The sequence below is a fragment of the Paenibacillus sp. 7523-1 genome (genome assembly GCF_002276415.1).
GTDB lineage: Bacteria > Bacillota > Bacilli > Paenibacillales > Paenibacillaceae > Paenibacillus > Paenibacillus illinoisensis_A.
Genome location: NZ_NPBR01000025.1, coordinates 1 through 57671, shown reverse-complemented (window position 1 = coordinate 57671; position 57671 = coordinate 1). Strand labels below are relative to the sequence as shown.

The 57671-nt window shown below is 47.1% G+C and carries 52 protein-coding genes and 3 tRNA genes (1 of these 55 running past the window's edge); 21 read left to right on the top strand and 34 right to left on the bottom strand.

Going from position 1 to position 57671, the window contains the following annotated elements; genetic code table 11:
- The 5 genes from CHH60_RS25190 to CHH60_RS25170 form a co-directional block, all read right to left on the bottom strand.
- A protein-coding gene (locus CHH60_RS25190; RefSeq protein WP_095361713.1) for a hypothetical protein crosses the window boundary here: on the bottom strand, nt 1-1027 show its 5' portion. 17 nt of this gene lie to the left of the window's left edge; only the first 1027 of its 1044 coding nucleotides appear in the window; it begins with the start codon at nt 1025-1027; its stop codon lies beyond the left edge, outside the window.
- A 48-nt stretch (nt 1028-1075) separates the two neighbouring features.
- Nucleotides 1076-2773 (bottom strand): DUF6138 family protein, encoded by a 1698-nt coding sequence (locus CHH60_RS25185; RefSeq protein ID WP_095361712.1) that lies wholly within the window; start codon nt 2771-2773, stop codon nt 1076-1078.
- Nucleotides 2774-3200: 427 nt separating this feature from the next.
- Entirely contained in the window at nt 3201-4853 is a 1653-nt protein-coding gene (locus CHH60_RS25180) for an extracellular solute-binding protein (protein WP_095361711.1), read from the bottom strand.
- Between the two features lie 142 nt (nt 4854-4995).
- The gene (locus CHH60_RS25175; RefSeq protein ID WP_176476202.1) at nt 4996-6585 is read right to left on the bottom strand and encodes a response regulator transcription factor; all 1590 of its coding nucleotides are present in this window, start codon (nt 6583-6585) and stop codon (nt 4996-4998) included.
- The gene (locus tag CHH60_RS25170) at nt 6560-8320 is read right to left on the bottom strand and encodes a sensor histidine kinase (RefSeq protein WP_095361709.1); all 1761 of its coding nucleotides are present in this window, start codon (nt 8318-8320) and stop codon (nt 6560-6562) included. The genes CHH60_RS25175 and CHH60_RS25170 overlap by 26 nt, the downstream gene beginning before the upstream one ends.
- Before the next feature lie 248 nt (nt 8321-8568).
- Here CHH60_RS25170 and CHH60_RS25165 point away from each other — a divergent pair, with 248 nt between their 5' ends.
- Nucleotides 8569-9534: an ABC transporter permease gene (locus CHH60_RS25165; RefSeq protein WP_095361708.1), complete on the top strand. Its 966-nt coding sequence runs from the start codon at nt 8569-8571 to the stop codon at nt 9532-9534.
- A 34-nt stretch (nt 9535-9568) separates the two neighbouring features.
- Nucleotides 9569-10447 carry a carbohydrate ABC transporter permease gene (locus tag CHH60_RS25160; protein WP_095292286.1) on the top strand — a complete coding sequence of 293 codons (879 nt, stop codon included), beginning with the start codon at nt 9569-9571 and terminating at the stop codon, nt 10445-10447.
- A 23-nt stretch (nt 10448-10470) separates the two neighbouring features.
- Here CHH60_RS25160 and CHH60_RS25155 read toward each other — a convergent pair whose 3' ends face one another.
- The gene (locus CHH60_RS25155; RefSeq protein ID WP_095361707.1) at nt 10471-10674 is read right to left on the bottom strand and encodes an aspartyl-phosphate phosphatase Spo0E family protein; all 204 of its coding nucleotides are present in this window, start codon (nt 10672-10674) and stop codon (nt 10471-10473) included.
- 209 nt (nt 10675-10883) lie between these two features.
- Nucleotides 10884-11207: an ArsR/SmtB family transcription factor gene (locus CHH60_RS25150; RefSeq protein ID WP_095361706.1), complete on the bottom strand. Its 324-nt coding sequence runs from the start codon at nt 11205-11207 to the stop codon at nt 10884-10886.
- A gap of 211 nt (nt 11208-11418) precedes the next feature.
- On the opposite strand from CHH60_RS25150, the gene CHH60_RS25145 reads away from it, so the two are divergent.
- Nucleotides 11419-12798 (top strand): MFS transporter, encoded by a 1380-nt coding sequence (locus tag CHH60_RS25145; RefSeq protein ID WP_095361705.1) that lies wholly within the window; start codon nt 11419-11421, stop codon nt 12796-12798.
- Nucleotides 12799-12929: 131 nt separating this feature from the next.
- On the opposite strand, the gene CHH60_RS25140 is transcribed toward CHH60_RS25145, so the two are convergent.
- The 3 genes from CHH60_RS25140 to CHH60_RS25130 all read right to left on the bottom strand — a co-directional run bounded on the left by CHH60_RS25140 (nt 12930) and on the right by CHH60_RS25130 (nt 14987).
- Nucleotides 12930-13379 carry a nuclear transport factor 2 family protein gene (locus CHH60_RS25140; RefSeq protein ID WP_095361704.1) on the bottom strand — a complete coding sequence of 150 codons (450 nt, stop codon included), beginning with the start codon at nt 13377-13379 and terminating at the stop codon, nt 12930-12932.
- A gap of 247 nt (nt 13380-13626) precedes the next feature.
- Nucleotides 13627-14031 carry an Rrf2 family transcriptional regulator gene (locus tag CHH60_RS25135; RefSeq protein WP_095292279.1) on the bottom strand — a complete coding sequence of 135 codons (405 nt, stop codon included), beginning with the start codon at nt 14029-14031 and terminating at the stop codon, nt 13627-13629.
- Between the two features lie 119 nt (nt 14032-14150).
- Complete coding sequence (locus CHH60_RS25130) at nt 14151-14987, bottom strand: AraC family transcriptional regulator (protein WP_095361703.1); 837 nt, start codon at nt 14985-14987, stop codon at nt 14151-14153.
- A gap of 118 nt (nt 14988-15105) precedes the next feature.
- Between CHH60_RS25130 and CHH60_RS25125 the strand changes: the two genes are divergently transcribed.
- Both CHH60_RS25125 and CHH60_RS25120 read left to right on the top strand, forming a co-directional pair.
- Nucleotides 15106-16110 (top strand): Gfo/Idh/MocA family protein, encoded by a 1005-nt coding sequence (locus CHH60_RS25125; protein ID WP_095361702.1) that lies wholly within the window; start codon nt 15106-15108, stop codon nt 16108-16110.
- Between the two features lie 18 nt (nt 16111-16128).
- On the top strand, nt 16129-17076 hold the full coding sequence (locus CHH60_RS25120; protein WP_095361701.1) for an aldo/keto reductase: 948 nt from the start codon (nt 16129-16131) through the stop codon (nt 17074-17076).
- A 186-nt stretch (nt 17077-17262) separates the two neighbouring features.
- Here CHH60_RS25120 and CHH60_RS25115 read toward each other — a convergent pair whose 3' ends face one another.
- Nucleotides 17263-18282, bottom strand: a complete 1020-nt coding sequence (locus CHH60_RS25115) for a Gfo/Idh/MocA family protein (protein WP_095361700.1) — start codon at nt 18280-18282, stop codon at nt 17263-17265.
- 65 nt (nt 18283-18347) lie between these two features.
- Complete coding sequence (locus CHH60_RS25110; RefSeq protein ID WP_095292272.1) at nt 18348-19124, bottom strand: sugar phosphate isomerase/epimerase family protein; 777 nt, start codon at nt 19122-19124, stop codon at nt 18348-18350.
- Nucleotides 19125-19331: 207 nt separating this feature from the next.
- On the opposite strand from CHH60_RS25110, the gene CHH60_RS25105 reads away from it, so the two are divergent.
- From CHH60_RS25105 to CHH60_RS25085, 5 genes are all read left to right on the top strand, one after another.
- Nucleotides 19332-20150 carry an AraC family transcriptional regulator gene (locus CHH60_RS25105; protein ID WP_095361747.1) on the top strand — a complete coding sequence of 273 codons (819 nt, stop codon included), beginning with the start codon at nt 19332-19334 and terminating at the stop codon, nt 20148-20150.
- A gap of 188 nt (nt 20151-20338) precedes the next feature.
- Complete coding sequence (locus CHH60_RS25100) at nt 20339-21034, top strand: response regulator transcription factor (RefSeq protein WP_095361699.1); 696 nt, start codon at nt 20339-20341, stop codon at nt 21032-21034.
- Between the two features lie 24 nt (nt 21035-21058).
- Nucleotides 21059-22498 carry a sensor histidine kinase gene (locus CHH60_RS25095; protein WP_095361698.1) on the top strand — a complete coding sequence of 480 codons (1440 nt, stop codon included), beginning with the start codon at nt 21059-21061 and terminating at the stop codon, nt 22496-22498.
- A 118-nt stretch (nt 22499-22616) separates the two neighbouring features.
- Nucleotides 22617-23375: an ABC transporter ATP-binding protein gene (locus CHH60_RS25090; protein WP_176476201.1), complete on the top strand. Its 759-nt coding sequence runs from the start codon at nt 22617-22619 to the stop codon at nt 23373-23375.
- Nucleotides 23376-23386: 11 nt separating this feature from the next.
- The gene (locus tag CHH60_RS25085) at nt 23387-25780 is read left to right on the top strand and encodes an ABC transporter permease (protein ID WP_255248080.1); all 2394 of its coding nucleotides are present in this window, start codon (nt 23387-23389) and stop codon (nt 25778-25780) included.
- 74 nt (nt 25781-25854) lie between these two features.
- Here the strand turns inward: CHH60_RS25085 and CHH60_RS25080 are convergent, their stop codons facing one another.
- The 6 genes from CHH60_RS25080 to CHH60_RS25055 form a co-directional block, all read right to left on the bottom strand.
- Entirely contained in the window at nt 25855-27057 is a 1203-nt protein-coding gene (locus tag CHH60_RS25080) for a Ger(x)C family spore germination protein (RefSeq protein ID WP_369680205.1), read from the bottom strand.
- Nucleotides 27054-28154, bottom strand: a complete 1101-nt coding sequence (locus CHH60_RS25075) for a GerAB/ArcD/ProY family transporter (protein ID WP_095361744.1) — start codon at nt 28152-28154, stop codon at nt 27054-27056. Before CHH60_RS25075 ends, CHH60_RS25080 begins: the two co-directional genes overlap by 4 nt.
- Nucleotides 28155-28200: 46 nt before the next feature.
- Nucleotides 28201-29916: a spore germination protein gene (locus CHH60_RS25070; RefSeq protein WP_095361696.1), complete on the bottom strand. Its 1716-nt coding sequence runs from the start codon at nt 29914-29916 to the stop codon at nt 28201-28203.
- Nucleotides 29917-30093: 177 nt separating this feature from the next.
- Nucleotides 30094-31017: a methyl-accepting chemotaxis protein gene (locus CHH60_RS30495; RefSeq protein WP_303621387.1), complete on the bottom strand. Its 924-nt coding sequence runs from the start codon at nt 31015-31017 to the stop codon at nt 30094-30096.
- A gap of 350 nt (nt 31018-31367) precedes the next feature.
- Nucleotides 31368-31901 (bottom strand): VOC family protein, encoded by a 534-nt coding sequence (locus CHH60_RS25060; RefSeq protein WP_095361695.1) that lies wholly within the window; start codon nt 31899-31901, stop codon nt 31368-31370.
- 121 nt (nt 31902-32022) lie between these two features.
- Complete coding sequence (locus tag CHH60_RS25055) at nt 32023-32856, bottom strand: MurR/RpiR family transcriptional regulator (protein ID WP_095361694.1); 834 nt, start codon at nt 32854-32856, stop codon at nt 32023-32025.
- 201 nt (nt 32857-33057) lie between these two features.
- Between CHH60_RS25055 and CHH60_RS25050 the strand changes: the two genes are divergently transcribed.
- From CHH60_RS25050 to CHH60_RS25025, 6 genes are read left to right on the top strand one after another with little or no spacing between them, the layout of a single operon-like run.
- Nucleotides 33058-33945 carry a cell division protein FtsQ gene (locus tag CHH60_RS25050; RefSeq protein ID WP_095361693.1) on the top strand — a complete coding sequence of 296 codons (888 nt, stop codon included), beginning with the start codon at nt 33058-33060 and terminating at the stop codon, nt 33943-33945.
- Nucleotides 33938-35809, top strand: coding sequence for an ABC transporter ATP-binding protein (locus tag CHH60_RS25045; RefSeq protein ID WP_095361692.1), 1872 nt, complete (start codon nt 33938-33940; stop codon nt 35807-35809). Before CHH60_RS25050 ends, CHH60_RS25045 begins: the two co-directional genes overlap by 8 nt.
- Entirely contained in the window at nt 35784-36611 is an 828-nt protein-coding gene (locus CHH60_RS25040) for an energy-coupling factor transporter transmembrane component T family protein (RefSeq protein WP_095361691.1), read from the top strand. Before CHH60_RS25045 ends, CHH60_RS25040 begins: the two co-directional genes overlap by 26 nt.
- A 43-nt stretch (nt 36612-36654) precedes the next feature.
- The gene (locus tag CHH60_RS25035) at nt 36655-37434 is read left to right on the top strand and encodes a PHP domain-containing protein (protein ID WP_095361690.1); all 780 of its coding nucleotides are present in this window, start codon (nt 36655-36657) and stop codon (nt 37432-37434) included.
- Between the two features lie 15 nt (nt 37435-37449).
- Nucleotides 37450-37728, top strand: a complete 279-nt coding sequence (locus tag CHH60_RS30565; protein ID WP_095361689.1) for an FAD-dependent oxidoreductase — start codon at nt 37450-37452, stop codon at nt 37726-37728.
- On the top strand, nt 37725-38357 hold the full coding sequence (locus CHH60_RS25025) for an FAD-dependent oxidoreductase (protein ID WP_141236986.1): 633 nt from the start codon (nt 37725-37727) through the stop codon (nt 38355-38357). Before CHH60_RS30565 ends, CHH60_RS25025 begins: the two co-directional genes overlap by 4 nt.
- Before the next feature lie 135 nt (nt 38358-38492).
- Here the strand turns inward: CHH60_RS25025 and CHH60_RS25020 are convergent, their stop codons facing one another.
- Both CHH60_RS25020 and CHH60_RS25015 read right to left on the bottom strand, forming a co-directional pair.
- The gene (locus CHH60_RS25020) at nt 38493-39086 is read right to left on the bottom strand and encodes a TetR/AcrR family transcriptional regulator (RefSeq protein WP_095361687.1); all 594 of its coding nucleotides are present in this window, start codon (nt 39084-39086) and stop codon (nt 38493-38495) included.
- A 138-nt stretch (nt 39087-39224) separates the two neighbouring features.
- Nucleotides 39225-40064, bottom strand: a complete 840-nt coding sequence (locus CHH60_RS25015) for an AraC family transcriptional regulator (RefSeq protein ID WP_095361686.1) — start codon at nt 40062-40064, stop codon at nt 39225-39227.
- 185 nt (nt 40065-40249) lie between these two features.
- Here CHH60_RS25015 and CHH60_RS25010 point away from each other — a divergent pair, with 185 nt between their 5' ends.
- Nucleotides 40250-40684 carry a DMT family transporter gene (locus CHH60_RS25010; protein WP_239304776.1) on the top strand — a complete coding sequence of 145 codons (435 nt, stop codon included), beginning with the start codon at nt 40250-40252 and terminating at the stop codon, nt 40682-40684.
- Nucleotides 40685-40695: 11 nt separating this feature from the next.
- Nucleotides 40696-41172, top strand: coding sequence for a DMT family transporter (locus tag CHH60_RS25005; RefSeq protein WP_309147238.1), 477 nt, complete (start codon nt 40696-40698; stop codon nt 41170-41172).
- Nucleotides 41173-41361: 189 nt separating this feature from the next.
- Here CHH60_RS25005 and CHH60_RS25000 read toward each other — a convergent pair whose 3' ends face one another.
- Nucleotides 41362-41805, bottom strand: a complete 444-nt coding sequence (locus tag CHH60_RS25000) for a VOC family protein (RefSeq protein ID WP_095361684.1) — start codon at nt 41803-41805, stop codon at nt 41362-41364.
- Between the two features lie 92 nt (nt 41806-41897).
- Between CHH60_RS25000 and CHH60_RS24995 the strand changes: the two genes are divergently transcribed.
- A complete protein-coding gene (locus tag CHH60_RS24995) occupies nt 41898-42875 on the top strand; it encodes a helix-turn-helix transcriptional regulator (protein WP_095361741.1) in 978 nt (325 codons plus the stop codon).
- 11 nt (nt 42876-42886) lie between these two features.
- On the opposite strand, the gene CHH60_RS24990 is transcribed toward CHH60_RS24995, so the two are convergent.
- Nucleotides 42887-43252, bottom strand: coding sequence for a MerR family transcriptional regulator (locus CHH60_RS24990; RefSeq protein WP_095361683.1), 366 nt, complete (start codon nt 43250-43252; stop codon nt 42887-42889).
- A gap of 120 nt (nt 43253-43372) precedes the next feature.
- On the opposite strand from CHH60_RS24990, the gene CHH60_RS24985 reads away from it, so the two are divergent.
- Nucleotides 43373-44023, top strand: coding sequence for a nitroreductase family protein (locus CHH60_RS24985; protein WP_095361682.1), 651 nt, complete (start codon nt 43373-43375; stop codon nt 44021-44023).
- Between the two features lie 302 nt (nt 44024-44325).
- Here CHH60_RS24985 and CHH60_RS24980 read toward each other — a convergent pair whose 3' ends face one another.
- The 9 genes from CHH60_RS24980 to ppc all read right to left on the bottom strand — a co-directional run bounded on the left by CHH60_RS24980 (nt 44326) and on the right by ppc (nt 56148).
- Complete coding sequence (locus CHH60_RS24980) at nt 44326-44841, bottom strand: cysteine hydrolase family protein (protein ID WP_095361681.1); 516 nt, start codon at nt 44839-44841, stop codon at nt 44326-44328.
- A 199-nt stretch (nt 44842-45040) separates the two neighbouring features.
- A complete protein-coding gene (glmS, locus tag CHH60_RS24975; protein WP_095361680.1) occupies nt 45041-46873 on the bottom strand; it encodes a glutamine--fructose-6-phosphate transaminase (isomerizing) in 1833 nt (610 codons plus the stop codon).
- A 245-nt stretch (nt 46874-47118) separates the two neighbouring features.
- Nucleotides 47119-47298, bottom strand: a complete 180-nt coding sequence (locus CHH60_RS24970) for a hypothetical protein (protein ID WP_095361679.1) — start codon at nt 47296-47298, stop codon at nt 47119-47121.
- 314 nt (nt 47299-47612) lie between these two features.
- A complete protein-coding gene (glmM, locus tag CHH60_RS24965; RefSeq protein WP_095361678.1) occupies nt 47613-48953 on the bottom strand; it encodes a phosphoglucosamine mutase in 1341 nt (446 codons plus the stop codon).
- 70 nt (nt 48954-49023) lie between these two features.
- Nucleotides 49024-50520 (bottom strand): CdaR family protein, encoded by a 1497-nt coding sequence (locus CHH60_RS24960; protein WP_095361677.1) that lies wholly within the window; start codon nt 50518-50520, stop codon nt 49024-49026.
- On the bottom strand, nt 50520-51353 hold the full coding sequence (cdaA, locus tag CHH60_RS24955; protein WP_095292238.1) for a diadenylate cyclase CdaA: 834 nt from the start codon (nt 51351-51353) through the stop codon (nt 50520-50522). Before cdaA ends, CHH60_RS24960 begins: the two co-directional genes overlap by 1 nt.
- A 428-nt stretch (nt 51354-51781) precedes the next feature.
- The gene (locus tag CHH60_RS24950) at nt 51782-52396 is read right to left on the bottom strand and encodes a zf-HC2 domain-containing protein (RefSeq protein ID WP_095361676.1); all 615 of its coding nucleotides are present in this window, start codon (nt 52394-52396) and stop codon (nt 51782-51784) included.
- A 133-nt stretch (nt 52397-52529) separates the two neighbouring features.
- The gene (gene sigW / locus CHH60_RS24945; protein WP_017692117.1) at nt 52530-53096 is read right to left on the bottom strand and encodes an RNA polymerase sigma factor SigW; all 567 of its coding nucleotides are present in this window, start codon (nt 53094-53096) and stop codon (nt 52530-52532) included.
- A 259-nt stretch (nt 53097-53355) separates the two neighbouring features.
- Nucleotides 53356-56148, bottom strand: a complete 2793-nt coding sequence (gene ppc / locus CHH60_RS24940; RefSeq protein ID WP_095361675.1) for a phosphoenolpyruvate carboxylase — start codon at nt 56146-56148, stop codon at nt 53356-53358.
- 763 nt (nt 56149-56911) lie between these two features.
- On the opposite strand from ppc, the gene CHH60_RS24935 reads away from it, so the two are divergent.
- Nucleotides 56912-57193: a WGxxGxxG family protein gene (locus CHH60_RS24935; protein WP_095361674.1), complete on the top strand. Its 282-nt coding sequence runs from the start codon at nt 56912-56914 to the stop codon at nt 57191-57193.
- Nucleotides 57194-57413: 220 nt separating this feature from the next.
- Here CHH60_RS24935 and CHH60_RS24930 read toward each other — a convergent pair.
- The 3 genes from CHH60_RS24930 to CHH60_RS24920 form a co-directional block, all read right to left on the bottom strand.
- Nucleotides 57414-57484 (bottom strand) — tRNA-Gly (locus CHH60_RS24930).
- A gap of 12 nt (nt 57485-57496) precedes the next feature.
- A tRNA-Pro gene (locus CHH60_RS24925) sits at nt 57497-57570 on the bottom strand.
- Nucleotides 57571-57585: 15 nt separating this feature from the next.
- Nucleotides 57586-57662: transfer RNA gene (locus CHH60_RS24920), tRNA-Arg, on the bottom strand.
- Nucleotides 57663-57671: the final 9 nt, after the last annotated feature.

Below are 57671 nucleotides of genomic sequence, written 5' to 3'. Positions count from 1 at the left end.
AACGAATAACTCTTCTATAATACATGGAATCCATCCAATCTTCCCAGTCCAGTTCATTGGCATTGCTGTTACGATAATACGCAGCAGACGCAGGAAGATAACCAACCAAAGGACCCATGCCGCCACAGATCATCTCGCCGCCATCGCCGCCTTTGAGCAGTACTCCTCCAGTACAATCCATCGTCAATTCAACTTTGTACGGATCTCCGGCAAACTGGAGGCCAAAAAAATTGGGCCGCTCCAAATCATACGGCATTTCATCCTCTGCAACGAGCGCCAGGTCCGTCTCGACCGATTCGTCCACGATCTCAGTCAGCCCTTCCAAGCGTCCAAAATGCTTCAACTTCATCGTATAATCGAAACTGTCGCCCCAGGGAAATAACGTACGACAGCCACCCCCGTACAAATACTCCCATTCATCCTCAGTGAGCAAACCAAAACCCGCTTCAGCTTGTCCCTCCAGCAAGGCTTCAAGCGTAAGCTCCTCGTTATATCGTTGTATCCGGACTTCCTCACCCTGACGCTCCAGGCGAAACGCCTGATACTGTTCCAATCCCTTCAGATCAGAATGCTTGAATTGCTCAAGCTCTGCTGCAAACTCAGATCCATGCACTGCGAGTGCTTCTTCCTCGGTAACTTCAATCCAGCCAAGTGATTGTGTATGGCATTCCACCAGCATGGGAGCGATAGCCGCTTCTCTCACCGGTGACATCTGGCTCGCCAGAAAAGAATCTACGTCCTCTACGCCATACTCACTTACCGTCTCAGATAGATCTGCCGAAGTCTGCTCATTCATGCCATCCTGCCACTGACTCCACCCTAAGGTCACATGGTCTCCAGGTACAAACACAAACTCTCGCCCAGCATGCATAAATATCCCCGATTCAGTTCGCTGACCGAACCGTTCAAACGTTCTTACACCGATGTATTCCATACCCGCCGGACATAAGGCAATCATCCCGTGCAGCAGCTCTTCTTTTTCCTGAACAGATAACCCTGCCCATATGTCACGAGTCAATGCTTCCATGGCTCTCCACCTTTCCAACTGCTCTTCCACGCCTTGATGGCTAAGCCCCTATTTACCTGCGGCCTGCAGGAGCTCTAGCAGCAGCTCTTTCCGTTTCCCTTCAGCTTTGCGGGCCAGACCTGCAAGCTTCTCCACTTTGCCCCAGATTGGATATATCACACGCTCCACTTCATAGGTTTCCAGACTGCTGATCTGCTGCACCATAAGAGCAAGCTTCTCATCATTCTCCAGTTCGGGCTGGATCTTCAACTTCAAGCTATCCGTTGAACGTCGTAGGCAGGCAATCAATGCAGGTACAGAGCTAGCTGTTATACCGTGCTTTTCGGCAAAGGCAGCAGTGAATTTGTCCTGCACCAATTGGTGTTCGTCATCCACTTCTCCCATATAAAATTCAACCAAAGGAAAATACGCCTCGTCTGCGAGCCCTAATCCAAACGTGGCATAGCTGCCTGGCATACAGTTCTTCTCCCCCTCCGTGTCTCCATACCATTCGAATTCTTCAATGGCTTCACGAGCGTACTCTTCAAGAAGTGGATACAAATTCGGATAATCCAATACACTTGCGAAGAATCGATGAGTATCCGACTTGGCGAGTCCCTTGATCGGCAAATATTGTTTTGCCTTGGATTTGAGCTTGATCTTATAGCTCTTAGGGAAGCCTTTCTTCAGTAACCGAATAATGAATGCCAGTGCCTGCTCATAGGCAGATGATTCTTCCTGACGGATAACGATTGTAATGAGAGAGAACACATCATTGGCTGTGCATTCCACCTGTTCATTTTTTACATGAATGTCTTCCTTGGCATAAGCCCCGCTGCCTTCCGCCATCATTCGAACTGCACGGTCGCTCCCCAGCTGTTTCGCCAGTTCCAGGAAGGTAAGGCCTGTCGGTTTACTGTAGCTGGGCTCAAAACGCAAAATCATAACCGCTGCGTACAGAAGTAGATCGATAGGCTGGGCCTCTTGCTGCCCATGGTTCTCACCTTCTCCATGAGACTCAATCTGTTCCAGAACGGCGCCTGGCTTGAGTGCATATTCGTTCGACCTATACTCCGATAACTGAATATCATAATACTGTGGCAAAAATAGATTCTCTGCCCAATCCTTCAATGCACGAATGATATTGCCGCGATGCTCCGCCAGGGCATCCTGACGCCCTTTATTCAATTCCTGAATGCGGTCATATTGAGCTATAATCCAGGCGATATTTGGACTCGGAAACAGCTCTGGATCAAGCAAATGACGCGTCAGAAAAAAGGATTCCAACGGCTTCGTTGGATATGTACCGTTCTCCAGCTTTTGTTCCACATAGGTATGAATGCGTTCCAGCAGCTGCTCTTTCTTCTCTTCGTTGATGAATTCAAATAGCGTCAATTGCAGCTTCCCTTCGGTCGTTGGAAATTTCCCGCGAAAGGTGAAATGATAGTCGATCAGAGGTGTATCTCCCAACTCATCCAATCTTCTCTGGATCACTTCAGCAAGCTGAGGCTGAATTTCGCTTCGTACCTGCTCTTCCGTAAATGAACCTGCGTTCCTGGATTTCAAGCCATCATCCAAACCAAGATCCAGGCTGTCAACCGTCGTGCGTCCAGGTCTGTAATCCAGTAAAACATCATCCATGATCCCCATCTGCAGCGTGGTTCGCTTCACTACCTTGTCCAAGTCGGTTCGCTTCTCCTGTTCATCAAACCATTCATGAATGGCGCCAATCATCTCTTCCATGGCCTGATCATATAGTGTACTCATCTAATTTCCTGCCTTTCGTAATTAAACTCTATTGAATAACAGCTCATGTTCTATTTCTTCAGGATTGCTCCATAAATCTCGCAAGTGAAAATACGTATTGACGTTCGCATAACACCTATTATTTTACTCTCTCATGCACACCTGGAACAATAAGACTTATGCACGGTTGTTGGCTAAGAAAATAGATGATCTCTTCCACTATACCTGTCTGCGCATCCTGTACTCATACCAAAAAACACCGGAGTCAGGCGACTTTCCGCCCAAATCCGGTGTATTCACGAAACCCTCATTCTTCTTTTAATACTTTAGTATGATCCCAAGCTATCCGGTGATAAAGGCAACCGCTTCGCTTCTCCAGGTCTTTTCTGTCCTCTCCGTTCTCATGTCAATTTGACATTTCAATTCATACCATAAACCGTTTACCGTATTAATTCACGGTCTTAAACCATTCGTTTACTTCGGCAGTAATGTCGTCCCCACCCATCGACTTCCACTTCGTTACAAACGCATCGAATTCCTCAATGCCAACCTGACCATAGATGATTTTGCTGAACGTATCCTTCTCCAGTTTGTCGAGCGCATCCTTCTTCATCTTCATTGTATCGGTTGGCGCGCCCGTGAACTTGTTCTTGATCGCATCATCCTTATGTGCAACGACAACTTGAGCTGCAGCAAATACTTCCGGTTTGTTGGCAATACTCGTATTTTTCTCAAAAGGCGTCTCAGGTTCCTTGCCTGTCGCGAGTTCTGCGAGCGTATCCATCATCAGATTCGGAATCCGTGCACCATCATAGGTAATCGTGTATTTCAGCGGCGATACGCCATCTTTCACTTCAGCTTCGCCCACAACTTTGCCGTCCACGATGTCAAAATCATATCCTTGGGCAAACCCATGTTCGAACTCGCTGCCCACCTCCGGATTGGCAAAGTTATCGAACAGATAATTCTGATAGGTGAAGAACACTTCCGGGTTAGCCATATCTTTGTTGATCAACACAACCCCGTTGCTGGCCCCGGAACCATGATGATGACTTTCACCCGTCGGGCCGGTTGGCAGAGCGATGGCTTTATAGGTGGCACCGTCCACATTTTTCTTCACGTCATCAATGGGCCAGTTGGGCATCCAGTGCGGACCCACGATGATCCCGGCCTTACCTGCTGTAAACAGTTCAGCTGCCTTGATCTCATCATATACGCCAGCTTCCTTGGGCAGATAACCTTTGGAGAGCCACTCTTTCATTGTAGCCAGACCTTCCTTCACTCCTGGCTGCACCGAGCCGTATTGCAGCGTTCCGTCTTCAGCCTCGTTCCATTGACCTGGCATCGTGTTGTACATGCCGAAGATCCAGCCGGATTCCGTCATCCATGTATTCAGCGCATTCTTCATGCCGACGGTCAAACCATACGTATCCTTCTTGCCATTACCATCCGGGTCCTGATTCGTAAATGCATCCATGACCGCAACCAGCTCATCGATCGTTTTTGGTTCTTCCAGTCGCAGCTTCTTCAACCAGTCTTCCCGGATAAACATCACCGGATCGCCGTTGTAGGCATAGTCGAAGATCGGAATGCCGTAACGCTGACCCTCATACATGTAGGGATACCATTCCTCCGGTGCCGATTCGGACGCCTGTTTCCACGTGTCAGATGCATATTTATCAAACAGTGCACCTGCATCAGCGAACTTGCCGGACTCAATCAACTCACGCACCAGGTTGTAGTCCCCACGGATGGAGACGATATCCGGCAGCTCCTCGTTGGCAGACAGAGACAGGCGGAGCTTCGTATAAAAGGCGTCATTAGTCACTGACACAGCCCATGGTGTGGTCAGCTCTATGCCAAGACGTTCCTTGGCCCATTTGGTATGCACATTGCTCTGTGCCGTTTCCCCGTTCTTAAACTTCGTGTCATCGTTCCAAGCCCGCAAGTAGCTCATCTGCACCGCTGGTTCGTACTTCCCGTTCTGCATCGCAAGCGGCGCAGCCGCTTCCTTCGCAGGTTCCTCTTTGGCCCCCGAACTGCATGCTGTTACAGCAACCATGGTTAATGCAAGCACTGCCGTCATCATCTTTTTATACATGAACTAACCCCTCCTCAGGTAACTTTGGATACCCTTTGTGCATCTCGCATCACCCATCCATGCTTCATGCACCTTACATGAAAAGGATAGTGCAGCCGGGGAGGTAAACATATATCACAATTTCAATGTTCATATTGATTTGTTAACCGTTCCGAAAATCCTGTGGTGTCAGGCCATAATGCTTGCGAAACACTTGAATGAAGTAAGGGGTATTGTTATAGCCCACTTCCTGGCCGACTTCATAGATCTTCATCCCGGTATGCTTCAGCAGGTGCACGGCGCGTTCCATTCTGGAGCGAATAATGTAATCACTGATGCCTTCGCCAGTGGACTGTTTGTACATTTTGGAGAGATATACCGGATGCAGATGCACCTCTCCCGCAATGACCTGCAGGGACAGATCTTCTCCCAGATGATGGTCAATCCAGTGCTGTACCTGCCGAATCAGGGTGGACCCACTCTCTTGACCCGAGTCTTGGGTACGCTCTGTCCATTGCTGCATGACGTTCCGGGTCCATGCCTCCAGGCTCCGCAGCGATACACCATAACCATCCTTCAGCAGCTGCTGATATTGTTCTCCAAGCACATCGGATAACTGTTTGCCTTCCCGGTGAGCCATATAAGAGAAAGCGGCCGCCAGATAATGAAAGGCAACGTAGACATGCTCCGGAAATACGCTGCCTGATAGCTCGGCAAAGATCTGATCGATCTTGCGATGTGCATCCTCCATTCTCCCGGCTTCCAGCAGCGTTGTCAGACCAGGTGGTTCATAGAGCGCAGTAAGTGACTTCAAAGAGGCTCCATGCGAGCTGGCTGCAGCATTCAGATGCAATCCTTTCCCTGCACCCTGCTTCCGCAAGGCACTTACAGCCTGATGATACAGCTGCGGTACCTGATGGGGGAAACGGCCTGTTTTGCTGACCGATAGCGAGATTGTTGCATTCAAATACTGCTTCACACTGTGTATCAATCGATCGCCCAGCCGTCCCATCAGCAGTTCCGGTTCAGACTGTGCCTGTTTCGGACTGGCCATGAACACCAGATCATCATAGGCATCATCGGTATGGCAGAGATGGTAGCTGCTGCTGAAGATTTCTTCCACCACATTGGATATGGCGTATTTCATTAATCGAAATGCCTTGTGCGTTGGCTGTGGGTCATCATAGCGGATCAGCAGCAGCTGCATTTTATCCTGGGGACGGAAGCCGATCTCCAATTGTTCCAGCTTACCCTCAAGCTCATCTTCGGCAAACTTGCGCCCGAGCAGCACATCCTTCATTAACTCCGCCCTTTTCTCCGGCAAATGCTCCCTTACCGAATACATCGCACGCTGATGCAGCTGCTGTTTCTCTCCTTCCAGCCGGATCTGCACGGAGGCCTGCTGCACGGCTTCGATCAGTTCTTCATCGCGCACCGGTTTAAGCAGATAACTTACCGTTCCGTGTTTAAGGGCCTGTTTTGCGTAATCAAAAGACGCATGTCCTGATAGAATAATGCATTTGGTCTGCTCCCACTTTTGCCGAATATGACTAACGAGATCCAGTCCCGACAGGCCCGGCATACGGATATCCGTAATGATGATATGAACTTGATGGGCAGCCATCTGCTGCAACGCTTCCTTGACCGAATATGCCTTATATACCTGACCGATGCCATATTCCCTCCATGCGATAGAGGAAGCGATGGATTCCACCGCTGAGTGTTCGTCATCCACGACCATTAGATTCATCATGTGATTGTTCCTCCTCAAACCATCGTATTTCCACACTAAGTCCCCCGTAAGGAATCGCTGCAAAATGAAGCCCGGATGAATGCCCATATCGCGTAACCAGACGCTGGTGCACATTCCAGGTCCCGGTTCCAATCTCCTCGCCCATCGGCTCGTTTACTTCCCGTTCCAATGCTTCAATCTTTTCAGGTGTCAATGTAACCCCATCGTTATCCACGAACAAACTGTAGCGGTTGAAGGATTTCCCTTTGATTTGCTCTTTGACCGACATTCCGGTCACCACGATATGGCCACTGCCTTCGCTTGGTTCAATGCCATGAATGACCGCATTCTCCACAATAGGCTGAATGAGCAGCCTTGGAATCTGCTGCTGCATCAGCTCCGGCGGTACAGCAATTTCGTAGGATAAACGATTGGTCCGCATCTGCTGTATGGACAAATAATTGTCGAGCAGCCGAATTTCTTCTTCCACCGTCGTCATGTCATTCTCATCCCGGGTGATGTATCGGTAGTAATCTCCCAAACTCAGCGACATCGCAATAACGGCTTCCGAATGACCGAGCTGGGTCATATTTTTAATATAGAACAGGCAGTTGTACAGGAAGTGCGGATTGATCTGTGACTGCAAATGCTTGAGCGTGGCTTCTCTTGAACGAATGCGTTCCTCGTACACCTTTTCGATCAATTCCTGAATTTGTTCCGCCATATGATTGAAGCTCTGGGTCAGGTACGCAAATTCATCGCGTGAATGATCCACCGGAATTCGGGTCGACAGCTGGCCTTTGCGAATCTGCTGCAGCCCCTGCATCAGGCGATAGATGGGAATCTGTACCTTGCGGTAGAGCAATAATGCCGCCCCGATGCTCAAGGCCAGCAGCAGGAGTATGGATGTAACAAACATGTTCCGGCTCTTATCCATCGGGGTGAGCAGATCATCCAGTACAACAGGATTTACATAGACGCCATGAAGCTGTTTGGAAGGTACATAACTCACCAGATACTGCTTGCCACCGGCCTCCAGTTGATGATTCCCCTCGCTGTCCAGCCCGTTCAACGGCATATTTTCCATAATGGCCTGGACCAGATCAGGGTCAGCACTGCGGTTTAATAAGGGGTCATTGCCTGGCACGTACAGAAAAGGGTCTCCTCCCTGCGCCTCCTTGAAGTCATCCAGCATGGCGACAATATTCATCGGATCAAAATTAATCTCCATCACGGTCCGAACCCCTGTCGTCGCTGGCTTGGCATTCCACTCATAATTGTCCGTGAAAAAAAACGTGAATCCTCCCTCATCCAATTGCCACTGGCCAGGCTGGGGAAACTTTAGCATGTTCTCATTGAAGACGGTTCGGCTTGCCTTGGTGGATAACACCAGTTCGGCCTGCGGAAGCAGAATTGTAATGTCGTTTTTCCAGCGGCTGGTGGACTGGTACAACGATAATTTGTCGAGAATGTCCAGATAAATGCTGTTCTTCTCATACTGGCTGGTCGTTTCCGTCATGTAACGGTAATGCAGTATGCTGGGGTCCCTCAGAAGGGTAAGCCCATAGAGCGAGAGCTGCTCAATATTTTTATCTACCTGGGAGCTGAAATAATTGAATTGGTTCAAGCTCGATTGCTGTTTCTCCTCCACGACCATGTCCACATTCGCCTGGTTGGCATAGGTATAGAGCAGCAAGATGGGCACCAGTAGGCAGATCAGCAAAATGACCGTTTTTGCAAATACTGTGAATTTCATCGTTTCACCCTGTCTCAAAATATGATCGAACGTTATCGAAGTCCTATTTTATATTGAAAACCCTTTCATATCTATATTGATTTTGGAATCATGAACTTCCTCAACAGGTTAACAAATCAACATTCGCCTTGAAATGTTGGTCTATAGCGTGCCGTTTTCCATTGCTATAATTCAGTTGCTCCACTTTTTGCAAGAGGCCGAAATGCCTCACCATGCGGAGGCTGGACGATACATAAGGAGGGACACTGATGGCTATGGAACAACCATTAACAACCAACACACCGGTACGGCAGGCGATACGCAATCCACGCAAACGTACCCGCTGGAACTTCAAACGCACATGGCCGCTGCACCTGATGCTGCTGCCTGCTGTACTGCTCACATTGCTGTTCGCCTATGTACCCATGGGCGGCATTATTATTGCTTTTCAGGATTTCAAACCGTGGCTGGGATTCACGGGCTCCAAATGGGTGGGATGGGATAACTTCCGGTTCATGTTCGAGTATCCGGACAGTGTACAGGTGATCTGGAACACCGTGCTGATTGCTTCCATGAAAATTGTGGCCGGCCTGGTGGCCCCGGTGGTATTCGCCATTTTGCTGAATGAGGTGCGAAACTCCACGTTCAAACGGTTCTCACAGACACTCGTGTACCTGCCCCACTTCCTGTCCTGGGTTGTACTAGGCGGCATTCTGCTCGACATGCTGTCCCCAGAGGGTGGGCTCGTGAATCAGGTGTTGGCAGCTGCAGGGATTGAACCGATTTTCTTTCTCGGAGATGGTGACTGGTTTCGGGTAACGGTTGTCATCAGTGATGTATGGAAGGAATTCGGATTTGGCACGATCGTATTTCTGGCTGCGCTGGCGGGGATTAATCCGGCTCTCTATGAAGCTTCCGAGGTGGATGGAGCAACACGGCTCAAGCAGACGCTGCACATTACGCTGCCTGCCCTGGTGCCGATGATTATTGTGGTGGGAACGCTGTCCCTTGGCAATATTCTGAATGCAGGATTTGACCAGATTTTCAATCTGTATAACCCGCTCGTGTATGAGAAAGGCGATATTATCGACACGTTTGTGTACCGGATGGGGATCCTGAATGGCAAAATGAGCTTCGCAACAGCGGTAGGACTATTCAAGTCCTTCGTCGCGATGTTCCTGGTCATTACTGCCTACCGGATGGCTTACAAAATCGCCAATTACCGCATTTTCTAAGGGATTTAGCCTACTGCATTAAGGGGGAATCAAAGTGTATCACAAAACGACCGGATACCGGATATTCAATGGCTTCAACCTGTTCTTCATTGCGGCCGTTTCACTGCTGTGTGTGCTGCCGCTCGTTCATATTCTGGCGGTTTCTTTCAGCGGTAAGGCGGCAGCCTCCGCCAATCTGGTCACACTCTGGCCGATTGATTTTACCGTAGACGCCTATACCAAAACGTTTGGTAACAGCAACTTTCTCAGTGCACTCTGGATCTCGGTTCAGCGTACCGTTCTCGGCACGCTGCTCAGTATGGTGCTGGTCATTCTGACGGCATATCCATTATCCAAAGAAAGTCTTCATTTCAAGGGACGCTCTATGTATGCTTGGTTTTTCATCTTCACGATGCTGTTCAGCGGCGGGCTGATCCCGTCTTACATTTTGATTCAAAAGCTGGGGCTAATCAACACGCTGTGGGCACTGATTTTGCCAGGAGCGGTTGCGGTCTGGAACCTAATTCTGATGATGAACTTCTTCCGTAATGTTCCAAAAGAGCTGGAAGAGGCGGCCTTTATTGATGGAGCTAACCATATTACAACCTTGTTCCGGATCTATCTGCCTGTGTCCATGCCCGCGATTGCGACGATCTCGCTATTCACCATGGTAGGCCAATGGAACTCCTGGTTTGACGGGTTAATCTATATGAATGATGCTTCCAAATATCCGCTGGCTACGTTGATGCAGACCATTATCGTACAGCAGGACTTCTCCAACATGAATGTGGATGCCACCCAGCTTCAGAACATGTCTCAACGTACAGTCAATGCGGCTCAGATCTTCATTGGCGCTCTGCCCATCCTGCTTGTGTATCCGTTCCTGCAGCGTTTCTTCGTCAAGGGGATTGTGCTTGGGGCGGTAAAAGAATAGAACGAACGCGAACCATTGTCGCATCATCTCATCCCGGGGCTTCCGTCTCGGGGTGTTTTTCCGTTTATACGAATGGCTTTGTTATATTCATTAATTAACTCATCCAGAATCATCGATTGGCGAATGACCTCCGGATGCATTAATTCCGCATGTGAATTTGCAATCTGGTAAAGTCTTTGCCGTGCCTTTTCGATACATTCCTGAATGGTTTCCGGATTATGCACCATACTCCCGCCCCCTGTTGTCGTTCAATATCCATCACCCAAAAAAGACCATCTATTATAATATTCGGAACATGGAGGGCTACGGATTACCCCAAAATTAAAATTTGTATATTTTTTCTTGTACAGGCTGAAATAAGTAGTTGTATTAAAAGAGATTCCACCAAGTAGAAATAAAAAAATGCCCCCTCTTCAGCCTGAAGAAAGGACAAGTTTTAGGAATGATGGGTGGACGCCTGAGCAGCGGCGAGCAACAACGGCTGCATGAGACCCGGGAATCGTGTTTCCAGATCCTCCAACCTCAATGTAAGGAAATGCTGGGTACCCTGCACCCGCACCCGAATGACGCCAGCTTCCCGCAGGGTGCGAATATGATGGGACATCGTGGATTTCACAACAGGTGCATTAAAATGACTGCAGGGCTGCTCTCCACTCTTGGCTGCTTCCGCAACAATACCAAGACGGGTCGGATCGCTTAACGCGTACAGCACGGAAGAAAGTTCAATATCCTCCAATTGAGGATGATGTAAAATTTTCATAATGTAGTCTCCTTTTTTCAGACTATCCATTGTATTTTAGCACAATTCCATGATATATTTCTAATGTTCGATACCAATCGAACTTTAACTTTAATTTCGTCAATGTAACCCCTGCTGTCAGGCATGGGATTCACTGTATATCTCATTTTGCAAATGTTACATACCATTTCTGAAATGTTGCGAAATTACACATTAGTTCAAGGAGGTTTTCATGAATAACACCGCAACCGCATCATCCGGGGAACGAACGACCGGACTACAGGAAGGGTTAATTGTAAGTTTGCTCGGTTTCACCGTAGTTCTCGTCGTCATGAATACGATGATGTTCAATCTGGCCCTGCCCAAAATTGCAGCCGAATTCCAGCTTTCATCCGTTGCTTCTTCGTGGATTGTTACAGGGTATTCCATCGTTTTTGCTATTTCGTCGATTACCTTTTCACGCCTGTCGGACTTTGTACCGATTCGGACCTTATTTACAACCGGTCTCACTTTACTTGGTGCAGCATCGGTTCTTGGATTCTTCAGCAATCACTTCATTATCCTGCTGTGTGCACGCCTGATTCAGGCAGCAGGCGCCGCATCCGTGCCTGGACTTGCCATCGTGCTCATCACGCGTTACGTTCCGAGTGACCGCCGGGGTAAATCTATGGCTGTGATTATGTCTGCGAGTTCCCTTGGTCTTGGACTTGGTCCTGTCATCGGCGGCAGCATTACTCAATTTCTAGGATGGCACGATCTCTTTATCGTTACCGGATTAACGTTATTCCTGATCCCTGTGTTCTTCAAACTGCTTCCGAGTGAAATGCCGCAAAAGGGTACGTTCGACTTGCTGGGTGCGTTGCTTCTGGCGATCGGAACCACAGGGGTACTTCTGTTCCTCACTTCACGTGAGTGGGTAACTATTGTCGTTGGTGTCGTAGCACTACTATTGTTCTGGCTACGAATCCGACGTGCGGCCGATCCATTTGTTCAGCCAGCCCTGTTCAAAAACAAAAAATATATGATGCTCAGCTCGCTCGGGATCGTTTCCTACATCAACAACTTCTCGACTCTGTTCCTGCTGCCACAAATTCTGGCCCATCTGTACGCCTTGACACCAGCCCAATCCGGACTGGTTATCTTCCCGGGTGCAGTTGTCTCCATGCTGCTGTCCAACCGGATTGGCCGAATGATTGACAGACATGGCAATACACAGCTGCTTAGGTTTGCACCATGGCTGCTGCTCGCTGCCGCGGGATTGTTCGCTCTGTTTGCAGATAACAGCATCTATGCAATAATGATCATTTATATCCTGCTGAGTGTAGGTTTCTCCGCTCTCACAACGAGCGTTTCCAACGAACTGTCCAATAACCTGACCATGGATCAGGTGGGTGCAGGCATGGGCCTGTTCCAACTTAGCCAATTCTTCAGCGGTGCATTCAGTGTCGCCGTAACCGGCGTAGCTCTGACTGCGATGCAGAAGCTGTCCTTGTCGTCAGCCTACACGAATATTTTCTGGGGCATGACCGTGGTTGCTCTGGCATCCGTGATGTTCTCTTGGGTATACCTGTCCATGCAGTCCCGCAAAAAGTCTTCTTCCGCTTCGTCCTAATCCAAGCTCTTAAGGAGTGACAGACCAGGTTAGGTTAGGCTAGGCTTCTCAATATAAAATAAGCCCCAATGACATGGACCATGTTCTTGGGGCTTTTGCTATTCTGATTTACTTTATATCTCTCATGATTATTATTCAAACATATCCAAACGCAGACGCTTCAGGCTTGTATGCTTGATATACCATTGACCGTCGATCTGAACAAACGTCTCATGGTAGTGTCCAAATCCGTGGAAGGATTTGTTCTCATTGCCTTCGGGGAATGTCACCCAATCCTCCATCGGAGAAATAACCTTGGCTTCGTTCGCGGATACAAATTCAACCTCGGCGCTGTGTACGTGATGAACGGTTACAGCAACATCCACCAGGTCACGGAATACCTGCACGATGGTGTCACGGCCCGTTAATACCGGAATGGGGTTACCTTCCGTACTGAAATCAGCTACTGCATCCGGAGCAAACACATCGCCCAGTGCGTCCCACTGCTTCGTATCAATAAAGCGGCAATAGCGTGCCTTCGTGTTACGGATATTTTCGAGTGCAAGCAATTGTTCCAGTCCTGTGATGGTTGATTGACTCATCTGTTGTCCCTCCAGAGATGTAATAGGTTTAAAAAATATGTATCTATTAATCTTCCTTATTGTACCATTGCGCTTGTATTAGGCACAACGGCATATTGTATGCTTGGCTACCACCACGAAAAAAGTCCGAAAGTGAGGCATGCTGCTTCATGCCGCTCTCGGACTTTTGGACTTGTTTGTATCTATATACAAAAGTAAAGTAGGAAGCCGCACTCAGCTAGAAGCTGATTCGCTCTTCACCCAAACGTTATCTCTGATATGCCTTCATTTGGGCAGCCAGCTCGGACATTTTCTTATTGCTTAGATAGTTTTCCATCTGTTCCTCGGCATGAATCATGACCTGCTGAATCAAACAGCCCTCGTTATGGTTCTGAGAGCATTCGAACAGGGAAGCCTGCCCTTCAATGGCGTGAATAATCTCCAGAAATGAAGGGTCCGGATTTTTGCGACTCAGACGATAGCCACCGTTGGCTCCGGAAGTGGATTCAATCATGCCCGCCTTAACCAGCTTGGTCAATATTTTGGACAGATAGGTTGGGGATACTTTCTGCAAATCAGCCAGTTGATGAACACTAACCAGCTGCTCCGGTTCTGTAATCACAAGGTGAAGCATGGTATGCAAGGCATAGTTGGTTGCTTTTGAATATTTCATGAGGGCACCTCATTGTATACGGATTTAATTTATCCATAATAGACTTGATTGAGCTCGCTGTCAAACCCCAGAGGATCTGAGATTTCGCGGTTAATTGGAACCTCTATATATAGTAGTTATTAATTGTGATAAAGTCCTCGGTACTCTGTAGGTGTCATACCTTCGTGCGCCATGAACTGGCGGTTGAAATAACTGGCGTTCGGGTATCCTGCCTCCTCGGCAATCTGTCCAATGTTGGCCGTTGGACGTTCGAGCAGCCACTGCTTCGCCATCTGCAGCCGGGAACGGGTTACGAATTCCATCGGCGTCATCTCGACGGCACTCTTGAACAATTTGCAAAAGTAATACGAACTGACACCCGCCAGATCCGCCCAATCCTGAAGCAAAAAGGGCTGACATGCCTCCTGCTGCATCTGCGGGAGCAATCCGAGAATGCGGTTCTCCGCTTGGCTGGTACGTGTGTTTTTCAGAGGTACCGCATGCTGGACAAACTCGGCCAGTACAGCATACGTCAACGTGGACAGCTGAGCCGGACGCAGCATCCGGTTCTGTTCAGCCTCGTGCAGCAAGGCCAGATGAGCCTCTTCCCAAGGGGCTTGCTGCCGCAGCGTCCACAACAGATTGCGATGCAGCCCCCGTTCAATCATGTAGTCATGGAGACGTTCACCGTAAAAATGAACCCAGCGCACATCCCACGGATCATCCTCACTGCTGTAATAATGCTGACGCTGCTGCGGGAAATAGAGTACCGCCTGACCCGCCCGAAGTTCATGGATAATCCCGTCCACTTCCACATACCCCTTACCTGAAGCTACATAGTGAATATTGAAGTTATTAAGTGCACCAGCCTCCCGCAATACGGAATGCTCGGGATGATCCACATAATGGCCAACGGACTCGGGATAACAAAAATATGGAATATCCTGAAGGGTTAGCAATACAGTCTGTCTCATCATGAATATTTCTCCTTGGCAAGCAATATTGTGTTAATAGATCTCAATATATTATCATTTTCATTCATCGATCTATTCCTTATAATCACAATATACATTCATCCACAGGAGGAAACAACTCATGAATTCAGATCGTAAATTACGCTGGGGCATTCTTGGTAGCGCTAGCATTGCCAAAGGTTCTGTCATTCCTGGTTTGCAGCAATCGGAGTTGAATGAAGTGGCGGCGATCGCAAGCCGGGACGAGGAAAAGGCGAAACAAACCGCTGATCAGCTTGGAATCCCCCAGGCTTACGGCAGCTATGAAGCACTGCTGGAGGATGACTCCATTGACGCTGTATATATCCCCCTTCCCAACCATCTTCACCGGGAGTGGACGATCCGCGCAGCTGAGGCGGGCAAACATATTCTGTGCGAGAAACCACTCGCGTTAACCGAGCAGGAGGCACGCGAAATGGCGCAAGCCTGTGATGATGCCGGAGTACTGCTCGCCGAAGCATTTATGTATCGGCATCATCCCCGTTACGACCAGATCAGAGACGTCATTGCCAGCGGTGAAATTGGAGAAATTCGCGGTATTCATAGTACATTTTCGTTCAACAATTCCGGTTCCGCAGGCAATGTCCGGTTCAAACGTGAATGGGGCGGCGGTGCTCTCTATGATATTGGCTGTTATTCCATTAGTGCAGCACGACTGCTGCTTGGCCAGGAACCATCAGCGGTAACGGTCATCGGCATGTTCTCCCCTGAGCACGACCATGTCGACATGATGGCCTCGGGATTACTTGAATTCAATGATCATGTCGGCGTCACATTTGACAGCAGCATGTGGGCAGCATTCCGCAATACGCTGGAGGTGCTTGGATCGGATGGCATAATCGAGGTTCCGTCCGCATTTATCAGCAAACCGGACCGCAGCTCGAACTTCTACGTTACGGCGGGCGGTGAACGCAGGGAAGTTGAGGTCCCTCAGGTCAACCATTACTCCCTGCAGGGGGATGATATGGCACGTGCCGTGCTTCAAGGTAAAGATTTGCGTTTTGCTTCATCCGATGCGGTGGCCAATATGAAAGTACTTGAAGCTTGCCTTCGTTCTGCAGAGGAACGTACACGAATTACACTATAAGCGAGGATGGTGTGTACAATGGAATTCATTACGATTAATGGTGCAGGAAAACCGATTTCCCGGTTGATCAAAGGCACGGACTATTTTGTGCATGATGCTTACGAAAAAGCTGCAACGAATATGGATGCTTTTCTGGCGATTGGCGGAAATACCGTGGATACGGCTCACATCTATTGCGGCGGACAGAGTGAAGAAGTGCTGGGACGTTATATGCAGGAGCGCGGTAATCGCGATCAGGTCGTCATCCTGACAAAAGGTGCCCACCATGATATGAATGGCCCCCGTGTCAATGCTGATGCCATTCGCAGCGATCTGCTTACCAGCCTGGAACGTCTGCAGACTGATCATGTCGAATTGTATGCACTACACCGGGACGATCCCAACATTCCGGTTGGCATCATTCTTGAAGCACTGAATGAGCACATAGAGTCTGGTAAAATCGGTGCGATCGGTGCCTCCAACTGGACTTGGCAGCGTTTGGAGGAAGCCAACACGTATGCGGCTGCACATGGTCTGAAGGGCTTCACATTCAGCAGCCCGAATCTCAGCCTGGCCAAGGCGAACGAACCGTTCTGGGCTGGCTGTGTATCCGCAGATGCAGAGACACTGGCATGGCATGAACGGACACAGCTTCCGCTGCTGTCCTGGTCCTCGCAGGCGCGCGGCTTTTTCACCGGTCGTTTCACACCTGAGGTACGTGACAATGCCGATCTGGTTCGTGTCTTCTACAGTGACGGCAACTGGGAAAGACTGCGCCGTGCCGGGGAATTGGCCGAAACGAAGAATACAACGGCCATTCAGATTGCATTAGCTTATGTATTGAACCAGTCCTTCCCGACCTGCGCACTGATCGGTGCACAGAATCGTGATGAGCTGTTATCCTGTGACGAAGGCTCACGCCTGACTCTGACTGGTGACGAGATTGCCTGGCTTGATCTTGCGAGCGACGTCAAACCAGTTGTGTAACAGCAAGAACTGATTAAAAGCGGAAACGCTTCAAATGCAGTATGGTTTAAGAGACGGCCCTCCCCACTTTCGATGCGGGAGGCCGTCTCTTTTCCATACTAAAGTAAATAAAAAGAGGGCACCAACCAGAGAAACGCTGGAGGTACCCTCATATGAACATATATAATGACTTTGAACGGGTCCGTCTTACAGTTTAACGATCTGACCTGTCTTCTCGGATTCGAAGGCTGCCAGAATGACCTGCAGGGAACGAAGACCTTCTTCACCGGAGATGCTTGGAGGCGTTTGAGTCACAATGGATTCCACAAATGCGTCGATAACGCCGCTTGGTACCTGCTTCTCATTCGTTGCCATCGCACCAACTTTGTACGTTTCAACCGTACCGTTCGTCAGCTCGACGATTACTTCGTCGCCTTCGACCGTACCGATTTTCATGACGCCATTCTCGCACCACAGAACCGTACTGTTATCTCCTGCTCTGTATTGAGTCCAGCTGGCAACGAGTGTACCAATGGCACCGCTCTTCATGCGAAGCAAGCATGTCGCATTGTCATCCACTTGTGTGCCTTCTTTGTGCAGGGTGCTGATGAACCCAGCCACTTCGGACACTTCATCGTTCAGCAAATAGCGAATGAAGTCAGACTTGTGCACGCCGAGGTCACCCATAGCGCCCATGATTGCTTCTTCCTTACGGAAGAACCAGCTCTCTGCTCCGTCCACACTCCATGCTTCCGGTCCTGGATGACCAAAGGAAGTACGGAAGTTCAGCACTTTACCCAGTTTGCCGGAATCAAGGATTTCTTTTGCTTTGACGTGTGGAGGCATCAGGCGTTGGTTGTGTCCAACCATCAGATACACACCGTTTTTCTTGGCAGCTTCAATCATTTGCTCGCCTTCTTCGGTGGTAACAGCCATCGGCTTCTCAACCAGCACGTGCTTGCCTGCATTCGCAGCAGCAATGGCCATGGAAGCATGCAGATAGTTAGGTGTGCATACGCTAACAGCATCAACGGTTTCGTTTGCAAGCAGCTCTTCGTAGCTGGAGTATGCTTTGCCGCCGTATGTTTCGGCCATTTTCTCTGCACGCTCCACAACTGGATCAGCAAAAGCGACAAGCTCTACGTTTTCGTTAGCAGCGTATTCTGGAATATGTCTGCGTTCAGCAATGGCTCCACAGCCGAATACAGCAACTTTAATTTTACTCATGGATTAATGTCCCCTTTGACAAGTAGATTCAGCATTTGCTTCATTTAATGATTCGAATTACTAGATTAAAATTGGTTCAGGTAGTTCTGTTTGAGCCAGTTATAACTGTTGGCTACGCTTTCAAGTGGAGGATTCTGACATACATCCTGTTCCACGATCAGCCATTCCACGCCTGCGCTCGTTGATGCTTCAATAACTGCTGGCAGGTCAACCGAACCTTGTCCCAGTTCCAATGTTTTCATCTGACCCTGTTCGTCTTTGCTGAAGTCCTTCAGATGGAGAAGCGGCAGACGGCCTGCATATTGATTAATATACTCGATCGGATTTTGTCCCGCAAATTGGACCCAACATACGTCCATTTCCACTTGTACAGCCTCTGGCGTTGTTTCAGCGAACATGGCATCAAAGGCATTTTTGTCGCCAACTTGGCCATGGAATTCGAAGTCATGGTTGTGATAACCAAAGATCAAACCTTGTTTCGCTGCTTCCGCACCATATTGCTGCAGTTCAGCGAACAACTTAGTCCAGCCTTCAGCATTGTCAGGGCGATCTTCAGGCATGAGGTAAGGACAGATCATATATTGAGCCCCAATGGTTTTGAGGTAATCAATTTGTTTTTGCAAATCTTCGCGCATCGCGTGCAGGGAAACGTGGCTGCTGAATCCTTTGAGGCCCAGCTCATCCAGCAATGCTTTCATCTCTTCGGCAGGAATGTCACCATAACCAGCGAATTCCACACCTTCATAACCAAGCTCTGCTACCTTGCGCAATGTGCCACGGAAATCTGCTGCAGTTTCATCACGGAGGGTGAACAATTGCAAACCAATATTAAGTTTTTTCATGAATGATACACCTCTGCTCTCAAATTTGCTTTCATTGCTCTATCTGGTATCATCCTACCGCAAAACAGGCTAGAATGAACATATACAATATCGTCAGAACATGAACTATTTGACTGATTTTTTATTCCAGTATTTTGCATCACGATGATTTCACCTATAAAAGTGCATGCAAGATACCTATATTGGAGGATTGCATCTTTGGAACCGTTGAAGACTTCAGTACTGATCTGTGACTACTCTTATCACTACAAGGCATTTAACCACAACATGAAGGGCGAGCTTCAGACCTACCTGTTCCGTCTGCAAACCGAAGGCTCTTGCAAGGTATATGTGCAGGATGAAGAATTTACGATGACGAGCGGGGATTTACTGCTGTTGAAACCAGGAGATGACTATCATCTCGTGGTCGCAGAACCGCATAAGGAAGGACGATTGTCCAGCGGGGATTATTATTTATTCTGTGAAGGTTCCTGGATTGATCAGTGGTGGAAGCGAATTCAGCGCCCTACCGTAAATCGAATTGGACTGGATGACAAACTGGTCAGCCTGTGGCGCAATATTTTGCTGGAGCAGCGCCGGGGGCCTCTTGAAGAAAATGAGGAGTTAAAAGACGCGTTATTACGCGGACTCTGTCTGTATATCGACCGTGCGATTAGCGAAAGTCTTCAGACGGATCGAAGCGTGTCCTCCACCCTGAAGCTAAAACGCTTCATTGAGGAACATGCTACCGTTACGTTCAAACTTGAGGAGGCTGCCCGTTACGCTGGTCTTAGTCTGTCACGCGCGGTACGGCTGTTCAAGGAACACTACGGCAAAACCATGATCCAGTACGCCATTGAGATTCGTCTGAATGTCGCACTGGAACGCATGAAGTACAGTGAGATGACACTGGAGCATATCGCCGAGACGTGTGGATTCGCCAGCTATTCCTATTTCCACCGGGTGTTCCGCGCTCACTTCGGCATGTCCCCTCTGGAATATCTGAAATCCCAGTCCCACCCGTCTTTTGATATGGAGCATGTGTAACATCACATGAAATCCCGAACCCATGACGACCTATACACAGGTCACGTTCATGGGTTCTTTGAACTTTTTACTGCTCCAAATTTATTCATGACTCCTCCCGCATAACCCTGTATAGTTAAAATCATAGTCATTTACAGATTCAACCATCATTAACGAAATTTCCATTACCCTTTATTGGAGCGATACCTATGCCTCATTCACGTAGAATACTCATTATTGAAGACGAGCAGGACATTTCACGCATTGTAAGAGACTATCTGAATAAAAACCAATATGACGCGGCAGTCGCAGCCACTGGACAAGATGGATTGCAACTGATGGACATGCTAAAGCCGGACTATATTATCCTGGATATCATGCTTCCGGATATGGATGGTATTGAGGTATGCCGTGAAATAAGACGAAGAAACAATATTCCGATTCTCATTCTAAGTGCAAGAGGAAGTGATACCGACAAGGTGCTTGGTTTGGGCTTTGGGGCAGATGATTATATGACCAAACCCGTCTCCCTGAGTGAGCTGCTTGCGCGAATCAATGCCCATTTCAGGCGGTATGACAGTCTTGCATCCGAGCGTGAGGAGGAACATCTTCTTCGTCTCTCCAACCTGGTAATCGACAAGAAAGCGTACAAGGTTACGGTAAGCGGAGATGAAGTTTCACTTTCTGCGAAGGAATTCGAACTGCTGTACTACCTGGCGAGCCACAAGAATCAGGTGTTTTCGAAGTCACAACTGCTGGACGCAGTTTGGGGATATGATGCTTACGGGGATGAAAATACGGTCACTGTATATATCCGAAGATTGAGAGAGAAAATTGAAGCCACCCCCTCCGAGCCCGTTGTTCTGAAGACAGTCTGGGGCGTCGGCTACAAATTCAACCACTAAGATAGATGGGAGACCACAATCTCGATGTTGTTACTCCAATGGTCCAAACGCTGGCTGATTACCGTACTCATTCTGCTTATTTTTCTCCTTGGATGCAGCCTGACACTTGCCGTGAATCGGTCAGTTCATCATACAGAGGAGTCCAACTTGTCCATTCATCTGGTCCGGCTCATCATCAATCCGGTGATGCTTGCTTTGGAGCAGAATCTTCATCAACTCACCAGCCCGGAGGTGCAGGAAAACGTTCGTGCCCTCGCTGAAGAGCAAGGCATCCAGTTATCCTATGTCGGCCTGGACGGTACGATCCTATTCTCTTCAGATCCCTCCTCTCAAGGAGAACGTATCCATCTGGCATCCGCCTTGCATTATGATCTGAACTATGCCGGGCATGCCAACCATGGAGAGGATATGGTGGATATGGCTTTCCCTGTCCTCCATGCTGCGGATGGAATTCAGATCGGAAATGCCATCTTTACCATCCCTAAAGCCATGGTTACTGTCCAACCTTCATCCATCCTGCCTTATCTGGTTGCAGGCATCTCCATCATAATCATACTTATTCTCGGCATTCTTCTGTTAACCATGCATCGCAAAATACATAAACGATTACTGTCACCGGTACATATGCTTCAGCATCATGCTGAATCCATTCTCAAGGGACAGTACGATAAGCCCATTTATTATAAACATGCAGACGAAGTAGGCGAATTATATGCCATGTTCGATCTGATGCGCACCGAAATCAAGTATTTGAGTGAACAACGCACGAAGCAAGAACAGGCCCAAAAGGAACTCATCACCAATATTTCGCATGATATCAAAACACCCATTACTACGGTTAAAGCGTATATTGAGGCCATTATGGAAGGCATGTGCGAAGATGAGGAAACCCTGATGGAGTATATGCTAATCATGCAGAACCACACGGACAAAACAGCCCAATTGGTTGAAGATCTGCTACTTCATGCGCTGCAGGAACTGGGTCAGATATCCGTAGAGCCGCGTGAAGTTTATAGTGGTCCCTCTTTCGAAGCCATGCTTGGCTCATTCGGACATGCTGTGCGCATGAAAGGTCTAACGTATGAAACGCCCGAATCCGTTCCGAATGTGTTAATCCGCATCGACACCACAAGGATCGAGCAAGTGCTGGCCAATCTCATATCCAATGCACTGAAGCACACCCATCGCGGGGATGCCATCCGTGTTCATACAGAGCTGGAAGCCAATCAGTTCATTGTGACCATCACAGACACGGGTCAAGGAATTCGGGCACAGGATATGCCTTTTGTATTTGAACGTTATTTCCGGGGGCAGGCGTCTCCTGTTTCCAGACACGTGCAAGAGGGTACAGGCCTGGGCTTATCCATCTGCAAAAATATCGTTGAAGCACATGGGGGACGTATATTCTTTTCAAGCAAAGAAGGGCAAGGAACCAGCTTTCAATTTAGCCTGCCGGTCTGCTGACTCGTCCAATCCATTCAGGCTGGCATCCAGCCTGTAAGACTTTATTCATAATTTGATAAGACTTCCTCAACATCCCCCCTCTAAAATAAAACGTATACCGCTTTGGGGAGTGATTTTCTTGAGCAAAACAACGATTATTCGTGCGCATAACCTATGCAAAACATACAGCGCAGGCCCGGAACAATACCATGCTATACGCAATATTGATCTGGATATATATCAAGGGGACTTTACCGTGATCATGGGTAACTCGGGTTCGGGTAAATCCACCCTGCTCTATCTGCTGAGTGGTCTGGACCATATAACTGCTGGTGAAGTCTATTTTCAGGAACAACGCATCGATAATTACAGCGAGCGGGAAATGTCTGATTTTCGCACTCGCCGGATTGGTTATATCTATCAAAGTATTAATCTCGTACCGGATCTCTCTATTCGAGAGAATATTGCACTTCCGGGTTACATCGCCGGGACCAAAAAGAATGAAATTCAGCTGCGGGTAGCCCAATTGATGAAATCCTTGGATATTGACAGTCTGAGCAGCCGTCTTCCCTCCCAGACTTCAGGAGGCCAGCAGCAGCGAGCCGCCATTGCGCGGGCTTTGATCAATACTCCTGACGTCCTTTTCGCTGATGAACCGACTGGAAGTCTGAATGTGGAGCATGGTAAGGCTGTTCTCGACATCCTGACAGACATTCATCAAAAAGGGCAGTCCGTTGTCATGGTCACGCACGATATCAAGGCTGCCTGCCGTGCCGATCGTCTGATCTTAATCCGGGACGGCAAGGTTGGTGGTATTCTTGAATTCGAACCCTATAACGAGCATCAGGTTCATGACCGTGAGGACATGATATTTGCCTTTGTATCGGGGAAGGAATAACGATGGCTGTCATGTTGAAACTTAGCCTCTCCTATCTGGGCAGAAGCAAAATACAAAACTCGTTTATCGCTCTGCTCATTCTTCTGTCCACGCTGCTGTTGTCTACAGCTGTCATGATTCTGGCCAACACAGGTAATCAGTTTAGAGAGATGCATAGCCGCACCAATGGATCTCATCAGATTTTGACTTTTAATAAGGGCCTGAATGATCCAAAGGCTGTTCACTCTTGGTGGGCTTCCCAGGAAGGCGTTGAAGTGTCTGAATTGCTAACGTACCGAACGTTATCGGGCATCTCGTTTCATGGCACGGATATCCCTAATATTTACCTTTACATGATGAATACCCCGTCAACGCCGCGGGTTGTGGATGAGCTTATTTTTTCTAGTGGAACACCAGAAGCGGTTCCCGAGCCAGGTACGGTCTGGATCCCCACTTCCATGGCCAATGCGTACGGTATCTCGGCCGGAGATACTATTGGCTTCAAAACGGGGAGCACTACCATCGAATTGAATGTATCCGGTATTGTAGTCGATGTCCCCTATGGGGCACCCTTTACCAACACAGCACGCGTCTGGATGAACCCTTCCGATTATTCGGAGCATGTTCAGTCCCTTCCGGGAAACGATAATTATATGATGGGCATCCATTTCGACGATTATAGTGCCAATTCAAGCTACTGGGAACGGTACTCGCTGGAGGCAGGAAGTCCGTTTCTGGAAACCAAGATGGAGTTCGAGGGCATCTCTTCTTTCTATCTGATCATTAATCAAATCATCGGATTTATCATGATTTTCCTAGGGGTTGTCATGCTTGCCATCGCTCTGATTACGATCGGATTTACGATTTCGGATGCCATCCTGGCCAACTATAAAACGATCGGTATACTGAAATCAATCGGTCTGACCTCGGCGAAAACCATCGGCACGTATGTCATGCAGTATTCCATGCTTTCCGGTATAGCCATCCTTCCAGGACTTGGGCTTAGTATATGGATATCCAAATTCATCATCAATATCTCCGTGTCTTCTCTTCGCGTGGGAAATCGTGACATCTCGATCCAGGGGATAGGCTCAGCCATGCTTGTGGGCGTATTCCTGTTCGCCATGATCCTTTTGTTCGTTGTGATGTATGCCAAAAAAGCACGGAATATTCAGCCGGTGCAGGCCATCCGTTATGGAATGTCGGAGCTGGACAATAGCCGGATGGCACGGAGAATAAATTCCCCGCTAAACCGCCTGTTCGGTTTCGCACGCCTTCCAGTAGCTGCAGTTATCGGAGTCCGCCATGTCACCAAAAACATCAAAAGTTCCATTCTGATGCTCTTGCTGACAACAACAGCCTCTTCCGTACTGGTTTTGGGGTATGTTCTGTTAAGCAGTATCACCGGAATTGCTCAGACCGCTGCCCAGTGGGGTTATGACAATGCCAACATCGCCGCTGTCGTTGTGAATAAAGGTACTTTTCCCAAAGAGAAGTTCAATCAATGGATACAAGAGGATGCAAGAATCAAAAATGCAGGCTGGCAAGGAAACATTACTGGCGTAGTTAGCCCAGCCTCTTCAGGGGATGATAAACGGCAATCTACCAGTGTAGCTCTGAGTGTACTGGAAGGAAGTTATCAGGACCTTGGATTTGAGACATTAGAGGGAAATAACCCACAGCAGGAGAATGAAATTGCCATCGGCGTGGGGGTAGCTAAGTCCTTAAGCAAAAAGCCGGGTGACTTCCTGGAACTTTATATTGAGGGGGAAAAGCGCACATTCCTCGTCACAGGAATTTATCAAGCGATTGCCAATATGTCCATCTCGGGACGAATTACGATGGAGGCCATGAATACGATTCGCCCGAATTACAGTGATTTTGATGCCATATTCATTACTTTGAATGATCCGCTGGAAGCGGAGCTTGTTGCCAGGGAAATGAGTGATCAATTTAAAGATTCCGCTTCAGTTGTAACCCAGCAGACCCTGCTCGATTCGGTCTACGCCGAAGCGGCAGACATTCTAATTTACCCCATGAGCCTGATTGGGCTGCTGTTTATCCTGGTTACATTTATTATTATTTTCAGTACCTGCCGGATTAGTATCCGCAAAGAAAGCAGAACGTATGGTATCTACAAATCGCTTGGATTAACCTCGCGCCTCATTCGGCTGTCTATTGCCATGGGAATATCACTCCTATCCGCTATGGGCTCCCTGCTGGGAATCCTGGTTGGCGTGTATGTGCTGCCTATTCTTCTTGAAATGATCCTTGCCGACTATGGTATAGTACAGCTTCCTCTTATTCTGAATGGGGGTGGAATTGTTCTATCCGCTTGTATCGGCATTAGTGCAGCAGCTCTCGGCTCCTGGTTCTCCTCCCGTGTAATTCAGGAAACATCCCCACGTATGCTGGTTATTGAATAACTTTACATGGGCATATGAAACAGCCTTCTCAGATCCTTCGCGGATTTGAAAAGGCTGTGTTTCTTATACAGATATTACTCTGTCGAAGATCCCTGATTCTTGATTTTGATTTTAATATCGTAGGTAATTGGAATTTCACTGAACGTCTTATCCCAATTCGGTTTAACCTTCTTCCACACTTTCGGATATTTAATGCGCAGTTTCTCGCCGAACCCACCAACATCCACCTTGTACTTATGCTGCATTTTATCGAGGACCTGTTTCACCTGCTGTTCCGCGATTTTCTTAAAATCATTCTCCAATTTGTGAAGATATTCTTCGTCTCCCGAGACTTCGGGAACCGTCCAATCTTCCATGAACCAACCTTCCGATTCCACTTTAACATGAAACGAGATATCGTCCCCATGGACTGTAGGGATAATTTTTCCTTTGGTATGCTTGATCTCATATACAACCGTACTCCCGGTTCGTTCCTCATACGTTTTTATTACGCCTCCCCTAGGCCTTTCCTGAATCCATGACAATCCTTCGAGATCGACCTGGCTTAAGGTTCCTATATGGCGTTTTGTCTTCGAGTCAAATATGCCTGCACCCGAAAATTTATGTTCGCCTTTATATGATATGACATTTTGGAGGAGAAAGCTTCTGCCAGACTGCATGGTTGCGTCCAACTTGGCTAGTGACACAGCGGGCATGATTTTATTCGACAAGTATGAATTGTCCACAAGACCTGTCAAGTAAAATGCAGGGATTTCACTGGGATCATTGGAATGCAATGCATCAATGGCTTTCTCATCACTCACCACAACCAGACAACTTGGACGGATATCGTTATCACGCAACACAAAATCAAGCAATTGCTCCAAGCTGTATTTCCGTGCAATTTCTTGCGATACCACGATCACTTTCAAGTGATGCCCGATAAGGGGACGATCTCTTCTGAGAGCAAACTGACGGAATATTTCTAATAGAGAATCCCCCGTTAATTGTTCGTTGAAATAGGACTTGCCCGCTGACGGAGAACCTTGCTGGCTATTTGGTTTGGATGAATCCTTAGGTACAATCTGCACCGTGGCGGTTATGTTGTTTTCTTTGGGATAATGACCACCATGAGCGTTTACGTCCTTTTCAAATTCCGTTTGCTCAGGCACATCAATTCCAAGAGCCACATAGACACCCAGGTCCTCAATCTCTTTGCTGCTCCAGCAGCCTGTTTGCGTAAACACCATGCATAGCGATACCGAAAACAATATCAGCTTCTTCCAAGGCATCTTCATTTCTGCTGGCCTCCTTTCTTGCGAACAAAACTTAACAGCAACAAAAGGGCTGGAAGGATAGCAAACAAACACACAGATACGATTCCCAAAAAGTCACCTAGTACAAAAGTCTGGTTGACGTCGTTTGGAAGAAAGGCAATAAAATAGATAAGGGAAACTAATACAAACATCGCCCCCAGTATTTCCTTCCGCTTGAACAATTGGGCACTTCCTATGGAAGCACCGTATAACGTGACGGTGAATGTCGAAAAAATTTGCATAATCCAGATGACCAGCAGCAACGATTCAAATCGTTCAAATATCAATCCCTGAATCTCAAAACTTCTCATCAAATCAAGTGTAGGCCAGGTTCGGGTCTTCATGCCATTAATGGACAGGCTGCCCACCACCATAATAACCGTTACCAGATAGATTAACGTAGGGATAGCCGTTCCCCAGATCATCGCCTTATTCCCCTTTTCAGGGTTCTTCATATAAGCCATGATGACAAACATGATCTCATAGCCTGTATATGACAAAAGTGAAGGCTTCAGCCCTTTAATAACAGGCATAAACCCTTCACCGAGCACAGGTCTCAGATTGTTAATCTCAAACACTTTGCTGCTAAGCAGGATCGCTATGACAAAGATAACAATTGTAATCGGCAAAATAATCTCGAACAACCTAACGATCGCATTCAGACCTCCCGATATCAGATAGATCCCAATCCACATAAATCCCATCACAATCGCCCAAGTTGGCGTACGCTCAAGCAGATATAAATTAGTCACTTCCGCCAATACCCTAACTTCAAATGCAGATATTATGACGAAGTACAGGATAATCGCCATACTGATTAACATGGCAATCCACTTGCCTGTAATTTCCGGAACAAACTGGAACACGGTCTTTCCTGGAAATCTCCGGCACAGCTTAACCATGATGAAACCAATGAGCAGGATTATCAAACCCGAAATGATAATGGACATCCAGACATCCGGCGTATTCACTGCTTCCACCGTTGTCCGGGGCAAGGTCAGGATGCCTGCTCCCAACATGTAGTTGATGATCATAATCGCAGCCTGAGTTGTTGTTATGGGCGTGTAGGAAGGCTTCATCGGCTTCATCGGGTTTCACCTCTTCATCAGTTTCATAGCCTTGTCCTCATTTCTTGCGGTCCTGATCTTGGGGTTTCATCATGTAAGGACGTTTCTTCATCATGCTCATTGGTGCCCTGATCAGAAAGTCCTTCCAGTCTGACAATCTATAAGGAACACTTGGGCTGACATATGGAACGCCGAAGCTCTGTAAGCGTGCAAGATGACTGCAGAGTAACAGGATGAACAACACCACTCCGTACAAGCCCAGAATGGCTGCACTAAACATGCCTATGAAGCGCAGAATCCGCAGCGTTATCCCTGCGCTGTACGTCGGAATGGAGAATGACGAGATTGCCGTAACGGCAACGACAATAACAAGGAACGGACTGACGATCCCTGCCTGGACGGCGGCATCTCCGATAATGAGACCGCCGACGATCCCCATCGCTGGTCCAATCGGTTTCGGCAAACGTATGCCGGCTTCACGCAATATCTCAATTGCCGTTTCCATGATGAGCGCTTCGATAATGGAGGGAAAAGGTACCCCTTTTCGCGTCTCAATAATGGTCAATGCCAGTTTGGTCGGAATCAGACCCGGATGAAAGGAAATAAACGAGATATACAAGGCAGGTGCCAGAAGGGCAATCATGGCTGCGAGAAAACGAAGCATGCGGAGAAAAGTACCCGGAATCCATCGTTCATAGTAGTCTTCAGGGGATTGCAGCAGCATGCTGAAGGTGGTCGGCACAATCAAGGCGAAGGGGGTACCGTCCAGCAAAATCGCAACACGCCCTTCAAGCAAAGCACCGATAACCCGGTCCGGTCTTTCGGTATTTTGCACCTGTTGAAAGGGGCTTAGTTGATCATCCTCGATAAGTTGCTCTACATACCCAGATTCCAACATGGCGTCCACATCCAGCTTCTCGATTCGCTTTTGGACTTCAGCTACAATCTCGGGGTTGGCAATATCATAAATGTACGCAATAACCAGATCTTTTTTGATCCGTGTCCCTACTTCATATTTCTGTATGAACAGGCTCTGGTTACTCCCATACCGTCGCAGCACCCCTGTGTTATCACTGAGACTTTCCGTAAAACCAATGCGCGGCCCACGGAGCAGGGCTTCGGACAACGGCTCTTCAATACTGCGTGTTTTTCCTTTGGCTGATCCAATGAGGAGAGCACCAGGCATACCATCAATAATGAGAGCATTTTTCCCAGACAGCACACCCAGAGCAAGTTCCTGTAATGACTCGGTTTCCTCTACTTGACTGACAGGCAGTAAATGATTTTTCAGATATCCCTTGAGCAGATGAGCATTTTCCGGATGAATGAACGCGTCCTGTTTCAGTTCGGGTACCCCTCTTAACATAAGAGGCGTGATCAAATGGTCATCGACCAACTCCTGATCTACCAGACCATCGACATACATGACAGCCGCAGGTGTATCCGTACCATAGATGAAAAACTCCCGTATATGTACGTCAGCATTTTGGCCAAAGGTTTCTCTTGAACTGATCAGATCTGTGGTGTAATGCCCCGTCAGCTTGATGTTGGCATATGCCCCGGTTTCGATTCCCTGCGCTTGATCAGGACCATTCGATGAGGAATCACCGGAGCTTTGCTTCTGCTGTGAATCGAAGTTCGTGAATGCACCTTTTCTAATGGAAGAGCTGATCCATCGAGCTGCTTTTAATATGACGAGTGGAATAATCACAACCAAAAATGCCTGCATCCATAGCGACCATTCAGGTACAAACGATAATATTTTTGACCACATCACCCTCACCCCAACATTTCTCTATGCTGTGAACCTACATGTATTTCTGAGTATTCTTTCCCCGAAGGCTCACAATAATTCCCGTTTTTTTGGCGTAATAAAAAAGCAGGCCCCTGTGTCGGAGACCTGCCACGTTGTTATCATTGTTTAAGTTAATTTATAGAAGAGAGATACATCTTAGACGATCTTGGTGACTTGCTGCGCCTTGGCATCAAGCAGCTGTGCAGATTCCGCAATGGTTGTAAAATCCTTCAACGCTACCGCAATTTTCTGCTGGCTTTGCTGGGCGTACGCTTCAACTTTCTGAGTTCCGCTGGAAATGTTCTTAATCTCTTTGGTTATGCCTTTTACACTATCGCGGATTTCATTAATGGAATCCCCAACCATAGCAGACAACTTTCTGACTTCCTTGGCTACAACATCGAACCCACGACCGTACTCACCTGCATGTGCAGCTTCGATGGCAGCATTCAGTGCGAGCAGCTGTGTCTGCGATGCAATCTGCTGAATGGTTTTGACAACACCTTGGATCGAGCCTGCTTGCTCCTGCAAATCAGTCAAAGTAGCCCGGTTATGAGCCGAAACTTCTGAAATTTCTGTGATACCGGACAGCAGCTCACGACTGCGCTCAATTCCGATATCCGCATGCTCGTTCATCTCATGTGACATCGTTTTCAATTCATGGACCACAGCCGAGATGTTTTTCTGACGATTTGTAATGTTGGTTGCAATTTTGGAGACACCGAGAATTCTCTCATTAGACTCATCATATACAGGCATATATGTTGCTTCAAGCCAGACGGAGTTGCCACTAGCATCCTTACGCTCGATCTTGTCCTGGAAGCTTACGCCGTTAAAGATACTGTTCCAGAACAACTCATAATCCATGCTGTTTGCGAAATCAGCAAAACATAATTGCCGATGATGCATCCCGTACATCTCATCTACCTGATATCCCATCGTACGAGCAAATGTCTCATTGACATAAGTCACCCGCCGATCCAGATCAAAACGAATGATAGCCAGACTTTTTTCCATGGCCTTAATGACCAGCGCATCCGTGACAACGTCTTTTTTCTTGTCCAACTCTACTATCGGCACTTCATTTCCCCCATATTCTCATGCTTATCGCTTATTTTTTCATAGATTATCCATGTGCAAAATTCAAAAATGGAAATCGGTCTTCTCCAATATTTATGTATTCACGTGATCGTTCTGAACGCTTCTACTATTGATACCCCAATTGAGGACATTTGGATCACTTATTTTTGATTTTCCATAAAAAAATTTTACGTGATCTTATTTTGGTCAACTTAATGGACTAATCCTCATTTTATTATCAACGTGTCAGCACGTAAATGGACAAATACGCACAAAAAAGGACCGTTTCATCCGAAACGGTCCTCACAAGGAGCACTCCCAGCACATCACATGGTTTGGCCTTCCAATCTCTAATCCGTCCTTCCTGCCTTAGGTGTCCAACGTTGATCCTCACTATCCTGGGGATAATCTATGCCGGCCGGGTAGGAGATCAGCTCAATCAACATGCCCCACGGTGCACGTCCATATACAAATTGATTGCCTTCCCCGCCCTCGATTGGGCCGGACAATGCACTGGAATCGGAGAGCAGCTCTCCTCCTGCCTCTGTGAATCGTTTCGCCGCCTTCTCCATCTGATCCACATATAAGGCTACATGCTGCACACCGAAGTCTGATGCCCTGGCGGGATCATTATGCTCGGTATTTCCAAACTGAAATAGCTCAATACTGGCGCTCTCCCCGACAGATAACATCCGAATATGAGTGGCCTTGGCTCCAGGTCGAAGCCCCAGCTTCCGTTCTACTTCAGGACCTTCCTGCGGCGGATCCTGGGGCGTAATGTTGTCATATACAAGTCTGGCACCAAATGCCTGCTGCAGAAAAACAGTCGCTTGTTCCACATCCGGCACAGTAATCCCTATATGGTCGATTCCTCTTGTTGTCATACGATCTCCTCATTCCCTATGTAATTCAACATGCTGGTGAGCAACAGCAACTGCTCTTATCTATGTTTTTACACCAAATGAGGAGCAGCATAACCATGCCAGTGATCCGCTATATCCGTAATTATCCGCGAGGCAGCTTATCCGCATATTTGCTGCGCAGTTCAGCAAGCCTCTCCAGCTTGGATAACGCCTGCTCCTTCTGCAATAACCCAACAGCGAGCACCAGCTGCTCCATAAGAAGAAGTGGAGTAACCATGGAGTGGAATTCCCCCAGCTCACCGCGACTCACATAGAAAGACAATTCCGTTGAGAGTCCATATAACAGATCCTCCCGGTCTGTCACAAGTACGGCCTTGCTGCTTACTTCCTTGGCATAATCCAGAATAACCTCTGCTTCAGGCAGCAGACGGGTAAAGCTCATCAGTAGGACCATATCCTCCTGCTGCATGTGCATCAGCGACTCCAGTAATTCATGTCCGCTTCCAGCCAGATGGATGACGGTTAGTCCAAATCTTGATAACCGGAAAGACAGCAGTTCTGCCAAACCAGCCGAGGGCCCGGGCGCATAAATATATACTCTTCTGGCTTCAGCAAGAATGGAAGCAGCATGCTCCAGATCTCCCTGCTTCATATGTGATAATGTCTCCTGCAGATGGGATACCGAGGCTTCCAGCAATTGCACAGGCAGGCTGCTCGTGTCCATGCGGGAGATTGTTTTATTTAATTTGAGTGCAGGTGTCGTGTCCTCGGAGGTTCGCAGCCGGATTTTGAATGCTTTGGCATTGTCATATCCAACAGCACGCCAGAAGCGGGAAACGGTGGCTATACTTACTCCGAGCTTGTCGGCAATTTCCTGCTCCGTCATGAATAATATCTCCTCCGGGTTGCGCTCAACAAAATCGGCAATTTTCAGATGACCAGGTGATAGTTGTTCTTTTTGGGCAAATAAATTCATTCCGGATTCACTCCTTTTCTCGCTCTGCCATCAGTATACCAGCTGGCCTGTGATCAAAGGGTTTATCTATGTAATAAATTTTTCATTTATTTTTATATCTGTAATAAATATTACAATCGATTTACAAATCTCTCCTTTTGCGTTAATACTCTGCCCCTAGACTGTGGCTATGATCAACAACATTCAGGGAGGTATGTATCGATGAAGAAGATGACTGAGCGGTATACGCTGACGTCTTCACAGAAAATGATGGTGTTTGTGCTTTCCATGTCACTGTACGGCTTGTCCAACATGTTTACAGAGCTCATTCCCAAGCTGCAGCTTGGACCGATTGAATTGTCCGTTGAATATTTTGCTTTTATTCCGCTGACGCTTTGCATCCTGTTCCACCCCATGATTGCCGCTCTCGGTGCTGCTCTTGGTGAAGTCATCTTCGGTGAGCTGATGCTGGGCCAATTCGGCGGACTCGGCGAACTGGAGAAATTCATTACCTTTTCCTTCGCGATGTATGTCGCAGGCCGTATGGTCAGTGATCCCCGCAATCGCAGGCAAGTCGGTGTCGCAGCCATGACTGGGGTCATCATTCATCAATTTCTCAGTTCATTGGTCGATATCGGCAAAGTATGGATTGGCGTGGAAGAACTCGAAGCCGTTCCCGGACTTGCCGAGAGTGTTGTGCTGATTGAAGGCGTTGGATTCCTGAACGACGTATTATTCTCGGGTATCCTGTTCGCTCTACTGCCTACGCTGTACCTTGTTCCCCTTCTCTATGGCAAAATCGAACCACTTCTCGGCATTAAACCTCGTAATCCTGGCATGAAATATGAAGGTGTCGGCTTCTTCCGTCCGAAGCTGTTCCTGATTGGTCTGCTTCTGCTCGCACTGGCTTTTGGCGCGGAATCCCTGTCTGAAATGGACATCAACTTCGCCGTATGGGAAACGGACTATGCCGATCAATACGGCTCAGCGTCGATCTGGATCAGTATTGGTGCCGCTGCATTCATCGCGGTCGTTACACTTTGGATCATGCGAGTGAAACGAAGCAAAAACAAAGGTATTTCAGGTACGGAGAATCGCCCTTATGCCTAATATACATTCTTCCCACCCTGCTTCTTCACCCGATACCGCTATTGCCATTCATGATGTTACTTTTACCTATCCCGGTTCGGAAGAACCTGTTCTGAATGGAGCCTCTCTGGAGCTCTCCCGCGGAAGCTTCACTGCGATTATCGGAGGCAACGGATGTGGCAAGTCAACGATGTGTAAATTGTTTAACGGCCTGATTCCCCAGTTCTATACGGGTGACTTTGCGGGTGAAGTTCATGTACTGGGAGTCTCAGCAGCTGGGCAAAGTGTTGCCGATCTCTCCAGAAAAATTGGATATGTCTATCAGGATTTTGATAATCAGCTGGTGCGCCCGACCGTGCTCGATGAAGCTTGCTTTGCTCCGCTGAATTACGGGCTGGCCAACTATAGGGAGCTGGGTGAACGTGCGCTGACGATGTGCGGTCTGGACTCCATCCACAATCGGTACATCTGGGAATTGAGCGGCGGACAGAAGCACCTGCTTGCACTCGCTGGGGCACTATCCATGGACCCGGACATTCTCATCGTGGATGAACCCGTTTCCCAGCTGGATCCACAGCATGCCAGACTCATCTATGAATGCCTCTCTCGGTTGAATACAGAGCACGGCAAGACCATTATTGTCATCGAGCATCATACCGAATTTATCGCTAACTTCTGTGCGGATGTGGTCCTGATGGACAAAGGACGTGTGCTGTGGAATCTGCCAGTCCAGGAAGGTTTGAATCGTATCGCAGACCTGGAGCGTCTGGGCATTCAGCCTCCTGAAGTGACCCGTGCAGCCATTCAGGCTGTTCCATTATTGAAACGAGATCACGCAACCCAACCCGAGCAGCTGCATCATCAGCTCTTTCCAATCACAGTGGAGGAAGCTGCGGTTTATTTTCATAAACAGCACACTGCTGCGATATCCGCACTACTGGCCAATCAGGGTAGACAGCCCCATCCTGCGGAAAGCAGGGTACAGTCCCGTTCTGAAGAACACGCACATGCTGCTTCTCTGCCGATTGTTCAATTCAAGGATACACGTCTGCGATATAGAGGGCTTGGCAAAAAAGAACACGAGATTATTCGTGGTGTTAACTTTTCACTCCATGAAGGAGAACGGATCGCCCTGGTGGGCAATAACGGCGCAGGCAAGTCTACACTACTCCGGCTCATGGCCGGCATCAGTCTGCCTCAGGAAGGCAGTGTCCGCGTGCTTGGGGATATCACACATCGTTCATCGTTGGAACAGCTGGCTGGCCGAGTCGCTTATATTTTTCAACATTCTGCCGAGATGTTCATCGAAGACAGTGTGCGCAAAGAGGTTTCATATTTCTTGAGAACCCGCCGCATCCAGGGAGCTGATGAACAAATCGCACATGTACTTGATCGCTTTCGGCTTACCCCGTTACAGGAGCGGGATGCCCGTCTCCTTAGCGGTGGACAACAGCGACGCGTTACCCTTGCGATCGGTGCAGCCATGAAACCTTCTCTTATGCTGCTTGATGAGCCTACCGCCAACCTGGATCTGGCTACCCGAGAGGAACTGATCGGCGTATTGGATGAACTGGATCAGCATGTTCGGACAACGGTGATTGCGACTCATGATATGCAGCTGGTTACCCAATGGGCCAATCGTGTCATCGTACTGCATGATGGACGTGTTGAAGCAGATGGGACACCTGCCGAGGTGTTTGCCGACGAGCCGCTTCTGCGCCGCTCTGGACTTGCCCTAACTCAGATGATGGAACTATCGCATCGGTTGGGTCTATCCGCACTCTGTCCGACTCCCGAGACATTTGTGGAGAATCTTTTGAATCATTCGAATCATTCGTTTACCAAGGAGGAAGACATTGATGCAGCTTGTCCGCAACTGGTTTGACAAAATATCCATTGAACGCATTCAGCTGGAGTTGATGAATACCGTATATGGCAGCGGTCATGCAAGTCTGTCCCGAATTGATCCGCGTGTCATGCTCATCTGGTATCTCTTCTTTGCCATCGTTCCCTGGTTCGTTCATAACGGCACGGTGCTGCTCGGCATGTTCTTGCTCATGGTCACCACGACCATTCTGTCCCGCGCTGCTCCCTTCATCATCATCATTCTATGTCTGGGGCTGATCGGTCAGGTGGGCTGGATGTTTATTATCTCGCTGTTCTTCGGGGGGAACCTGGAATCCGCATTTCCGTTATTACTCCTAACTCTGAAGCTGTCGATCGTATCCCTGGCAAGCATCACTGTCTTTTCGGGTATGGACCCGGAACGAATCGGGGATGGCTTGCTGGCACTCGGAATGCCTGCGGCATTCTCGTTCAGCCTATCGTATGCGTACCGCATTTTGCCCGTGTTGTTTGGTGAATTCCGCAACATTATGCTGTCGTACAGATTGCGGGGGCAGGTCCCTTCCAGCCATGGCTGGTTCTATTGGCGGCTTGTTGTCTACTACATGAAACTGTTTGTTGTATCCTTTTTCCCGTTAATGCTGGCAACCGCCAAACGTTCCCGTACCACTGTGGAAGCACTGGAAACCCGTGGGTTCTCTTACGGAATGAAGAATTCGGATTCAAAACGGCTCAAGCTGGCCCATCTGAAGATTTCCCCACGCGATATCAGTTTTCTTGTCGGGTCAGCGATCTATGTTGCTCTCCTGTTCTGGCTCGGCGCACATTACGAAATTTTGTAATTCATATACTTAACCATTCATGGAATAAAAGGAGTGTCTCGACATGCGTATTGATCTTCATACTCACGGCAAATTATCCAAAAACTCTGATTTCTCCGTCGATTACTTTACTGAAATGGTCACCGAGGCCAAAGCCAGCGGACTGGATGCCCTCGCGCTTACTGAACATTTCAACACTCGCCACTTCTACGATGTGTATGAGACACTGGATCGTCTCTACCCCTACAACGGAGAATATTATGACGCGGACGGACTGCGCATTTTCCCAGGGATGGAAGTAGACATTCAGGAGACAGGACATATTTTGCTCATTGGTCAGAAGGAACATATCCTTGCCGTTCGTGCCGGGCTGGAAAATTATACTGCCAAGGGGTCATTTATTCCCTTTGCCAACCTGCTGGATCTGGCCGAAGACTGGCCCATGTTCAAAATTGGTGCACATCCTTTCCGGGAATCAACCCCTCTGTATGAGCTGGACCCAGGTCTGCTTGGACGTCTGGATGCCTTCGACTTGAATGCCAAAGATATGTACAAAACCGGTATCCCTACCTGCCGCAGTCAGGTCGAAACATTCGCCCAGTCCCTGGGCAAACCCGTAACGGCCGGAAGTGATACGCACCAATGTCTGCAATACGGCAGTGTGTTTAATGTATTGGACCGTCCTTGTGCCTCTGTTGCCGAACTAAAAGAGCGTATCACTACCGGGCAATACACCATTGAAATCTCTCCCGATCTTCCTCTTCGCGTCAAAGCCTCGGTAATGCTGAAGAAAGTCATGAAACGTCTTGCCAAGCTCGAAGCCGCCAGCTTGCAGGGGGTATAATCGCTTGGATTATAGATTGGGCCTGCAGGAAACATTTCTGCAGGCCTTTTTTATCCACCATCACTTGAGACCATCTGCCCTCGTCCCTCTGATTCATCTAAGCGTTTTGTCATCGAGCCTGCAGAGACACCGAAGAAAATAGTTGTTGTAGGTGGGGGCCCTTCCGGTTTAGAAGCAGCCCGTGTAGCTGCACTCAAAGGTCACGAGGTTACTTTGTATGAGAAAGAGGCAGCGATTGGCGGACAGGTAACCAGTGCGGCTACGCCGGAATTCAAAGTTCAGCTCGTGCCTTGATTGACTGGTATGAACGGCAGTTAAAGCAGCTTCACGTGCAAATGTATCTGAATCATGAGATGACACCGGATGATCCAGCGCTTCAATCAGCCGATCACATTTTCATTGGGGCAGGGGCCATACCTCTTATTCCCCCAATCCCCGGTATTCATCATGATCATGTCATTGGGGCAATTGAAGCACATTTGCAGAAGGAACTTGTTCGCGGCGAACAGATAGTTATAACTGGTGGCGGTTTAACAGGATGTGACCTGGGACTTGAGCTCGCTATGGAAGGTAAAAAAGTGACCATTGTGGAGATGCGTCCGGAAGCGGGACAAGATGTGATGTACATTAATCGGGCAGCTCTGATGCCCATGCTGGAAAGACACGGGGTGACCATACTCGGAGGGCACAAAGTCCTTTCCTTTGAAGCCAATGGTTTATATGCGGAGAATGCGGAGGGATCCAAAGTGTTCATTGAGGCAGATACGATGATTAATGCTTTTGGTATGAGAAAAAATACAACCATAGCAGAGCAGATTCGAGCCAAGTTCGAATCCAAAACCAGCCTTATCGGCGATTGCGTCAAAATTGGTAAAGTAGGTACTGCCGTGCGCTCTGGTTTTTATGCTGCGAGCGCAGTCTAACAGTAACTCGAATAGAGCCAGACTTCGATAATACGGAGTCTGGCTTTTAGTGTTATCGTATTAGGTTAGCATTCCAATGCAAAACAATAACCCAATCAAAAGCCTGGATGTCTGCCTAGCGCATTGAATAGGATTTTAATCCCGATGCTTCGTGTCCAAAATTCCGTAGAAAAACAGATCCTGCGTGATCCGAGCAAGCTTGGACGGCGTTTCGTGCCCCGGCAGCAGCTTAATCAGTGTTAAACGCTCCATGATAGCCAGCAAAGCTTCGGCGAAGAATACCGTATCCAGATCATGCCTGTAATACCCGGCTTGTTGTTCTGCAATCAGATTTTGCTCCATCAAACTCGCAATCTCGGCTTTAATTCTCACCGACTCCGCGGACTGATACAGCCCGATCCGGGTCAGCGCCGGATTCTCTCCGAGATAACGGTAAATCTGCCCCAATGATTCCACGACAGCTTCTTTGAGATCGTTCCTGTTCTTTCCTGCCTCGATATGACTATCCCGGACGACCTGAATTAGTCCATTTCGAAAACTATCGATCAGCTCTGCAAAAGCTGCTTCCTTGCTCTCAAAATAAAGATAAAATGCAGGCTGCGTTACCCCTGCACGGGCAACGATAGAGCTTATTTTCGCCTGATAGAATCCATTTAACGCAAATTCCTGTGTTGCAGCTTCCAGTAGTCGCAGTCTGCTCTCTTTCCCGATAACCCCTTGTTTTCGCAATCCAGTCCTCTACCCCCTCGCTATTTACACTTGCCTGCCTCTGACGTTAGGCCTCCCTCTAATTATACATAACATCACCATGATGAGTTAATGAAGTAGAGCAAGGTATTCACTCTCCCTATGCTTACAGCATTAGGTTTACGTTTCCGTTAGATCGACGCGTTCTGAACGCTCATTTTTCTTGTATTGAGTAGGCGATTCGCCCATAGTCTTGGTGAAAAGAATGGTGAAATAATTCGCATTCTGATAACCCAAAACATGTGCGATCTCACTCACCTTCATGTCTGTCTTGGTCAGCAGGCACTTCGCTTCTCCCATTCTTCTGTAGACAATGTAACGGATTGGTGAATCATCATACTTGTGCTTAAACACATGGGATAAGTAGTAAGGGTTCATATGAAAATGCGCTGCGATATCCTGCAATTTCAAGTGCTGTAGGTAGTTCTCATCAAGATATTCCTTGATCCGCACAGCCAGATGATCCGAATCTTGCTTTCGTGAAACATTCGGTTGAACCAACCGCTGTATTAAGGCAAGAAGTGCACCCAGCAGTCCTTCACAGATCTTCTCATAACCTGCCTGTTGATTGGACGATTCCTCATACATGAAGTCAAGCAGCTCGCTGACTCTGTCAGCGTACGCTTCAGTTTTAATATACGGAGAAGCGTTTTCCGAAATGATGTGTTCTCGCCTTGACCCGTCTGAATAGATATTGGCTATTCCACAATAATAAAGGCTGAGTGGACAGACCGGAGAGGTACATTGCTCATGAATGACACCTTGGTTATAGATTAACAAATCGCCTTTTTGCACGGCATAGGGATGTTCGTTAATTTTAATAATGCCTTCCCCATCAGATACATAGACAATTTCACTGATATCCTCATGCATGTGGCTTGGAAAATTCCAATTGGGATTACCGTTGACTCTGCCTATGTACAGCAATCGGGAGGACGTTTCTTTTCTTGTCTCGTTCATTGCTGTCTCCTCCTGCGTCAATGCTTGATCACTCTCTAGCTGTATTACTATACCCTGTTTGCCACAGCAAGATCTATAATTTTTCAGAAAAACAAAGCAAGATCTTTCATTGTCTTCGCCTCTACAATTCCTTATGATGGGTCATGCACCTGCAAATTAATCACATTTCAAGGAGTCGAGATCAATTGAAAAAGCTGATTTTTTATATCATCGCTATTGCGACAGGAGCTCTTCTAAGTTTTGAGGGAGCACTGTATGGAAAACTTGGGGAACAAGTCGGCACGCTGGAAGCTGATTTTTATAATTTCTTCATGGGTGCGATCATCTCACTGATTTTATTGATTTTCTTCGGCAAAGGAAACCTCTCTGCCATCACCAAATTCCCGAAGTGGAACCTCCTTGGGGGTTTGCTCGGGGTTATCTACTTGCTGGCCTTGGTCATTGGTGTTCCAATTGTGGGCGTAGGAATCTCCATGATTGCCATTGTTGTCGGACAGATGGTGACCAGCATTCTGATTGATCATTACGGATGGCTGGGGAGCAACCGTAAACCGGTTGGGAGCAAACGAATTGCTGCCTTGGTATTGATGCTGGGCGCACTGGCTCTAACTTTATTCTAAGGAGGATCACCATGGGCATAGGTTTATTGATTGTTATCGTTACTTTGATCGGTGGAGCAGTGCTTAGTGCACAGTCCTCCATTAATGGTACCATTAGCCGTAATATCGGCCTGCTGGAGACGGTATTTTTCACTTTTGCGTCAGGTACATTGATTCTGGCCGTACTGATTAATTTTTTTGGTAGTGGACACCTGTTCGACTTGCTTCATGCACCCAAGTTACAGCTCTCTGCTGTATTCATGGGTTTTGGATACCTGTTCCTATCGACTTTTGCTGTAAATAAATTAGGTGTAACACCTGCCAACCTTACGGCAATCGTGGGTCAGATTGTTGCTGGTTTTATTATCGATGCAACGGGACTGTTCGGCAGTGAGCTCATTGAATTCTCCTGGCAGCGTGCTGTCTCCCTCATCTTGATGCTGGCTGCACTAGCTCTGATTTTCAGTGAAAAAAATGATGAAGTTCAAGCGTCACAGCTTACAAGGTAAATAAGTAAAAAAAGGATAGACTCCTGTATCCCATGTGATCAAGCTATCTTCAGATTGCGGGAACATTTCTATTCAGGAAAACAAAGAAAGAAGAGCACATTGGTATGGGTACCAATGGTTCTTCTTTTTTTGACGCTTTTGATGATATTTTATTGAACCGAGCGAGCAGCCCCCGTCCTTGATTTTATGTTAGAAATCGTGCACCGTCACACAGAGCTGAATCGCAATTCCGAACGGATCACGCACAATCCCATAACCTGGGCTAAATTCATTTTGTTCGTAAGGCACCAGCACTTTCACGTCCTCATGTTGTACAAGAGAGGTATACAGTTGATCCATCTTACTTTTATCCTTGGATTGAATACATAGCGATGTACTGTTTCCGAGCTGCCAAGGTCTCTCCGGATCCATTGCCTCCTCTGCAATCATGATCTTGTTTACCCCAATCTCCAGTACGGAATGTGTAATATACTCATCTTGGCCAGCAGGGTATTCGAAGCCCGGATTCATCTCCTTCATCTCTTTATAACTTTTCTTAAAAAGCACTTTGGCCCCCAGAACTTTCTCGTAAAATGCGATGGCTGCTGCCGCATCCCCGTTCATCGACAAAAATGGGATCACTTCAAAATTCATTATCCTTTGCCTCCTTGGTTCGATTGGATTACACTTATCATCATAACAACAAAAGGTGCCAATACATGGCACCATTGAAAGGTTTCTTTATAATGAAAAAATCAGAACGCATGAACCAGATGCTGCGCTTGATCAATCAAAAACAGCAGTTTACCCTGCAGGATCTCATGCAGGAGTTTCAGATCTCCAAACGAACCGCGATAAGAGATATCGCCTCACTCGAAGAACTCGGTGCACCCATCTATGCCGAGTACGGGAGGTACGGTGGTTATCGTCTGCTTCAACAGATGCAACTGCCCCCCATATCGTTTAATACAGGAGAGCTTCATGCCCTTTATTTTGCCATGCAGGCCCTTCGGAGTTTCTCTAACCTACCCTTTCAGGCTACCTTCCGTTCGATTCATGAGAAATTCATAAGCGCGTTATCCGATAAGCAGCGTCTGGAAATCCAGAACATACAGCATCGGGTTTTGTTCAAACATACGGAGCAAATTAAGGATAGTGAGAACCTAGAGTTTCTATTGATGTCCGCCGTACAGAATACAGTGATACAGATTGTTTATCAAAATGTTCGCACGAGCAGACATACCAAGAGCTCGTCTTCAAACGTAAGCAGCTCCAATGTCCGCACCATCCAGCCCATTGCCCTTTATGCGATGAGAGGCTACTGGTATTGCCAGGCATATGACCTGCACAAGCAGGCGTACCGCGTATTCCGATGTGACCGAATATCATCACCCCAACTAACGGATATCGAGCCCTTGGATCATATCAAGGAGCTTTCGCTCCAGGATGCCCATTCGCTCTGGAAGCCATCCGAACAAGCCATCCCCTTTCAATGCCGAATCAATGAAGCGGGAATGGAGCTATTTTACCAGGAACACTTCCCATCCATGAAACTCGAAGTGTATGCGGAACAGACCTATCTTGTTGGTTCGTATGAACCTCATGAGCTTGAATTTATCATTCGTTATCTTGCGGGCTATGGCAAATCCATTCAGATCATGAAGCCAGCCAGCTTGAAGCAAGCACTGAGACAATATTATTTGGATTTACTGGAGCATGTTTGATTTGAAGTGATCTAATACTTTCCGAATCCATCCTCACAGGTAATATCCGTCTCAAGGATGTCGTACAGATTTTGTTTAGCATGTTCCAGCTTCTTCTGAATTTCTTCAATTTCGGATATCTTATCCTGAAGAATGCTTCTCTGTTCATTTCGTGAAAATCCGGCTTTGGAGATCATGGATTGAATATCCTGAATCGTAAAGCCAACAGCCAAACTTTGCTTTACCACATCCAGATGCTGCACGATGCCTGAATCATATACCCGGTAGTTATTCTGGTCTCTCAGAACATACTCATCCGTGATAATCCCCATCTTTTCATAGTAACGGATCGTTGATATAGGAAGGTTTACTCGTTTCGCTACTTCACTAATTTTCATATGGATCGCTCCTCTTCGTGCTCTTGCTATAAAGTATACTTCATAGTTTACACTCCTCATAGTGAGTCGGATGAAAGCCTGAATCCAATCACACAAATATGATCAAGGAGAGATAACCATATGGATATAACCACTGGCCAATCTAACAGAACAAATGATTTCGATAACATCGTCCTGGAACGTCGTTCCGTTAAAGTTTACAATCCCGAGGTGAAAATCAGCCGTGAGGAATTGAGTGAGATATTGGCGAAGGCTTCCCGGACCCCCTCTGCCATTAACATGCAACCCTGGCGTTTCCTTGTTATTGACAGTGCTGAAGGAAAAGAAAAGCTTGCCCCCCTGGCCTCTTTCAACCAAACACAGGCTCTTACCTCATCAGCAGTTATTGCTGTATTTTACGATGCCGAGAACATAGAGTATATGGACGAGATTTTCAGTAAATCAGTCGAATTGGGATACATGCCGCAGGACATCAAGGAAATGCAGATGCAGCAGGCAAAACCATATTATGCAAGCATGAGTCCATCCGATTTGCGTGACATGAATCTCATTGACTCAGGCCTTATTAGTATGCAGCTCATGCTCGTTGCTCGTGCCCACGGGTATGATACCAATCCTATGGCCGGTTATGATAAAGAACGAATTGCCGAGGTCTTTGGCCTGGACAAAGAGCGTTTCCAACCGGTGATGCTGATTTCCATAGGCAAAGCTGTCAAAGATGGACATCCTTCCTATCGTCTCCCGGTTGATACGATTACCACTTGGGCATAATCAAAAGCTGTTCACAAGAGTGACAGGAGGACGGCCTCCGTATGATAGTACGTTTGTCTCAAAGCTTAATTAGTAACTTACCTGCCAAACCTTAAAGACTTAACAGCATGTACTGACATTCAACCAGAGAAAAACATCTTATTGTTGGATAGCAAAAACAAAAAGGGTCCTATGACAGTATTGATTGCCATCAGGACCCTTTACTACAGTACAATTACTTTAAATTATCGCTATTACTTTTACAGATATTTACACTCGGCTGATCAATGCACATGTGTTGATTATATATTATGCGCGTTCTTTTACGACTCATCATCTATCCAATTCAAAAATCTATCTCCCCATATGTGTTCATAAAAGGAAATGGTCTCTTTTGCAGACATCCAGTGATTATCAAAAGTAGAGGTTGCATTACGTATCATGTAATTTTCGTATCCCAGCCCATGAGCAAATTTAATCGTAGCATCCATACAATATTCGGTTTGCGCTCCGCAAAACTCAATACGGTTTACAGTGAATTGGTCCAGGAGGCTTTTCAGGTTTGTGTTATAAAATGAATTCGCATGTATTTTGCGCACAAAAAAGTCTTGCTCTTGAACATCCAGATCGGAATGAATAGCCCATGGTTCCTCTTCAGGTACTAATTCTTCATCACCGTGCTGAACAAAAATGATGGGTTTATCTAATTCTCTATACATAGCAATTCTCCGATTGACTCTATCGAGTAAATTCGGCAACTCATACAATTGGTTCTCACCACTGTAACATACGCCATTTTGTAGATCAATCACAATCAACACATCTGCACAAGTCGCCATCATTTTACCTCTTTCATCTTGGAATATGTTTATTCAAATTGATCGGATGATGAAAAAACTTATGTTCAGTATACTGGATAACAAAAAAAGATGATATGACCAAGTCATATCATCTTTTTTACTAATGATTACATTAGTTTAGGATTTCATGAATACCATTCACTACTCTTATCCATTATCGAAACGAACGATTTACCTCTTACTCAACCGTTACGCTTTTCGCCAGGTTACGTGGTTTATCCACATCGTGACCCAGTGCCAGGGAAGCGTAGTATGCCAGCAATTGCAATGCAACTACGGACAACGCCGGGCTGAGCAGTGGCAGTGTCTTAGGAATCGCAAACGCTTGGTCTACGGATTTCAGCAAGCTTGCTACGTGCTCTTCGTACGTAATTGCCAGTACATCCGCACCACGTGCTTTTACTTCCTTGATGTTGCTCACTGTTTTCTCGAGTACGTTCTCTTGTGTTGCCAAGGCAATAACAGGAATACCGTCTTCGATCAATGCCAGTGTACCGTGTTTCAACTCACCTGCAGCGTATGCTTCAGAGTGGATGTAAGAGATCTCTTTCAGTTTCAACGATCCTTCTTGAGCTACCGCATAATCGAGACCACGGCCAATGAAGAAGAGATGTTGATGTTTGGAGATTTGCTCTGCGTATCCTTTGATCGCATTCGCTTGCTCCAGCATGGACTCCACTTGCTCTGGCAATGCCTGCATTGCTGCCAGGGTGTGTGCAACCTCTTCTGCTGTTTGTGTACCACGCACTTGTGCAAGGTACAGACCAAGCAAGTTAAATGCGATCAACTGTGATGTATATGCTTTGGTGGAAGCAACAGCGATTTCCGGTCCTGCCAGTGTTGCAATCACATCATCTGCATCACGTGCAATGGAGCTGCCCACTACGTTCGTGATTGCCAGTACATGTGCACCATTGGATTGTGCTTCGCGCAATGCAGCAAGCGTATCGGCAGTTTCACCAGATTGGCTCACTACGATTACGAGTGTATCTTTGCCGACGATTGGGGAACGATAGCGGTACTCTGAAGCAACATCTGTTTCAACTGGAATACGCACCAATTGCTCAATCACTGTACGTCCAACGAGACCTGCATGGTACGCAGTACCACATGCAATGATTTGAACGTTACGAATATTTTTGATTTGTTCTTCAGTCATTTTCAACTCAGGAAGTTGAACCTTTTTGCTTTCATTATCAATGCGACCCAGCATAGTATCACGGTATGCTTTTGGTTGCTCATGAATTTCTTTCAACATGAAGTGCTCGAATCCGCCTTTTTCTGCAGTTACAGCATCCCAATCGACACGAATCATTTCCCGAGAAATAAAGTTGCCTTCAATCGTCATCAATTCGACAGCATCATGTGTCAATACAGCCATTTCACCATCATTCAGAATGTACACGTTACGTGTATGTTCCAGAATTGCAGGGATGTCGGAACCAATGAAGTTCTCGCCTTCACCAATACCAATAATCAATGGGCTTGCTTGACGCACAGCTACGAGTTTCTCCGGCTCATGCTCTGTCAATACACCCAGTGCGAATGCACCACGCAACAACGTGATCACTTTTTGCACTGTTTTAACGATATCACCATTGTATTCACGTGCAATCAGGTGAGAGATAACTTCAGTATCTGTCTCGGAAGTGAAAGTATGACCTTGAGCCATCAATTCGTCCTTCAGTTCCAGATAGTTCTCGATGATACCGTTGTGAACTACAGAGAATTTCTGGCTTCCATCCGTGTGTGGATGGGAGTTTTCATCCGATGGTTTACCATGAGTTGCCCAACGTGTGTGTCCGATTCCGGCATTACCTACCAGTGGTGCACCATCCAGCTTGGCTTCAAGGTTCGCAAGACGACCGAGAGCTTTCGTGATTTGCAGACCTTCCGGTGTGAATACCGCGATACCTGCAGAATCATAACCACGATACTCGAGCTTTTTCAATCCTTCCACCAATACCGATTGAGTGTTCTTATTACCAATATATCCAACAATACCGCACATAGTTTAGTTCCTCCGTTTGTATATGAATACTGCGTCACGAAGAAAAACGGCTGTCGCGGCATATCGAAAAAATGAATGATTGCCTAAATGTATCATGAATACCTGTTACCTATTCAATTATCAATGATCAGACCGGCCTCTTGCCGCTCTTCAGTTATCATAAGATGTTATGAATGCAATCATGAATGTACATCATTTTTCCGTCCGCGCACCTATTTAGCTCTTCGCGCACATTCATTTGAATTTTAGTTTATTCTTGCACCTACCGGCGCGTTGTGTGGACAGTCACCCATCCATTTTCCGCAATCCGGTTTACGGCTATGGTGTATCACCGGGAGGTCCCCGCCGAACAATCCGAACACCTCCACCTCGTCAGCTTGATTGCCGTCGATCCTGATCAGTGAATCTCGAGTTCCGAGATCCATACCGTTCAAAATCCTTCCCGCGCAACTTCAAGCTCTGGCGCTTGTGTAACTAATACCTTACGATCCTCACTTTCTGTGTCTGAATGACGACTCCACTCATTATATGCACGTCAGGTTCATTTTGCAATGGAGCAAAGTACCTGTGACCAAATCAGCATATTTACCCACAATCCCGACCTGATTATCAGACCTTTGGCCTTGCCAGTCGGGACGCGGGATTTCTGTTCTTGCTTCAAGCATATACCCTTTATTATAACATTCTATGATGGCAATCCCACAGTGGGAATGTGTACACAAAATGTATATCTAAGGTGTTAAACCAGTTCCTTTTGCACCACGTCTGCAATCTGGGATACAAACTGCTCCAGTTCACCTTTATCTGGTCCTTCTGCCATAACACGAATCAGAGATTCTGTACCAGACGCCCGAACAAGAACACGTCCATTATCGCCTAGCTGTTGTTCTACTGTAGCAATGGCCTGCTCGATGGCAGCATTACCTTCGTATTTGCTCTTGTCTTCCACACGTACGTTGACCAGAACTTGTGGGTATTGAGTCATTAGTGATTTCAGATCGCTCAGCTTCTTGCCCGATGCCTTGAGGGTATCCACGAGTTGAATAGCTGTCAGCATGCCATCTCCGGTTGTATTGTAATCCAGGAAAATAACATGGCCAGACTGCTCACCACCCAGATTATACCCACCGCGGCGCATCTCCTCCATTACATAGCGGTCGCCCACAGCCGTTTTAGCTGTTTTCAGTGCAAGTTTCTCCGTCGCTTTATAAAATCCGATATTACTCATGACGGTGGATACCACTGTACTGTCTTTTAGCTTGCCTGCACGATTCATCGCATCACCACAGATGCACAGAATGAAGTCTCCATCAACCTCTGCACCCGTTTCATCAATGGCAATCAGACGATCCGCATCTCCATCAAAAGCCAGACCCAGATCTGCTTTATGTTTAAGCACTTCTTGTTTCAGATGCTCCGGGTGTGTGGAACCACATTGCTCATTGATATTCAGGCCGTTAGGCTCAGCACCAATTGCAATGACTTCCGCCCCAAGCTCTGCAAACAGTTTTGGTGCAAGCTCATAAGCTGCTCCGTTTGCACAGTCGAGTACAATTTTAAGTCCAGAGAACGACTCGGTTACGGTTGTTTTCAGGTATTCGAGATAACTGTAGCGCGATTGCTCATCCACTGTTACGGTACCCAATCCGCCGCCAACAGGACGTGGCAATTGATCCGTTTCAGCATCCATCAGTTCTTCGATCCGGTTCTCCGTCTCGTCAGATAATTTGAAGCCGTCCCCGCCAAAAAACTTGATTCCGTTATCTTCTACCGGATTATGGGAAGCCGAAATCATGACTCCTGCATCGGCTTTAAGCAGACGTGTAATATAGGCCACTCCCGGAGTGGATACAACGCCCAGACGGATGACATCTGCACCGATGGATAATAGACCTGCAACCAGCGCAGATTCCAGCATCAGTCCCGAGATCCGGGTATCCATACCGATAACCACTTTGGGTCTCTCTACGCCGCCAGCAAGCACGTAACCACCACATCGACCGATGCTGTAAGCCAGCTCCGCCGTTAATTCTTTATTGGCAACACCTCTTACACCGTCTGTACCAAAATATTTCCCCATGATCTAACTCCTTTTATTCGCATCATATAAGAGCATCAAATATTTATTTTTATCAAATCAATCTGAATCATTACGGATTTGAGCCGTTGGTGCCGCTGCTACCGCTGCTGTTACCCGAGTTCCCTTTATTCGTTGCATTGCCTTGCTGGGTTTGCTGCTCCTGATTATCCGTATTCGATTCTGTCGTTTCCCCTTCATCAGGTGCAGGATCCGTTTCCCCATTCTCCACTTCTGCAGGTGAAGGCTCCGGTCCGGCATTGCCTTCATCCGTGGGTTCTTCGCTTGGGGGAACCGTCGTATCCTCTGCTTTTTCACTGATCTTGACTGTAGCGCTCAATGGAGCAGAGGTACCATCCAGCTCAGCAAAACGGGGCAATTCAGCATCCAGCTGCACATCATGTGTCCCGGCGGCAAGCCCCTGAAGATCTGCCGTCAGCTTGATATCCTCGCCACTCAGACCTTCAAGCATACTCGGAGAACCCTTCAGTGTAAGATTTATACCGCCGCTCTTTGGCGTGACCAGTGCAGCTTCCAAACCGTTCCCCACACCCGTAAGGGTTATGGGGACATTGGGAAAGACCTTTGTTGTCTCCTCTGTCTCATCATAAGGTGACACAGTAACCTTGATCTGAATCGAACTAGGCTCGATTTTCTCAAAACCCGGAGGCGGCGTCAAGTCCACGTTAACTGTCGATGTTCCTGCCTCTTCAAATTGTGTCAGATCCAAGGTAACTTGGTCGTAGGCCTGTATACCCGCAAGCGCCTCATCCGTACCGTAAACCGAGACTTCTTTCACGTTTGGTTCCACACTGGACAGTACCAATCCCTCCGGCAGCTGTCCTGAATATTTGATTCTTAAGGGTACTGATTTATAGGGCTGATTAACCGGAATGCGAACTTCAACGGTCTGCGGCGTAATGACTGCATTTTCAAGTACTTTGCCTTCTGCATCATATGCCTGCAGTTTCACCCTTTTTTGCGTTACATCATCCTTTGCATCCTTCACACTCACACTGCCCTGTACCTTCGCTACGGCGTCCAACTGCCCTTCGGGAAGAGTTACCTTCACCGGACCTGTTGGCTCAACGACAGGCGTCCCAAGGCTGTAACCAGCGGATGGATCTCCTTCGGGTACAATATTCACATTGAAGGATTTGGTGCCCAATTTTTCAACATTGACTGTAACCATGGAAGGCTCCATGCTAACCACCTCGACGCCAGAAGGCAGATCGGGAACGAGCGGCAGCGTATTGGAGCCATCTTTGACCTGACTCAGGTCAACGAGTACCTTATAATCATCATTTGTAAATATAGAAGTTAACATGGAACGCTGTCCTTTGATCTCCAGTCGTACCTCATCCGTACTTAATGAAGTGAGCACATACGAATTGTTGTCAAGGCCATAAGGCTGAACAGGTACGGTACGCTCTACCACCTTGTTGGTTGTACCTGTAGCAATCGTTGGCGTGGTAGGAACCTCATCCAGATGAATCATAAACCAGAGCAGCAAACTGACTGCAAGCGCAAGAACCTTGGCAAAGTTATTATTGTTGAACCATTTATCCATTACTTCGTTCCCCCCTTCCGTTTCCAGAAAGAAGTCCAGTTATTCTTTTTGTTTAGATTGGATGTTGGACGAAGCTCTTCATATAGCTTGGCGATCAGCGACTCTTCCTTAATGTCACGAACGACCTGTCCATTCATCGCCAGCGATACTTGTCCAGTCTCCTCCGAGACAACCAGACAGATCGCATCGGCTACCTCCGTAATACCAATTGCAGCACGGTGGCGTGTTCCAAGTTCCTTGCTAATAAACGGATTCTCGGATAAAGGCAAATAACATGCCGCTGCAGAGATCTGTTTGCCTTGGATAATAACAGCCCCATCATGGAGCGGTGTATTTGGGATAAAGATATTGATCATCAGTTCAGAGCTAACCAACGATTGCATCTGAATCCCGGATTCCGTGTAATCGTTCAGACCCGTTTCCCGTTCGAAGACAACAAGAGCACCGATTTTACGACGGGACAAATAATTCACAGACTTAATAATCTCGCCAATTAACACCGTTAATTCTTCATCGCTGGCTGCTGTGGAGCGTCCGAACAATTTACCACGTCCCAGTTGCTCCAGACCGCGGCGCAGTTCCGGTTGAAATATAATAAAGACGGCTACCACACCAAATGTAAACATCTGGTTCATGAGCCATTTGAGCGTATACAGGTTTAGCCACGTACTTAGTGCCCAGATCACCACAAGGAACAGAATGCCCTTAAGCAGCTGTACTGCACGTGTACCCCGTACAAGCAAAATCAGTTTGTACATAATATAGGTAACAATCAATATATCGATAACGTCCTTAATGGACTCTTTCCACGTTAAGTCAGCAAAATAGTTCATAAGCTAGCCCCCGCTATCCCCATTGATGAGTAAACCCTGATCTCATATTAACCCATTAGGATTTTATATAATCCATGGTCTTAGCTTTTGCACATCCGACACAGACAAGCTTCCGGCCGTATAAGTTGGAGGGGAAGAGAGTTCCCCGGTACAACAATGTATAGACGAATATAACCATTTCATTCTATATCTTGCCGCTTGGAAGACGGTCTTTGGATAGATGCAAAATGCTTATCTATATGTAGTAGTATGTTCTCTTTAGTATCTAGGTTATAACGATAACGTTCAGGTTGCAAGTTACGGCAGTCACAAACTGCGCAGAAACAACACAAATACCATAAATTACAATGTCGACAATAAAAAAAGAGTACCCCATGCAAACTGGAGGTACCCTGCTTGGTATATACCATTGAAGAATTCACCCTGTCCTAGCGGTAAGCCACTTCATTCACCATATTGGTTATTTTGTACCAGAACCAGTCCAGCGCCTGATCAATGCTTTTCACCTGACCGGAAATATGCGCCGTCGAAGCTTGATACAGTTGTCCGTCGATCACCGTCAGATTGCCATCTACATCACCATATACCTGGGCGGTACCATTCTCTATCGTAAGATCGCCCGCAATTGACTTGCCTTGAGGAACAATTACCGTGTTACCTTCAATGACGATCTGGTCCAGATTATTCCCCTTAACGACCATTTCGTTATTCTGATCCCAGAAGCTCCAAGCGCTAAAGAGCATCACGACCAAAAAGAAGGCTGCCGCCGTCAGCGCGGGATGTCCTTTGACCCATTTGAGCCATACCTGTTGTCTCTTGGGCTGGGGCAGAGCATTCATAATACGATTGGTCAGCTCATCCGAGGCAGACGGTGAATAATGTTTCATGGCAAAGAGCAGCATTTCCGTCTGTTCCAACTCTTTAAAGCGCATGCGACACTCCGGACAGGTAACAAGGTGACCTTTCAGTTCTACCTTCTGGGCCGGGGACAACGACTCATCCAAACATTCATGCATTAAAGAGACGGCCGAGTTGCAATCCATATGAGAGCCAATCCTTTCTTAGATCACTTAGTCCATGCATCTTCAAATACCACGCATAAGACTTGCATACATTACATACGCATCCATTCCGGATATGTTTCAAATAATTTCGCCTAAAAAAATTGAAATAGATTTAAAGCTTATATTCCAGTTTTTTACGCAAAAAGTCACGGCCCCGGTGCACACGTGTTTTGATCGTTGTTACGGGCATACCTGTGACATCACTGATTTCCTGCAGCGACAAGTCCTGTAAATATCTCAAAATCATGACGGACTTATACTTGGCCGGCAGACTGTCAATAGCCTCACGAATGAGCGTCTGTGTTTCTGACAAAAGTGCTTCGCTCTCTGGTGTACGATCATCACTCGGAAGCATGGCATAACCATCGGATCCTTCCTGATCGTTCAACTCGGCATCCAAAGAGTAAGATGGTTTCTTTCTCCGTAAACGATCGATACACAAGTTGGTCGCAATCCGATAAATCCAGGTTGAAAACTTCTGGTTCGGATCATATTTCTCCATATTACGAAACACACGCAAAAACGTCTCCTGTACAACGTCTTCAGCTTCATGACGATTGTTCAGCATCCGGTATGCCAAATGAAATAGCTTGTCCTTGTATAGTTCTACGATTTCTGCAAAGGCCCGCTGATCACCCTTTAGGACCAGCTTAACCAGCCTGTTCTCCAAATTGTCCACCTTTATTCCCCCAGACATGCTGATGGGTCTTCCGCCTTCTGATACCCGTCCACACTTGTAATTCACCAATCAAATCGTAAATCAACTTTGGTCAAAAATCAAGACTGTGCCGGAAAATATCCACCAAAAACAGTAAAAACGGGAACTCCTACTGGAGTCCCGTTTCATCTCTCACACAAGACTGCGGAGAGAACCTTGCATTTTATTGTCCAATTCCATTAACTATTCACTACATGAATCATATGGGCCAGGTAATGCATCAGCCTGTATTGCGGAGTCCTGCAGCAATACCATTAATCGTCAGCAGCACTTCACGCAGTAATTCGGTATCATCTTCCCCACGCTCACGCATGTCTCTCAGCTCGCTAAGCAGCTGCACCTGCATATAGGACAATGGATCAACGTAAGGATTACGCAAACGAATGGATTCCTGGATTACCGGTACATCATCCAAAATTTCTGCTTCTCCGGTAATTTTCAAAATCAGCTCTTTTGTCAGTTTGAATTCAGACTCAATCTGACCATAGATACGATCACGTGCTTCCTTGTTGGAGGCCATCGCGGAATATTCTTTGGCAATTACAAGATCTGCCTTGGCAATAGCCATCTGCACCGTATCAATAAGTGTACGGAAGAATGGGAAGTTGGCATACATGTCTTTGAGGACAGCCAAATTTTCCTCTTTATTCTGGTAGTAGCTTTGCAATCCTGTTCCAGCTGCATACCATGCAGGGAGAAGATAGCGGCTTTGAGTCCAGGCAAATACCCATGGAATTGCTCTCAGGTCTTCAAATTTATCACTGTTTTTCCGTTTGGATGGTCTTGAACCAATGTTGAGCTCTCCGACCTCCGGAAGCGGTGTTGATTCCTTGAAGAAGTTGAAGAAGTCCGGATCACGGAAGATCAAGTCTTGATACTTCGTGAGAGATACCTCGGAAATATCCTTGATGATGCTATCCCAATGTTGTTCCGATACTGATTCTTGTGGCTCCATTCCGTTCAGTGCAGCCGTGAGTAATGCCGACGTCGCTTGCTCCAGACTGCGGTAAGCAATACCTTGAAGGGAATAGCGGGATGAGATGACTTCGCCCTGCTCCGTAATCTTGATTCCCCCACCAATCGTATGAGGTGGTTGTGCAAGAATACTGCGGTTAAGCGGCATGCCTCCACGTCCCAATGCACCGCCACGGCCATGGAAGAACTTCAGCTTAACGCCATGCTTATTACCGACAGCAGTAATGGCGTTCATGGCTACCCGAAGCTCCCAGTTAGCCGTTACCACTCCGCCATCCTTGTTACTATCTGAATAACCAAGCATGATTTCATGCAGCTCATTCCGGGCAGCTACGCTTGCGCGATATACCGGAAGATTGAAGAGCTTTTGCATGATGTCAGAAGCTGCATGAAGGTCATCAATAGTTTCAAACAGCGGCACAGCCTGAAGTGTCGAAATAAACTCGCCACCCTGTCCTTTACGGAACAATCCTACTTCCTTGGCAAATACCATGACTTCCAGCAAATCACTTGCTCCCTGCGTCATACTGATCAGGTAACTTGTAATACATCCTGTACCAAACTCACTCTGTGCACGTTTGATTGTACGGAATACATCAAGACATTCTTTTGTTCCCTCACTGTACTGGTGATATGGAGAAGTCAATGGACGTGGATCCTCAAGCAGGCGAGCCAGCAAATCAATTTTACCGTCCTCTGTCAGACGAGCATAATCTTCAACAATGTTCATCTTGGCCAAAATTTCGGCCATCGCATTCTCATGTTCCTGACTATGCTGACGAACATCCAGCGCAGCGGTGTGGAATCCGAAAAGCTCCACTTGGCGAATCATTTTGCGTACCGTCGTATCCGCTACATAATCTGCAAAATGATGCCGCAAGCTGCGGTCAATAATCATCAGATCATCGATCAATTCCTGAGCGCTGTCATAACGGTCCGGCTGTCCGACTTTATTTTCATCAAGTACATTATTCATTTTGGCAATCATGTAAGCCAGTTTGATCCGATAAGGTTCTTTCTCATTGCGCCAAATGTCTACTTTCTTCAAAGTGACACAGCTGCGGTCCTGCTCAATGGATTGAGCCAATTCATCCGACACGTGGATGATGTTCGTACTGAAGCTGAGATGCCCCATGAGCTCAATCATAATCCGCTGATATTCACGCAAAGCCAGCTTGCGCTGCATCAACAGCGTCTGCCACGTTACATCTGAAGTTACCGAAGGATTTCCGTCCCGGTCTCCACCGATCCAGGAACCGAAGCGCAAATACGTCGGCACATGCCAGTCGTGGTCAGGATAAAATTTATTCAGGCAGCGTTCAAGCTCCTGATATACATCCGGAAGTACGTGGAACAACGTTTCGTGAAAATAATACATTCCGTTCCGTACCTCATCGAGTACAGTCGGTTTGCGGTCGCGAAGTTCATCTGTTTGCCAGAGTGTAATAACTTCGTTCAGCAGCTTCTCCCGCAATTGTTCACGTTCACGCAACGTCAGCGTAGGATTATCAAGCAGCATGACATCTTCAGATATCCGTTTGTGGATATCCAGAATAACCCGGCGCATAGCCTCGGTTGGGTGAGCTGTCATAACCAGTTCCAGTGACAATTCGTCCAGAATCTGCTCTACTTCGGTATGAGACAATCCGCGTTCCTTCAGATCCTGTACGGCCTTCTCGATCGAGCCAGGCTGTACTGCATCCCCTGCAGATCGTTCATAATCCCGTTTACGCCGGATCCGATGGTTTTGTTCAGCAATATTAACTAATTGAAAATAAATTGCAAAAGCTCGAATGACCTGGTGACGATTTTCAGAATCTAATTCCTGGATCATCGTTTTGAACTCTGTATACAGTTCAGGCAAAAATTCTGCACGCAACGATTTGCTCGTTTCCCGAATTTTCTCAACGATATCGAGAAGCTCCGTGCCCCCTTGATGGACAAGAACTTCTCCGAGTATATTGCCCAGGAACCGCACGTCTCGCCGGAGCAGGTTGTTAGATTGGCTTTTGCTGGCGGTTACCATAGTTTCAGTCATGCTTATCCTCCCATCTGATCGTTCACATTCGTACACGTAAATTTGACACCTTCATAACATCATACAATAAAATGGTACGAAAATCTTTATTTTTCTATTAGTAAAAAAGGGGATTATCCCCGATTTTCCGCACAAAAAGACACTTTATTATTCATTTTCTTGATTTGCTTCATTTAATGAGCAAAAGCTTGTCGCTTGATACCTTTTTCACATGCTATATATAAACAAACATCTTATACATATTCGTTTTAATTTATAAATATACAGCAGCGTTAAATATACTCATACAGAAGAGTATAATATCATTTCCATGATTTAAGCAGTTCAATCTTCATGCAAAAACATGACCGGCAAAGCAAGCTTTTGTATACTTTACCACAGTGATGTAATAAATTAAAGTATCAATTTAAAAATTATTATCATTTGCTACCTCCTCTTATGGAAATGACAAGTTAGAGGCTTTAAGCGAGGATGATTTATGATGTAACCAAGCTAGAATGCATGCCTCATTATGCGTTTAAATGCGTTTCAATGATCAAAATAGTTTCTTTTAGCTGTTTTAAAGGATTCTCCATTAAAGTTCATCCGGTTTCCTGCAGATTTAATGGTGAACAATTTCTTGGATAACTAATATTAATGGGCTTTTTTTCATGTATCATGATCACTTATGTCAGAGGGATATTTTAACGCAAGAACAATTACATAATTTCATTTAGTAAAAGGCAGATTAGATATAGTTCAAACAAAAAGGAGGCGACATCTGATGAAGAAAAAGGTATCTACACTTATTGCTTCTACACTTTTAGTGGCAGCATTGGCTGGTCCTGCCGCGGCGAATGGTTCTGCAACCCAAGGTATGGATCAAAACCGTGGAACACAAATGAACAGCACAAACTACAACACAGGTGACTACCGTACGAACAATGTTCGGGCAAATGCTGCAACTGACCGAGACAATGATATGGACTGGGGCTGGCTCGGTTTGCTCGGACTTCTTGGCTTAGCAGGTATGCGTAGAAAAGTGTCTGACCGTCACGAGCGCTAATAGCTATCCGAAGGTCCCTAAACGCAACTAAAGTGTTTAGAAGCCCTTTTAGGCTGTCTCGTTTGATGTACTAAGTAATGCACAGAGCACAAGAAGCCAAGACCTTCTAACATGGAGGTCTTGGCTTCTTACGTTTTGTTTTTTATACGTTTCCCTAAACGGTGTCGTATAGAAAAAAGCAGCCTCTACATCAAGTAGAGGCTGCTTTTATAATCATATAAGCGGGTGATGGGAATCGAACCCACGCTATTAGCTTGGAAGGCTAAAGTTCTACCATTGAACTACACCCGCGTAATTACAAAATCGGGATGACACGATTTGAACATGCGACCCCCTGGTCCCAAACCAGGTGCTCTACCAAGCTGAGCTACATCCCGATATTGATGAAATAATGGCGCGCCCTGAGAGATTCGAACTCCCGGCCTTTTGATTCGTAGTCAAACGCTCTATCCAGCTGAGCTAAGGGCGCATATATATT

What these genes read in the sequence shown, in the direction of transcription:
- CHH60_RS25110 (WP_095292272.1), bottom strand. Translation starts at nt 19,124, where the DNA reads ATGAAAAAACTTAATATTGGTTTGCAATTGTTCACCCTCCGTGATGAA.
- CHH60_RS25075 (WP_095361744.1), bottom strand. Translation starts at nt 28,154, where the DNA reads ATGAAGCCTTCCTACACGCCCATAACAACAACTCAGGCTGCGATTATG.
- CHH60_RS25055 (WP_095361694.1), bottom strand. Translation starts at nt 32,856, where the DNA reads ATGAATTTATTTGCCCAAAAAGAACAACTATCACCTGGTCATCTGAAA.
- CHH60_RS25120 (WP_095361701.1), top strand. Translation starts at nt 16,129, where the DNA reads ATGGAATTCATTACGATTAATGGTGCAGGAAAACCGATTTCCCGGTTG.
- CHH60_RS25060 (WP_095361695.1), bottom strand. Translation starts at nt 31,901, where the DNA reads ATGACAACAAGAGGAATCGACCATATAGGGATTACTGTGCCGGATGTG.
- CHH60_RS24980 (WP_095361681.1), bottom strand. Translation starts at nt 44,841, where the DNA reads ATGGCGACTTGTGCAGATGTGTTGATTGTGATTGATCTACAAAATGGC.
- ppc (WP_095361675.1), bottom strand. Translation starts at nt 56,148, where the DNA reads ATGACTGAAACTATGGTAACCGCCAGCAAAAGCCAATCTAACAACCTG.
- CHH60_RS25040 (WP_095361691.1), top strand. Translation starts at nt 35,784, where the DNA reads ATGCAGCTTGTCCGCAACTGGTTTGACAAAATATCCATTGAACGCATT.
- CHH60_RS25135 (WP_095292279.1), bottom strand. Translation starts at nt 14,031, where the DNA reads ATGAAATATTCAAAAGCAACCAACTATGCCTTGCATACCATGCTTCAC.
- CHH60_RS25170 (WP_095361709.1), bottom strand. Translation starts at nt 8,320, where the DNA reads ATGAAATTCACAGTATTTGCAAAAACGGTCATTTTGCTGATCTGCCTA.
- CHH60_RS25145 (WP_095361705.1), top strand. Translation starts at nt 11,419, where the DNA reads ATGAATAACACCGCAACCGCATCATCCGGGGAACGAACGACCGGACTA.
- CHH60_RS25080 (WP_369680205.1), bottom strand. Translation starts at nt 27,057, where the DNA reads ATGAAGATGCCTTGGAAGAAGCTGATATTGTTTTCGGTATCGCTATGC.
- CHH60_RS25005 (WP_309147238.1), top strand. Translation starts at nt 40,696, where the DNA reads ATGGGCATAGGTTTATTGATTGTTATCGTTACTTTGATCGGTGGAGCA.
- CHH60_RS25125 (WP_095361702.1), top strand. Translation starts at nt 15,106, where the DNA reads ATGAATTCAGATCGTAAATTACGCTGGGGCATTCTTGGTAGCGCTAGC.
- CHH60_RS25115 (WP_095361700.1), bottom strand. Translation starts at nt 18,282, where the DNA reads ATGAGTAAAATTAAAGTTGCTGTATTCGGCTGTGGAGCCATTGCTGAA.
- CHH60_RS24935 (WP_095361674.1), top strand. Translation starts at nt 56,912, where the DNA reads ATGAAGAAAAAGGTATCTACACTTATTGCTTCTACACTTTTAGTGGCA.
- CHH60_RS24995 (WP_095361741.1), top strand. Translation starts at nt 41,898, where the DNA reads ATGAAAAAATCAGAACGCATGAACCAGATGCTGCGCTTGATCAATCAA.
- CHH60_RS25180 (WP_095361711.1), bottom strand. Translation starts at nt 4,853, where the DNA reads ATGTATAAAAAGATGATGACGGCAGTGCTTGCATTAACCATGGTTGCT.
- CHH60_RS24960 (WP_095361677.1), bottom strand. Translation starts at nt 50,520, where the DNA reads ATGGATAAATGGTTCAACAATAATAACTTTGCCAAGGTTCTTGCGCTT.
- CHH60_RS25050 (WP_095361693.1), top strand. Translation starts at nt 33,058, where the DNA reads ATGAAGAAGATGACTGAGCGGTATACGCTGACGTCTTCACAGAAAATG.
- glmM (WP_095361678.1), bottom strand. Translation starts at nt 48,953, where the DNA reads ATGGGGAAATATTTTGGTACAGACGGTGTAAGAGGTGTTGCCAATAAA.
- CHH60_RS25150 (WP_095361706.1), bottom strand. Translation starts at nt 11,207, where the DNA reads ATGAAAATTTTACATCATCCTCAATTGGAGGATATTGAACTTTCTTCC.
- CHH60_RS24985 (WP_095361682.1), top strand. Translation starts at nt 43,373, where the DNA reads ATGGATATAACCACTGGCCAATCTAACAGAACAAATGATTTCGATAAC.
- CHH60_RS25140 (WP_095361704.1), bottom strand. Translation starts at nt 13,379, where the DNA reads ATGAGTCAATCAACCATCACAGGACTGGAACAATTGCTTGCACTCGAA.
- CHH60_RS25130 (WP_095361703.1), bottom strand. Translation starts at nt 14,987, where the DNA reads ATGATGAGACAGACTGTATTGCTAACCCTTCAGGATATTCCATATTTT.
- CHH60_RS24990 (WP_095361683.1), bottom strand. Translation starts at nt 43,252, where the DNA reads ATGAAAATTAGTGAAGTAGCGAAACGAGTAAACCTTCCTATATCAACG.
- CHH60_RS25100 (WP_095361699.1), top strand. Translation starts at nt 20,339, where the DNA reads ATGCCTCATTCACGTAGAATACTCATTATTGAAGACGAGCAGGACATT.
- cdaA (WP_095292238.1), bottom strand. Translation starts at nt 51,353, where the DNA reads ATGAACTATTTTGCTGACTTAACGTGGAAAGAGTCCATTAAGGACGTT.
- CHH60_RS25000 (WP_095361684.1), bottom strand. Translation starts at nt 41,805, where the DNA reads ATGAATTTTGAAGTGATCCCATTTTTGTCGATGAACGGGGATGCGGCA.
- glmS (WP_095361680.1), bottom strand. Translation starts at nt 46,873, where the DNA reads ATGTGCGGTATTGTTGGATATATTGGTAATAAGAACACTCAATCGGTA.
- CHH60_RS25045 (WP_095361692.1), top strand. Translation starts at nt 33,938, where the DNA reads ATGCCTAATATACATTCTTCCCACCCTGCTTCTTCACCCGATACCGCT.
- CHH60_RS25085 (WP_255248080.1), top strand. Translation starts at nt 23,387, where the DNA reads ATGTTGAAACTTAGCCTCTCCTATCTGGGCAGAAGCAAAATACAAAAC.
- CHH60_RS25155 (WP_095361707.1), bottom strand. Translation starts at nt 10,674, where the DNA reads ATGGTGCATAATCCGGAAACCATTCAGGAATGTATCGAAAAGGCACGG.
- CHH60_RS24970 (WP_095361679.1), bottom strand. Translation starts at nt 47,298, where the DNA reads ATGGATCTCGGAACTCGAGATTCACTGATCAGGATCGACGGCAATCAA.
- CHH60_RS25185 (WP_095361712.1), bottom strand. Translation starts at nt 2,773, where the DNA reads ATGAGTACACTATATGATCAGGCCATGGAAGAGATGATTGGCGCCATT.
- CHH60_RS25070 (WP_095361696.1), bottom strand. Translation starts at nt 29,916, where the DNA reads ATGTGGTCAAAAATATTATCGTTTGTACCTGAATGGTCGCTATGGATG.
- CHH60_RS25165 (WP_095361708.1), top strand. Translation starts at nt 8,569, where the DNA reads ATGGCTATGGAACAACCATTAACAACCAACACACCGGTACGGCAGGCG.
- CHH60_RS25035 (WP_095361690.1), top strand. Translation starts at nt 36,655, where the DNA reads ATGCGTATTGATCTTCATACTCACGGCAAATTATCCAAAAACTCTGAT.
- CHH60_RS25175 (WP_176476202.1), bottom strand. Translation starts at nt 6,585, where the DNA reads ATGATGAATCTAATGGTCGTGGATGACGAACACTCAGCGGTGGAATCC.
- CHH60_RS24950 (WP_095361676.1), bottom strand. Translation starts at nt 52,396, where the DNA reads ATGGATTGCAACTCGGCCGTCTCTTTAATGCATGAATGTTTGGATGAG.
- CHH60_RS25015 (WP_095361686.1), bottom strand. Translation starts at nt 40,064, where the DNA reads ATGAACGAGACAAGAAAAGAAACGTCCTCCCGATTGCTGTACATAGGC.
- CHH60_RS25095 (WP_095361698.1), top strand. Translation starts at nt 21,059, where the DNA reads ATGTTGTTACTCCAATGGTCCAAACGCTGGCTGATTACCGTACTCATT.